The sequence below is a fragment of the Streptomyces sp. NPDC051310 genome (genome assembly GCF_044455245.1).
In the GTDB taxonomy this organism is placed as follows: Bacteria; Actinomycetota; Actinomycetes; order Streptomycetales; family Streptomycetaceae; genus Streptomyces.
Genome location: NZ_JBITEO010000008.1, coordinates 108,935 through 166,605, shown reverse-complemented (window position 1 = coordinate 166,605; position 57,671 = coordinate 108,935). Strand labels below are relative to the sequence as shown.

Here is a 57,671-nt window from a genome sequence, read left to right as displayed (position 1 = left end):
CGGCGCGCCCGTTGCGCCTCCTGCGCCTGTCGTACGCGGTGTGCCCGTCGCAGGCGCGGCCCGTCGAGTCCCGTGCGTTCCGTCATGAGCCCGCCCCCAGCGTGTCGATGGCCGCGATCCTCCAGGTGCCGCCGGTCCGTACCGCTTCCACGGCGAACATGGCGGCGCCGTACGTCGTGCCGCCCTTCTTGGCCGCGGTACGGGTGTTGGTCTGGTCCGCGTAGATGAGCACGCGGGCCCGGTCGCCGTGGATCTCCTCCACGCCGCTCTCCGTGACGGTGGTGGTGAGGACGAGTTTCTGCGCCGCGGCCTGCCGGCGTACGGGGGCCAGCATCGCGCGGTGCTGCTCGACCGCTCGTCCCGTGAGGTGCTCCCTGACGGCCCGGTCCGCCTCGGCGGGTGCGGCGTAGTTGTACGAGAAGAGCTCGTCGACCGCCTTGGTGATCCGGCCTTTGACCTCGCTGGTCCGGGCGATGTCGGTGAGGGCGGTGTTGCGCACGGCCGGGTCGTCGCGCAGGGCGGACGCCTCGCCGGCGGCCCAGGCGGTGAAGCCACCGAGCAGGACGGTGAGCACGCCCAGCAGGGCCGGGACCCGCTTGCCGCGGAAGCCCGCCCGGCGGGGCCGTGGTGCGGGGCGGCGCTCCCCGGGGCCCCGGCGGCGGGCGGGGCGGGTGTCCTCGGGCGGGGCCGGGGCGCGGGTGGCGCTCGTGGACGCCAGGCGTCGCTGCCGGTTGATGAGGTGGCGGGTCGTCGACATGTCGTGCTCCTCTCAGTCCACCGGGGTGTTGCCGACCGGCGCCTGGCCGAGCGCGCTGAGCTTCCAGCCCTGCGGCGTGCGGGTGAGCTCCCCGAGGAGGCGGCTCTCCTTCGCCGTGGGTTTGCCCTCGGGCGGGGTCACGGTGACCCGCAGCGCGACCATCACGCGGGCCCTTCCGGCGCGGGTGTCCAGTTCCGTCACCGCGCCGGACAGCACCCGGGCGCTGGTCACGGTCCTCGCCTCGCGGATCTGCTCCTCGAACCGCGAGCGGCCGGCCGTCAGTTGCTCGCGCAGGTCGCCGGTGGCCGAGTCCTGCCAGGTGTCGAGTCCGCGGCGCAGGTCCCGGTGGTCGAGGGTGTTCATGTTCTGCACGGCCTGTTCCCCTGCGGCCAGCGCGTCGTCGCGTGCCGTGGCGTACGCGGCGGATTCGTCGTGCGCGGCGGAGTACCACGACCAGCCGCTCCAGCCGGCGGCACCGGCGGCGAGCAGGGCCAGCGTCGCGGCCGCGGCCGGGAGCGGGTTGCGTGTCGTACGCGTACGTGCCATCGGGCGGTCGCCCCTTTCGGTGTCTGCGGTGTCCCGGGGGTCCCTCCGCGCTGTTCCCCTCACGTGCTCCCCACGGGCTGCTCCACTGCGCTGCGTTCCCGGCCGGCTGTTCTCACCGGGCGGTGAGGTCGACGATCCGCCAGCGTCCGTCGCGCAGTTCGGCGGTGACGGACAACTGGGCGGCGGTCGTGGTGGCGGGCTTGCCCGCGCGTTGCGCCACCTGGTCGAGGAAGACCAGCAGGTGCGCGCTGCGGTCGGTGAGGCGGCTGACCCCGGCGCGTACGACGTGGGTGGTGAGCGTCAGTTCCTGTTCGGCGGCCCGCCGTTCGACCTGGGTGAAGAGGGTGTCGTACTGGCGGGCCGCCCTGCCGTCGAGGAGCCGGCGCGCCGCCTGGCGGGTGGCGGCGGTGTCCCGCGGGGTGTACGAGAACACGCGGCCGAGGGCGCCGCTGACGTCGGTGACCACCCGCGCGGTGGCCTCGGTGTCGGTCAGCGCGTGGTTCCCGGTGGCCGGGGAGCCGGTCAGCTGCTGCGTACGCCAGAGGAACCAGCCGCCCGTGAGCAGCAGCAGAGCGACGGCCAGCGGGGCGACCGCGCGCGACCGGCTCCGCGGCCCCCGCCGGGCCGGCGGTGCCGTGGGCTCCCGGCCCTCCGGTTCCAGGCGCTCCGCGGCCCGGTCCTCCGCCGTGTGGTCCTCGGCCGTGCCGTCCCCCGGTGACGAGCGGGGTGCCGCCGTGTGGTCCTCCGCCCTGCCGCCCTCGGCCGTGCCGTCCCCCGTCGTGTCGTCCTCCGGGGACGAGCGGGGTGCGGGTATCAGTGGTGTGACGCCTTCGCCGGTGGTCACCTGCGTCGCTTCCTTTCACGTTCCGGTGGCGGGGAGTGCGGTCAGGGCCGTGACCTTCCAGCCGTCGCCGGTGCGGACGAGGTCCGCCTCCAGGCGGGTGCGGTCGGTGGCCGGGGGGCCGGCCGTCCCTCCGGCGGCGGAGGTCTCCACCCGTACCGTCGCGATCAGCCTGGCCGTGCCCGCGCGGTCGTCGAGTGCGGTCAGGGCGGCGTCCGTGACCGTCGCGCGGGCCGACACCTCCGCCGGGGGCTCCGTCCGCTCCAGTTCCTCGTGGAGCTCACCGGCCGATGCCTCCAGCCACGCCCGCAGGTCCTCCTCGGCGCGCCGTCCGTCGTAGCTGCTGAGCCGGGCCAGGTGCTCGCGTCCCGCGGCGAGCGCGGTGTCGCGGGTCTCGGCGTACGCCCGTGTCCCGTCGCCCGCCGCCCGCGCGTACGACCATCCCGCGCCGCCGCACAGCAGGGCCGCGGCGGCGACGGCCGCCCACCGGCGGCGGTCCGCGCGGCCCGGCGGCCTCATCGCCGCTCCCCGCGGGAGTCCCCCGGACGGGCGGGTTCGGGGACCGGCCCGCCGCGCGGCGCGTTGGCGGAGCCGCGGACGTTGACGCCACCGGCCGGGTCGGCGGTGCAGCGCGCCGCGGTGTTGAGGGGAGGCGGTACGGACAGGTCGAGGCCGTCGCGGTAGGTGGTGCCGCCGTATCCGGCGGTACAGGGCAGCGGCTGGAAGAACGTGACCGACATGCCGAAGGTGACGCCCGCGGGAGTCACGGCGGTCGACCCGGCGGCGGCCACGGCGGGCAGGGTCACGAGCAGCTCCTCCATGCCCCGCTGGCGGGTCACGGCCACCTCCGAGGTGGTGAGGAGGTTGGCCACGACGACCCCGAAGGCCGGGTCGAGGTCTTCGAGCAGTGCGGTCACCTGGTGCGCCGCACCGGGAGCGGTGGCGATGAGCCGGCGCAGGTCGGCGTCGGAGTCCTTGAGTTCGGCGGCGAGCCGCTTGGCGCCGCCGGCGAAGGATCTGAGGGCCTGGCCCTCCTCCGCCTGGGTCCGCAGCACGGTCTCGGCGTCGATCACCAGCCGTGTGGTGGAGGGCAGCGCGCGGTCGGCGGCGCGTACGAAGTGGTCGCCGCTGTCCAGCAGCGCCTGCAGGTCGTCGCCGCGGCCGTTCAGGGCCGTGCCGAGTTCGTCCACGACCGTGCGCAGCGACTCCGGGTCGACGGAGGCCGCCAGGTCGCCGACGCCCTTGAGCACGGTGGTGACGGGCGGTGGGATGCGGGTGGCGGAGCGGGGGATGACCGTTCCGTCCCGCAGGTACGGGCCGTCGGCCCCGGCCGGCCGGAGGTCGATGTACTGCTCGCCGACGGCCGAGAGGCCGGCGACGACGGCCTCCAGGTCGGCGGGGATGGGCGGGGCCGATTCTTCGATGCGCAGCTCGGCCTCGACGCCGTCGTCGGTGAGCTCGATGGGGCCGACGCGGCCCACGGAGACGCCCCGGTAGGTGACGTCGGAGTGGGTGAACAGCCCGCCGGTCGCGTCGAGCCGGACCCGCACCGTGTAGTAGTCGCGCAGGCCGACGTGGCGGCCGAGGTCGGCGTACCGCACGGCGACGAAGCCCAGGACGAGGGCGCCGACGAGCAGGAAGGCCAGGTTCTTCAGCCGGATGGCGGTGGTCGGCATCAGTTCCTCCCCGTGGGCGGGAGCGGCAGGGGGAGCCGCGGGGCGGACGGCGGCCCGGTGTCCGCCGGCGGGATCAGCGGCGGGATGACCTGCGTGCCGGGCACGGCGGTGACGTCCAGGTAGACGTTGAGGTAGTCGCCCTTGACGCCGCGCAGGACCTCGTCCGTGAACGGGTAGGTCAGGAGCACCTGGAGCGAGTCGGGCAGCGCCTTGCCGGAGTCGGCGAGCGCCCGCAGGGTGGGACCGAGGGCCTTGAGGTCGGCGATGAGGTCCGCCTTGCTGCGGTTGACGGTGTCGACGGCGACGGCCGAGAGGGTGTCGAGGGCTCCGAGCATGGTGAGCAGGGAGGTGCGTTGCCGCTCCAGGACCTTCAGCCCGGGGCTGAGCCCGGTGAGGACGTCGCCGACGTCCCGTTTGCGGGTCGCGAGGGTGGCCGAGAGCCGGTTGATGCCGTCGAGGGCGGCGGTGATGCCGGTCTTGTTGGCGTCGAGGCTGGTGACCAGGGTGTTGATCCGGGTCAGCAGGGAGCGGGCCTCGCTCTCGTTGCCGTGCAGCGCCTTGCCGAGTTCGGTGGTGATGGTTCTGATCTGCTGGACGCCGCCGCCGTTGAGCAGCATGGAGAGGGCGCCGAAGACCTCTTCGACCTCGGGGTTGCGGTTGGTGCGGCCCACGGGGATGTGGTCGCCGTCCGAGAGCGTGCCGGTGGCACCGGCGGGCGCCGAGAGCTGGATGTACTTCTCGCCGAGCAGGCTGGACTGTTCGATCCGGGCGTACGCGTTGGCGGGCAGCCGTACGTCGCCGTTGACGCGCATCCTGACCTTCGCCGCCCAGTCGCCGCTCAGCCGGATGCGGGTGACGCGGCCGACGGCGACGTCGTTGACCTTGACCGCCGCGTTGGGTACGAGGCTGAGGACGTCGGTGAACTCCGCGGTGACCTCGTAGGGGTGGTCGCCGAGGTCCGCGCCGCCGGGCAGCGGCAGTTGCTCGATGCCGGACAGCTCGACGCCGGTCACGGCGCAGCCCGTCACGCCCGCCGACAGCCCGAGGCCGGCGGCCAGGGCGAGGGCGAGGGCGATCGCGGTGGTCGCCGCGGTTCTGCGGGAGGGCCGGTTCACCGTGTCGTCTCCTTCCCGGCCGGGGTGCCGTAGACGGGGCCCACGGCCGGGAGCGGCAGGGCCGGGAGGGCGGTGCGGCGGGCGGGTTCGACGGGTACGAGGCCGGACAGGGCGCTCGCCCGCCGGCCGAGGCTCAGCTCGTTCATGTCGGCCCGTCCGTTGAGGGTGCGGTGGAGCGGGTCGTACGCCTGGAGGACGTTCCCGGCGGCGAGCGGCGCGGTGTCGAGTGCCTCCGCGAGCGAGGCCCGCTGGTCGACGAGGGTCTGGGTGATCGGCAGCAGGATGTCGACGTTCTGCTTGAGGCTGCCGCGGTTGTCCTCGACGAAGCCCTTCACCCGGCCGAGGGCGGTGCCGAGCTCCTTGAGCGCGGCGGAGAGGTTCTCCTTGTCCTCGGCGAGGAATCCGGTGACGGTGGCGAGCCGCTGCTCGGCCGTGCGCACCTCGCTGTCCTTGTTCTTCAGCATGGTGGTGAAGGTCTGCAGGTAGGCGAGCGTGTCGAAGAGGTCGCCGCTGCTGGAGTCGAGGGTCCTGGCCGCTTTGCCGAACTGCTCGATGGAGTCGCCGATGGCCCTGCCGTTGCCGCGGAGGTTGGCTGCGCCGGTGTCGAGGAGGCCCGCCAGGGCGCCGTTCGCGTTGGCGCCTCGCGGTCCGAGGGCCTCGCTGAGCTCGGTGAGGGACGCGTAGAGCTGGTCGACCTCCAGGGGGGTGGCGTTGCGGGCGGCGGGCAGGACCGCGCCTTTGCGCAGCCGGGGTCCGCCCGTGTAGGCGGGCGCGAGCTGGACGTAGCGGTCGGCGACGACGCTGGGGGCGACGAGCACCGCGTGGGCGTCGGCGGGGACGGGGACGTCGGCGTCGAGCAGCAGGGTGACCGCGACCTCCTTGCCCTGGGGGCGGACGGAGCCGACGGTGCCGACCTTCACGCCGAGGATCCGCAGGTCGGACCCTTCGTACACGCCGGTGGCCCGGTCGAAGTAGGCGGTCACCCGGGTGGTGCGGGCTTCGTCGAGGGCCTGGACGCCGGAGGCCGCCGCGACGGCGACGAGACCGAGGCCGGCGCCGATGCCGATGATGCGTCTGAGGTTCACCGGGCACCGCCTCCGCGGGGCTTGGGCGGCATGCACGGGGCGTTCTGGGGCGTGCCGGCGGGCAGGTAGTGGCGGGGCACCAGGCCGCAGACGTACGTGTCGAGCCAGCGGCCGTTGCCGAGGGTGTTGCCGACGAGCCGGTAGTACGGGCCGGCGAGGGCCAGGGTGCGGTCGAGGCTCCGGCGGTTCTTCAGCAGGACGCCGGTGACCCGGCCGAGGGCGGTCAGGGTGGGCTTCAGCTGCCGGTTGTTGTCCCGGACGAGTCCGGAGAGCTGGAGGGAGAGGTTCCTGGTGCCGGTCAGGAGCTGGTGGATGGCGTCGCGGCGGGCCTGGATCTCGCCCAGCAGCAGGCCGCCGTCCTCCAGGAGCGTCTCGAAGCTGCTCTTCCTGGTCGCGAGGGTCTTGCTCAGCTGTTTGCCGCTCTTGAGGAGCCGGGCGAGCTGCGTGTCGCGCGAGGAGACCGTCCTCGACAGCGCGGACAGTCCGTCGGCGGCGCTGCGCACGTCCGGCGGTGAGTTCGCGAAGGTGGCGGAGATGGCGTCGAAGCTCTTCGCGAGCTGCCGGGTGTCGATGGCGTTGACGGTGTCACCGAGGCCGTTGAGGGCCTGGGTGACGTCGTACGGGGCGGTGGTGCGGTGGGCCGGGATGCGGGTGGCGGGGTTCTGGCGGCCGGTGCCGAGCGGGTCGACGGCGAGGTACTTCTCGCCGAGCAGCGTCTTGATCGCGATGGCGGCGGTGCTGGCGTCGCCGATCCAGGTGCCGTCCTCCACCTCGAAGCCGACCCTGACGCGGGCGCCGTCGAGCGCGACACCGGTCACCTCGCCGACCTTGACCCCGGCGATGCGCACCTCGTCGCCCTCGTCGAGGCCGGCGGCCTCGGTGAAGTCGGCGCTGTACGCGGTGGAACCGCCCAGCAGGGCATCGCTGCTGACGGCGCCGATGCCGACGAGCGCGAGGACGAGCAGCCCGACGAGACCGACGAGGGCGGGATTGCGGTCCCGCAGGGGTGCGCGGAAGCGGGGACGGCGCGCGGCGGGGCGGCGCCCGGGACGCGTGAGCGGGGGGAGGCGTTGGGTGAACATCGACGGGAGGCGTTCCCTGAGCATCGGAGGGAGGCTTTTCATGGACGTCCGGAGGAGGCTTCTCATGAGCGGCACCTCGGCTGGCTGATCGCGATGCCGGTGGGGGGCGCGGAGCCGTCGTCGGTCGTGACGCCGGAGACCCTGGCCTCGCACAGGTAGAGGTTGAGCCATGAGCCGTACGAGGCGAGCCGGCCGATGGCCTGCATCTTGGCGGGGCTCTTCCGCAGGAAGTTCTCGATGTGGTCGGTGTTGTCCGCGAGGTTGCCGGACAGGCGCCCGAGTTGGCGGATGTCCTCCTTGAGCGGGGCACGGCCGTCCCTCAGGAGCCCGGCGGTGACCGTGGTGAGCGACCCCATGGCGGTGATGGCCTCGCCGAGCGGTTCGCGGTCACCGGCGAAGCCGCTGACGAGCTGCTGGAGCGTGACGACGAGGTCGTCGAAGTGCCCCTCGCGGTCGTTGACCGTCTGCAGCACCGTGTTGAGGTTGTCGATCACGGCGCCGATGACCTTGTCCTTGGCGGCGACGGTCCCGGTGAGCGATCCGACGTGCCGCAGCAGGGAGTCGACGGTGCCGCCCTCTCCCTGGAGGACCTGGACGATGGAGCCGGCGAGGCGGTTGACCTCGGCCGGCGCGAGCCCTTCGAAGAGGGGCTGGAAGCCGTTGAACAGCTGGGTGAGGTCGAGGGCCGGGGTGGTGCGTTCCAACGGGATGACGGACCCCGCGGGCAGCGTCCGGCCGACCGGCCCGGTGCCCCGGTCCAGGTCGACGTAGCGCTGGCCGACCATGTTGAGGTACTTGATGGACGCCGTCGCCGACGCGGGCAGCGGGCGCCCTTTCTGCACGGAGAAGCCCACCTCCGCGACGCGCCGGTCCACGAGCCGGACCGACGAGACCTGGCCGACCTTCACCCCGGCGATGCGGACGCTGTCGCCCTCGACGAGGCCGGTGGCGTCGGAGAAGCGGGCCCGGTACGTCACCGTGTCACCGACTCCGGTGTTGGCGATGGAGAGGGCCAGGACGGTGGTGGCGAACACGGTCACCACGACGAAGACGAGCGACTTGGTGAGCGGCCCGGCCAGCGAGCGGCTCTTCACTTCAGGGTCACCTCCGCTCCGCGGAAGAGGGGGCCGGTCAGGACGGTGCTCCAGTCGGGCAGCGCCTGCGGAGCGGTCCTGAGGCCCGGGGCCATCAGTTCGTTGACGAGCTGGGTCTCCTGGGGGGAGTTCGGCAGGCCCAGCCCGCGGCCGAGGTCCGTGCCGCGGCCGCTCGCCGCGGTGGCGGGCGCGGGCTTGCCGGTGTACGGCACCGTGTAGCAGTGGGGCCCGCCGGAGGCGTCGTACACGGGCCGGTCCTTGCCGGGGACGTACGCGCCGAGGGAGGGCACCGTCCGGACGTTGACGTGCAGTCCGGGTTCGCCGGTGCCCTTGCCCAGTGCCTTGTCCATGGCGGGGACGAAGCCGGCGAGGGTCCGCAGGGTGCAGGGGAAGGAGGAGGAATACCGGGCCAGCAGCTCCAGGGTGGGCCGGGAGGCGGCGGAGATGCGGATGAGGTTGTCGCGGTTCTGCCGCAGGAAGGCGGTCAGCTGCTGGGCCGAGCCGGTGACCGAGGGGTACAGCCCGGCGAGGCGTGCCTGCTGCTCGGCGAGGGTGCCGCTGGTGGTGGTGAAGTCGGTGAGCGCGTCGAGGATGTCGGGTGCGGCGTCGCCGTAGGCGCGGCTGACCTCGACGAGGTGGGTGATGTCGCGGTTGAGGGCGGGCAGGTGGGGGTTGAGCTTCTTCAGGTGGGCGTCGAGGGTGACGAGGGTGCGGCCGAGCTGGTCGCCCCGCCCCTCCAGCGCCCGGGCGACCGCCGTGAGCGTCGCCGAGAGCTTCTCCGGCTTGACCGCCGTGAGCAGGGGCAGCACCTGGTCGAGGACCTGTTCCAGCTCGACGGCGTTGGTGGAGCGGTCCTGCGGGACGGTCGCCCCGGCGGCGAGCGCACGCACCGGGGCACCCCTGGTCGCGGCGGGCGGTACGAGGGCGACGAACCGTTCGCCGAAGAGGGTGGTGGGCAGCATCTGGGCGGTGACGTCCGCGGGGATGCGGTCGAGGTGGCCGGGGCGGATGGCGAGGGTGAGGCGGGCGCCGGTGCCGTCGGCGCTGATGTCGCGCACCTCGCCGACGACGACGCCGCGCACCTTCACCTCGGCGCCCCGGTGCATCTCGTTGCCCGCGCTGCCGGTGAGGACGGTGACCGTGGCGTCGCGGCTGAACTCCTTGTCGTACACGGCGATCGACAGCCGTACGAGGAGGACCGGCACGAGCAGGAACACGATCCCGGCGAGGCGTCTGCGTACGGTCGGCCCGTTCATCCGGCCACCTTCACGGTCGTGGTCGCGCCCCAGATGGCGAGGGAGAGGAAGAAGTCGGTGACGCTGATCAGGACGATGGCGTTGCGCACCGAGCGTCCGACGGCGACGCCGACGCCGGCCGGCCCGCCTTCGGCCCGGAAGCCGTAGTAGCAGTGCGCGAGGATCACCATCACGCTGAAGATCAGCACCTTGAGGATGGACAGCAGGACGTCGTCCGGGGAGAGGAAGAGGTGGAAGTAGTGGTCGTACGTCCCCGCCGACTGGCCGTGGAACACCACGGTGACCGTGCGGGAGGCGGCGTACGAGGAGAGCAGCCCGATCGCGTAGAGCGGGATGATCGCGACGACCCCGGCGATGATGCGGGTGGTGACGAGGTACGGCATGGAGCGCACGCCCATCGCTTCGAGGGCGTCGACCTCCTCATTGATGCGCATCGCGCCGAGCTGGGCGGTGAAGCCGGCGCCGACGGTGGCGGAGAGGGCGAGCCCGGCGACCAGCGGGGCGATCTCGCGGGTGTTGAAGTAGGCGGAGATGAAGCCGGTGAAGGCGGAGGTGCCGATCTGGTCGAGGGCGGCATGGCCCTGGAGGCCGACGACCGTCCCCGTGAACAGGGTCATCGCGACCATCACACCGACCGTCCCGCCGATGACGCTCAAGCCCCCGGTGCCGAAGGACACTTCGGCGAGCAGCCGCTGCACCTCCTTGAGGTAGCGGCGCAGGGTGCGCGGTATCCACAGCAGGGCCTTGACGTAGAAGAGCAGGTGGTCGCCGGAACGGTCGAGCCAGGCGAGGGGCGAGGCCATGGCGTCAGGCCCCCTTCGCCGGGACGATCTGGAGGTAGATCGCGGTGAGGACCATGTTGACGAAGAACAGCAGGAGGAAGGTGATGACGACGGACTGGTTGACGGCGTCACCGACGCCCTTGGGGCCGCCGCGCGGATCGAGCCCCCGGTGGGCGGCGACGATGCCGGCGAGGAAGCCGAAGACGAGGGCCTTGATCTCGCTGATCCACAGGTCGGGGAGCTGCGCGAGGGCGGAGAAGCCGGCGAGGTACGCGCCGGGCGTGCCGCCCTGCATGACCACGTTGAAGAAGTAGCCGCCCAGTGTGCCGACGACGGAGACCATGCCGTTGAGGAGCACGGCGACGGACATGGTGGCGAGCACGCGCGGCACGACGAGCCGCTGGACGGGCGAGACGCCCATGACCTCCATGGCGTCGAGTTCCTCGCGGATCTTCCGCGAGCCGAGGTCGGCGCAGATCGCGGAGCCGCCCGCCCCGGCGATCAGCAGCGCCACGATCAGGGGGCTGGCCTGCTGGATGACGGCGAGGACGCTCGCCCCGCCGGTGAACGACTGGGCGCCGAGCTGCTGGGTGAGCGAGCCGACCTGGAGGGCGATGACCGCGCCGAACGGGATGGACACCAGTGCGGCGGGCAGGATGGTGACGCTCGCGACGAACCAGAACTGCTCGACGAACTCCCGGAACTGGAAGGGCCGCCGGAAGACGGCGCGGGTGACGGTGACGGCGAGCGCGAACAGCTTGCCGCTCTCGCGGAGCGGTGCGAGCAGGCGCGACGGCGGCCGGAGCGGCGCCGCGGGCGGCCCGCCAGTCGTCCCGCCAGTCGGCCCGCCGATCGCCCCGCCGGTCGTCCCGCCGGTCGTCCCTGCCGGGTGTGCCGGGCCCGGAGCGCCCCCGGCCGCCTCCGCCGTCATGAGGTGGCACCGCCCACCGGGGCGTAGCTGCGCAGGATCGCCGTCCGGGCTGCCTCCGGCAGCTGGGGCAGCATGTCGAGGACCCGCTGCCGGCGGCGCAGCACGGCGGCGCGGGCCGGCAGCCCGGGGGACGGTTCGAGCTGGCGCTCCAGGCGGCGCCGGGGCGCGAACGGCGAAGCGGTGCTCCGTTCCCGTGCGAGGGTCGCGGCGTCCTTCTCCTCCGACATGCCGATCGGGCCCTCCCGGCGGCCGCTGAGGAATTGCGCCACGACCGGTTCGTCGCTGGTGAGGAGCACTTCGCGCGGTCCGAAGGTGACGAGCCTGCGCCGGAAGAGCATGCCCATGTTGTCGGGCACGGTCGCCGCGATGTCGAGGTTGTGGGTGACGATCAGCATCGTCGCGTCGATCTGGGCGTTGAGGTCGATGAGCAGCTGCGAGAGGTACGCGGTGCGGACGGGGTCGAGTCCGGAATCGGGTTCGTCGCAGAGGATGATGCGGGGGTCGAGCACCAGGGCCCGTGCGAGTCCCGCGCGTTTGCGCATTCCGCCCGAGATTTCCCCGGGGAGTTTCTCCTCGGCGCCGATGAGTCCGACCATGTCCATCCGCTCCATCACGATGCGGCGGATTTCGGACTCCTTCTTGCGGGTGTGTTCGCGCAAGGGGAAGGCGATGTTGTCGAAGAGCGTCATCGAGCCGAAGAGGGCGCCGTCCTGGAACATGAGGCCGAAGAGCTTGCGGGTTTCGTAGACGTCGCGTTCCGGGCTGTTGACCATGTCGACGCCGTCGATGAGAACGCGGCCGCGTTCGGGTTTGACGAGCCCGATGACGGATTTCAGGAACACGGTCTTCCCGGTGCCGGAGGGCCCCAGCATGACGCTCACCTCACCGGCGGGCAGGGTGAGGGTCACATCCTGCCAGATGTTCTGTTTTCCGAAGGTTTTCGTGAGTCCTTCGACGACCACTTCTGTTCCCACCACAACTCCAGACGCTGCTCATGCTGAGGAAGTGACAAAAGTGCACGGGGGAGCGCACGTTACGGTCACGGTGAAGGTCCGGACAAGCCTTCCGACAGCGGTGCCCGGATCATCCGGTCCGTTTGTCATCGGGTGACAATGTCACCGTCGGAATTTGTCGCCGGGGTGCGTATTCACGGCGGGCGGACTCAGCGTTCGGGCCGCGGCTTCGGCGGGTTCGGGCAGTGCTCGGTACCCGGGGCGCAGAGCGGGCCCTGCGTCATTTTGATGTAGTTGCCCGGACCGGAGAGCGCCGCGGTGAGCAGCGCGTCCACATCCTCCGCCGCCCCGCAGCCGCTGAACTCGGGGAAGGTGCCGGTGGCCGTCAGCGGGCCGCCGCCGGCCACGGTGTACCCGTGCGGCCGCCCCTCGACGTCGGTGTGGCCGCGCCCGGTCATGACCAGGTCCATGGGGCGGGCGGTGCGGCACGCGGGGCCGACGTCGAGCGGTGTGCCGTTGACCTCGACGCCGTACAGCCGTATCCACACCTTGCCGGTCACCGTGGAGATCTCGGGCTGCCGGCCCTGCTCGTCGAGCTGATAACCGCGGGTGACGATCTCCAGCGGGCCGGCCGCCGTCAGCTCGACCGTCGCGGCTGTCGGCATGAACCCGAAGGTGAGGAAGGTCGAGGTGGCCGGCGGCAGCTGCGGCTTCCCGCCGTGGTCGAACCGGACGTCGCTGTACAGGGCGAAATAGGGTCCTTCGGGCGGGCTGCACTGCAGCAACTGGTACGCCTTCAGCATGTTGACGCGCAGCAGGCCGGGTTCCTGGAAGCGGACGGCGCCACCGAGTTTGTGCACATTCGAGTAACCGGCGAGATAGCCGTGCGCCCGCACGGGTTCGAGCGGGAACGGAGGATTCTCGACGCACTCGTCCTTCTCCCCCCTCTTCTCCTTCTTCCCTTTCTCCGACTGCTCCGACTGCTCCGGCTGCTCCGTCCTCCCCTCCGCGTCACCGGGGCCGCCTCCGGGATGCGCCTCGTCCGCGGCGCCGCCCGGCCCGTCCTGGCCCTTCCCGGGGTCCTGCCCCTCGTCCGGGTCACCGACCACCGGAGGCGTGGGGCTTCCGCCGGATCCGGTACCGGGGACGACGGAGACCCGGGCGAACGCGGTGTCCTGTCCTGCCTCGGGAGTGCAGGTGACGGCCAGGTTCGGCGGGGTGGTGGGTCTGCCGTCCGCAGTACGCGCCAGCAGGTCCAGGACCACGGCCCCTGCCGAGAGGACGAGTTCACCGGCGGAGCGGGCGGTGACCGCGGGGACGGTGCCGCGCGCCTCGATCGTGTGGGCGCCCCCGGCGGGGAGGGCCGTCTCGGGGGCTGTGAGCTGCGACCACGGGACCTCGGCGGATGCGCCGTTCTGGGTGGCCAGCGCGGTGAGGCGGACGACGCCCTCCGTCCTGGCCGCGCCGAGCGCCGCGAGATCGGCGACCGCGTCCTGCGGCAGCCGTACGCCGACGACCACCGACTCCGTCCGGACGGGCCGCCCGGCGGGGACCTGGCGCGGGAGGAGCGCCGCTACCCGCACCGTCGCCTTCCGCTCGGTGCCGCCGCCCGGGAGGAGGCAGCGGTAGGCGAACTCGCGGTCGACGGGCTGCTCGCCGTCGTCCACCGCGTTGCTCGTACCGGGCAGGAGCCCGGCCGCCAGTACGGTGACGGCGACCGCCGCCGTAAGGCGCACACCCCGTCCGCCGTGCCGTGTCCTCGCCATGCCGCCGCCCCCTGCCTCGTGGTTCCGTCGTCCCGTCGTCGCTCGCCGTACCGTCGTCGGTGTCGCGGCCGTCCCGTCCCCGTGGCCGTCCCGGAGCCGCACGGCCGTACGCCGACGCGCCCTGTCCCGGCGGGCCCTGTGCCGGCGCACCCCTGCCCTGGCGCGCCGTGCGGTGGCACCGCGCCCGGCCGCGGACGGCGGTTCCGTCGCGCGCCCGGGAGCGGCCGGCCGGTCGGCCCGGTTACGGGCTGGTGACCGTGATGATGGGTGTCACCTTGTACTTGGCGGTGAACGTCGCCACGTTGCCGTTGTTCAGCAGACCGGCGCAGGATCCGGACACCTCGGAGATCGTGAGGGCCGGGGTCGCGTCGTTCAGGATCTCCAGGACACCCGTGGCGTTGGTGTACGAGCCGGTGTTGGCCGAGCCCTTGATCCTGGCGGTGCAGGTACCGACGAGGCTGGTGCCGGTGAGCTTCACGTCGATGCCGGTGATGGTGCCCTTGGTCACCCCGGCGCTGTACGTCGTGCCGTTGAGGGTCATGGGGGCGTTGCTGACGGCGACCCACGTGGAGCCGAGGGGGCCGCTGCACTTGGCCGTCGAGCTGCCGAAGTTGGCCGTCTGGATGGTGGCCAGGCCGTCGCCGCTGGCGCGGACGCCGTCGACCGCCGAACCGGTGGCCGAGATGGTCCGGCAGGTGACCTGGGCGCCGGTGCTCTTGTTGGTCAGCACGGCGGTGGTCCCGGTGACGTTCACGGCGGTGAACTTGTCGTCGGCGGCGGGGTTGGTGACGGTCCAGGTGGCCTGCGCCGCCGCCGATGCGTTCGTGGCGGTGACTCCGGCCGCTCCGAGTAACGCGGCAGCGGCAATGGCGGAAAGTTTGGTAATGCGTCGCACGGGCTGTTCCCTCCCAGGGGGGTCGGGCGTACCTGATTGACGGCTCCCCGTCCCCCGTGCGGCTCACGGAGGGAACGAAAAGCCGTAGCGGCTCGTTCGGAACGCGGTGCCGAATTCGCTTCGGCAGCCAGGTAGAAGCACCTTGCGCCAGTGACGCTACGAGCGGGTAACCGGCCGCGCAATACTCGCCCGACGGATTTCCGCAGCGGGCTTACTCGCCGGTATTTTCTTGTCTCCGTCGCAGCAGATCGTCTGCGGTTCTTGTGCGGAAGTGAGCACTCCTCCCCCGGCCCCGACCGCCCCCGGCGACCGTGTCCGGCCACCATCGCGCTTCGGCCAATTCCCTTCCCGGGCCCGCTGCCTGCTGTCCTGACTACTGCGCGACCCGAGCCCCCTGGACTATGTTCGGCCTCCACGAAGTGCTCACACCCTGTCGGTCCGCGGGAGCGCTCTCACCCCCACGCGCTCCGCCCCCAACCGGAGATCCGGAGAACGAGGGGACAAGCCGCATGCCCAGAACCACCCAGCCGTCGGACGCCGCAGAGCCGCTGGGACAGCTCCCCCAGGAGTTCGCCGCCGTCATCCGCCCGGAACTGCCGAGCCTCGTCAAGGAGATCGGCAGCGAGGTCTGCCGTGCCTACCCCGAGTACGCACGACTGCTCAACGGCCCCTACCGGCAGGCACTGCAGTGGTGCGTCGAGCAGAACATCGCTGCCTTCGCGGAACGGGTGGCCTCCCCCTCCGCACCCACGACCCTGCGTGACGAGGTGTGCCGGCGGTTCGGCCGGTTCGAGGCGTACGAGGGGCGGAGCCTGGACAGCCTGCAGGGCGCCTACCGCCTCGGCGCCCGGGTGGCGCTGCGGCGCGCCAAGAAGGTGGGCCGCCGGTACAACTTCTCCCCCACGCTGATGCTCAGTTTCGCCGACGCCCTCTTCGCGTACGTGGACGAGCTGGAGGCGCTGTCACGTGAGGGCTACCTGGAGGTGCGGGCGCAGGGTGACGCGCAGTCGGAGGTGTTGCGCAGACGGCTGCTGCACCTGATCCTGGCCGGGCCGCCGGGCGCGCACACGGCCGTCGCCGAGCTGTGCGAGCAGACGGGGTGGGCCCTGCCCGCGCACGTCACACCCGTGGCGCTCCGCTCCTCCGCCGGCGTACCGCCGTCCGCCCTGGACAACGATGTCCTCTTCGATCCCGGTGAGCCGCAGCCGCACCTGCTGGTGCCGGGGCCGGTGGACGAGGCGCGCAGACGCATGCTGGAGGCGCTTCCGGCGGTCCGCGCGGCGGTGGGCCTCACCGTGCCGACCGCTTCCGCCGCCGACTCCCTGCGCTGGGCGCGGCGCGTGCTGGAACTCATCGACGCGCAGGTCATCGCGGACCGGCCGCTGGCGTTCTGCGCCGACCACCTGGTCACGCTGTGGCTCCTCGCCGACCCGGCGCTCGTCGACCAGCTCGCCGAGCGTGAACTCGCACCCCTGGCCGCACTGACCCCGACCCGTCGTTCCCGGCTCGTCGACACGCTGCGGGTGTGGCTCGAAACGCGTGGCACGGCGGCCTTGATGGGGCGGCTGCTGGAGGTGCACCCGCAGACCGTGCGCTACCGGATGAGGAACCTGGAGCACCGGTTCGGCGGCCGGCTGACCGACCCCGAGGCCCGGTTCGCGCTGGAGGCCGTGCTGCGGGCGCTGCACCTGCGGGCCGGCCGCGACCGCGACACCGACTGAACATCCCTGTTTCCCGGCGGATGTGGCGACCCGACAGGGCCCGGGTGGCCTCCGCAGGCCGCCGTCCCGCCCGGCCGTGTGACACGGCACGCGTGCGCGACCCGTTGATTTTTCCCTACGCGCGAGTAAGTTGACTCCCCGGTAAGTCCGAGGTCCTGCACACTCCCCCACCCGCGATCCGCGCACAAGGAGCCGACCCATGGGCATACGCAGGGACGTCAGGAGGGCCCGCCGGCGCAGCGCTCCCGGCCGGCGCGTCCGTATCGGCATCGTCCGGGACGCGACCGGAACCGTCCGCGAGGCGCACGCCGAACCCCTCGCCCGTCCCGCCGACTCCGGCTCGATCGCCGACATCCCGTTCGTCAACGCGCGCGAGGCCCCCGACGCCGTCGTCCTCCGGCGCAAGGAGGGCACCGCCTGGCTGCCGGTCACCGCCGCCGCGTTCGCCGCCGAGGTCACCGCGGTCGCCAAGGGGCTCATCGCCGCGGGCGTGGAGCCCGGGGACCGCGTCGCCCTGATGTCCCGTACGCGCTACGAATGGGCCGTCGCCGACTTCGCCGTCTGGGCCGCGGGCGGCCGGACCGTCCCGGTGTACGCGACGTCCTCCGCCGAGCAGGTCGCCTGGATCCTGCGCGACGCGGGCGCCCGGCTCCTCATCGCCGAGACGGACGAGCACGCGGCCACGGCGGAGGCGGCCATGGCAGAGACGGCCACCGCTGAGGCGGCCACAGCTGAGGCGGCCACGGACACGGCGGAGACGGCCGCAGCCCGGACCGGCGACCCAGGTCCCGCCCGCGCTCCCTCCCCCGTGCGGATCCGGCGCATCGAGGCCGGCGCCCTGGCCGATCTCGCGGCCCTCGGGCGGGAGATACCGGACGAGGAGGTCACCAAGCGGCGCGCCGCCCTCACGCCCGACAGCATCGCCACCCTCTGCTACACCTCCGGGACCACCGGGAAACCCAAGGGCTGCGTGCTCACCCACGGCAACCTGCACGCCGAGGCGGCCAACACGGTCGAGCTGCTGCACCCCCTCTTCAAGGAGGTCACCGGCCAGACGGCGTCGACCCTGCTCTTCCTGCCGCTGGCGCACGTCCTCGGCCGGACGATCCAGATCGCCTGCCTCCTCGCCCGCATCGAGCTCGGCCACTGCCCGAGCATGAAACCGGACGAACTGCGCCCGGAGCTGCGGCGGTTCCGGCCGACGTTCGTCGTCGGCGTCCCGTACCTCTTCGAGAAGATCCACGACACCGGGCGCGCCACCGCGGAGAGGATCGGACGCGGCTCCGCATTCGAGCGCGCCGACCGCATCGGCGTCCGGTTCGCCGAGGCGCACCTCGCCCGGCTCCTCGGGACCGGCAAGGGTCCGGGCCCGGGCCTCCACGCCGCCCGGGCGCTGTACGACCTGCTGGTCTACCGCCGCGTGCGCAAGGAGCTCGGCGGCCGGCTGCGCTACGCCATCAGCGGCGGCTCCCGCTTGGACCGGCGGCTGAACCTGTTCTTCCACGCGGCCGGGATCCTCGTCCACGAGGGGTACGGGCTCACCGAGACCAGCGCCGCCGCCACCGTCACCCCGCCGCTCGCACCCCGCCCCGGCACGGTCGGGCAGCCGGTGCCGGGTACGTCGATCCGCATCGCGGACGACGGCGAGGTCCTGGTCAGGGGCGGCATCGTCTTCCGCTCGTACTGGAACGACCCCGTCGCGACGGACGAGGTGCTCCGTGACGGCTGGTTCACGACCGGGGACCTCGGCTCGCTCGACGAGGACGGGTACCTCACCATCACCGGCCGCAAGAAGGACATCCTCGTCACCTCCGGCGGCAAGAACGTCTCCCCGGCGGTGCTGGAGGACCGGCTGCGCAGCCGCCCGCCCGTCGGCCAGTGCATGGTGGTCGGGGACAACCGCTCGTACGTCGCCGCGCTGGTGACGCTGGAGCCCGACGCGCTCGCCCACTGGCTGGCGGTCCGGGGGCGCCCGGCGGACACCCCGCTCGCCGCACTGTGCCGGGACCCCGCCCTGATCGCCGACGTGCAGAAGGCCGTCGACCACGCCAACGAGGCCGTCTCGCGGGCGGAGTCGATCCGCAGGTTCTGTATCGTCCCGGGCGAGTTCACGGAGGAGAACGGCCTGCTGACGCCGTCCTTGAAGATCAAGCGGCACGCGGTCGCGGCCGCGTACGCCGACGAGATCGAGGCGCTGTACGCCTGAGCCGCCGGGAGCGCGAGGCGGCCGGCCGTCGGCACGTCAATCCGCCGCTGACGAAACGCCGCGACCCGCCACGGCAGCGGTGACACCGGGTCCGGGCGACGGCGGCTGCGGGCGGCACCCGCGGCGCACTTCGCCGGGCCGCCCCGCCACCGGCCCCCACGTGCGGGTACGGCCCGTCGCGCCGCGGACACCGCGCGTACCCGATCATGCGTCCGCGCGGCCGGTGCCGCCCGCGAGCGGCAAACGGTTGCAGCACAGATACAAACCCGCGGGGAATCCGGGATCCGCGTCCTGTTTACTCATGGAGGGAGCACAGCACCGGACGGCTGCCACAAGCAGCCCAGCAGTAGCAGCAAAGGACCTCACGTGACCGCGTCGCCCCTCGTCCCCGTCCCGATCCCCGACCGTGTCGCCGCCCTCATCGGGTCGTGCATGCCGATCGGCATCCTGCAGGCAGAGGTCGACGCCGAGTGCGCGGCGCGCGAGGTGCACCGCTTCCGCTTCCCGATGTGCCAGGAGGACCAGGCGGACCGCGAGCACGCGCTGGCGGTCCTGGCCCGGGCGAACAAGGTCCTGGGCGCCTACAACCCGGGGCTGCTGCTGCGCCCGGGCGGCGCGGGCACGCTGCGCCTCTAGCAGGTCTCGTCGGTCGGGCCGGATCAGTGAGTGCCGGGCGTCGCGAGCCCGGCAGGACACCGTCCAGGACCCCTGCCCGGCAGCCCGCGGACGGCTCACCGGTCCGGACCGCGCCCGCATGCGGCGGCGGTCCGCCGGTGTGAGGTGCAAGCGTGACGACGACCACGCAGCAGGCGCCCCCGGGTACGCCGGCCACGCCGCCGGTGCTCGACGCGCGGCAGCGCACCGTCGTCTTCTTCACGATCATGCTGGGTGTGCTGCCGGCCGCACTGGACCAGACGATCGTCGGGACCGCGCTGCCGACGATCGTCGCCGATCTCGGCGGCGCCGCGCACATGGCGTGGGTCGTCACGGCCTCCGTCCTCGGCACCGGCATCGGCCTGTGCATGCAGGTGCCGACGATCGCCGTGCAGAACACGGTGGAGTACGCCGACCTCGCACGGCCACGTCGGGCGTCACCTTCTTCCGCACGCTCGGCATGTCCTTCGGCACGGCCGTTTTCGGCACGATCCACGCCAACGCCCTGACGCCGATTTGGAGGCGGGCGTGCGGGCGGCGGCGGCCGCCCCCGGTGCCCCGGGCCCGGCGGTGCTGGCGCGTGCGGCGGAGGGGGCCGCCGGAGCTGCGGGCGGCGGCGGACGCGACCGCCGAGCGCCTGCCGACGGAGGGCCTGGCGGCGGCGCTCCCCGGGCGCTGACGGCGCGGCGCCGGGCGGCAGCCGTACACGCGCCCCAGGCAGCCGCGCGCGCCCTTCCCGCGGCCGGGGCCCGGCGGTCAGTCGGTGAAGGTGCCGTCCACGTACACCCAGGCGCCGTCCTCCTTCTCGAACCGGCTGCGCTCGTGCAGCGCGCCGGGCTCGCCGTCGTGCGTGTAGCGGGCGACGAAGGTCACGGTGCCGGTGGTGTGGAACAGCGTCCCGTCGGTGCTGCCGACGATCTCCAGACCGGTCCAGCGCATACCGGGGTCGAAGTCCACCGCGCCGGGCCGGGTGCGCGCGGCCCAGGTCCGCAGCAGGTACGGCTCGTCGCGCACGACGAAGGCGCTGTAGCGGGACCGCATGAGCGCCTCGGCGGTCGGGGCCGTGGCGGGGCCGGCGTGGAACCGCCCGCAGCACGCCTCGTAGGCGGCGCCCAGCCCGCACGGGCAGGGCGCGTCCGCCCGGACGGCGGGGGTGGCGCGCGTCACCGGTGCGGGGCGGGAGCGCGGGGTACGTCGGGTGGTACGTCGGGCCATACGCCCCATTCTGCCGCCGCGCGGCGGGCGGGGCACCGCCGGGCCGGGCCGTACCGGGAACCGCTCGACGAGCGCGGGGAGTTCACGAACGGATGGCGTCGCCGTGCGGAAGGAGGCCGATGTGTGCAGCACCACAGCGGAGCGTAGCGAGAACCCTACACCTTGACTGCGTACTGTCACACGTACCGGAAAGCAGACGAGACGATGAAGGAGAGCCATGCGCCCGTTCGCGTACACCTACGCGCGTCCGCAGGAGACCGCGGACGACGTCACGGAGCCTTACACGTACGACCCGGCCCGCCAGCTGAACGTGCTGCCTGACGGGCGTCCGGCCATCGCCGACCTCGCGCTCCTGGCGGCCGCGGGCACCACCACGTCCAAGGCCGGCTCCCAGACGCACTTCGACGACTGAGCGGCCCGCGGCACACCGATATGACCGTCCTCATCCTGACCAGCCCTCAGGACGTGACCGCCGACATGGTGGTGGACAAGCTGCACGCGCGGGGCGTCCCGCTCGTGCGGCTCGACCCCGCCGACCTGCCCGGGGAGGCGGACATGTCGGCCGAGTACGTACGCGGTGACTTCCACTGCTACCTGTCCACGCAGGGGCGTCTGGTCAGCTCCCGGGCCCTGCGCTCCATATGGATGCGCAGGCCCGGCGAGCCCGCCGCGCACGCGCCCGGGTCCTCGGCGTGGCTCGGCGCGGAGACGGACCAGGCGCTGTACGGAATGCTGTACTCCACGACGGCGCGCTGGATGAACCACCCGCGGCAGGCGGCACAGGCCCGGTACAAGCCGTGGCAGCTGCGCGTCGCCCACCACAGCGGCTTCGCGGTGCCGGCCACCGTGGTCACGACCTTTCCCCGGGTGGCCGAGGACTTCGCGGCGCGGCACGGACAGGTGGTGGTCAAGTCCCTCTCGGGGCCGCCGCGCACCCGGCCCCCGGTCGAGCTCCCCACCACGCTGCTGGCCCCCGGCACGGACTTCAGCGGGGTGGCGGCCGGCCCCACCCTGCTGCAGCAGTACGTCCCCAAGCGGGCCGACATCCGGCTGACCTGCGTCGGCCGGCGGCTCTTCGCGGCCCGGAAGACCGCCGCGGAGGGCCAGGTCGACGGGCGTTACGGCGACACCGGCCACTCCTGGGAGCCGGCCGGGGTGCCGGAGCGCATCGCCCGGGGCGTCCGGGACTACATGGACCTGGCGGAACTCGCCTACGCCGCGTTCGACTTCGCCGAGGACGAGGAGGGGGTGTGGTGGTTCCTGGAGTGCAACCAGGGTGGCCAGTTCGGCTTCGTCGAGGCGGAAACGGGCCAGCCGATCGCCGGGGCCGTCGCCGAGTGGCTGTCGCCCGGCGGGTGACGGAAGGGCGGGGCCCGTGACCGGGGAGCGACGGGGACGCGGGTCGCCGCCCGGCGGGTGGCGGGTGGCGGGTGGCGGGTGGCGGGAACGCGCGGCGCCGCCCGGCGGAAGGCGGAACGCGGCGCCGGCGCCCGGCGGATGGCGGCACCTCGCGGCCGGCGACCGGCGACCGGCGGGGGAACGGGAACCGGCCATTGTGCGCGGCCGGGGGCACGCGGTGGTTCCGGGGGTGGCGGGGCGGCCGTATGCTCCTGCGTCCGACGTGACCGTTACCGCGGGTAAGGGGTGGGCATGCACCGTACGGGTACGACGCGACGCAGCTTCGTGGCGGGCGCCGCCGCGGTCGCCGGGGCCGCCGGAGCGGGGTCGCTGGCCGCCTCCCCCGCCGCCGCGGCCGGCCGTGGGGGACGCGCCGGTGAGGCGCGCGCGGGCCGGTCCGTCGCCGTGCTCGGGGGCGGCGTCGCGGGGCTCACCGCCGCGCACGAACTCGCCGAGCGGGGCTTCGAGGTGACGGTGTACGAGCGCCGTGCCCTCGGCGGCAAGGCACGCAGTTTCGGCGTCCCCGGCAGCGCGCGGGGCGGGCGCAGACCGCTGCCCGCCGAGCACGGCTTCCGGTTCATCCCCGGCATCTACCACAACCTGCCGGACACGATGCGGCGCATCCCGTTCCCCGGAAACCCGCAGGGCGTCTTCGACAACCTCGTCGCCCCGCCCGAGATGATGTTCGCCCGCACCGGCCGCGAGGACCTGCGGATGCCGATCCCCTGGCCGGGCCACCGGCCGGCCCGGCTCACCCTCGACGAGATCGGCCGCGCCCTGACCGGCCTCGTCGAGACCGCCGCCGGGCTCCCGCCGCACGAGACGGCGTACTTCGTCAACCGCGCGCTCGTCTTCCTCACCAGCTGCGACGAGCGGCGCGACGAGGTGTGGGAGCACACACCGTGGTGGGACTTCACACGGGCCGCGCAGATGTCCGAGGCGTACCGGCGGATCCTCGCCATCGGCGTCACCCGCAACATCGTGGCCACCAAGGCCGAGGAGGCCAGCACCCGCACGGTCGGCACGCTCGGCGAGGCGTTCGTCTACAACGCGCTCGGCCGCGGCGCCGACGGCCCCCCGGACCGCATCCTCAACGCGCCCACCAACGAGGCGTGGATCGACCCGTGGGAGGCGCACCTGCGGTCCCTCGGCGTCGAGTTCCGCATCGGCTGGACGCTGCACGAGGTGCTGTACGGCGACGGCCGGGTCACCGGTGCGCTGGTGGAGGACCCGGGCGGGGTGCGCGCCACGGTCACGGCGGACCACTACGTCTGCGCGCTGCCGGTGGAGCACGCCCGCCGGACGTGGGGCGCGGCGCTGCGCGCGGCCGACCCCCGGCTGGCGCGGTGCGACAAGCTCCGGACCGACTGGATGACGGGCATCCAGTTCTACCTGACCGAGCGACCGCGGCTGGTCCACGGCCACCTCAACTGCATCGACTCGCCCTGGTCGCTGACCGCCATCGCGCAGGCGGGACACTGGCCGGACCGGGACTTCCCCGCCGACTACGGCGACGGCACGGCCGTGGACTGTCTGTCCGTCGACATCTCGGAGTGGGACAAGCCGGGGATCCTGTACGGCAGGACGGCCAAGCAGTGCACGCGCGAGCAGGTGGCCCGCGAGGTGTGGGCGCAACTCAAGGCGGCGCTCAACGACACGGGCCACCAGGCGCTCAAGGACAGCGCCCTGCACTCGTGGTACCTCGACCCGGGCGTGGACGGTCTCGGCACCCCCACCCCCACCAACGCCGACGAGCTGCTGATCCACCCGGTCGGCACCTTCCACCACCGGCCGTCCGCCGCCACCGCGATCCCGAACTTCTACCTCGCGGGCGACTACGTGTCCGTGGACATCGACCTGGCGACCATGGAGGGTGCCAACGCCGCGGCCCGCCAGGCGGTCAACGCCCTGCTCGACCGCACGGGCTCGGCGGCGCCCCGCTGCACGGTCCGGCCGCTGTTCCGCGCACCGGAGGTCGAGCTGCTCAGGCGCCATGACCGCACCCGCTACCGCCTCGGTCTGCGCAACGCCCTCGACCTGGGGTGATCCGAGTAGCGTGGCCGCCATGAAGCTGACGATTCTGGGCGGGGGCGGTTTCCGCGTGCCGCTGGTGTACGGGGCGCTCCTCGGTGACCGCGCGGAGGGGCGGGTCACGCACGTCACGCTGTACGACGTGGACGCCGGCCGGCTCGCGGCGATCGGCGGGGTGCTCGCCGAGCAGGCGGCGAAAGTGCCCGGCGCGCCCGTGGTGACCACCTGCACGGACCTGGACGAGGCGCTGCGCGGTGCCGCCTTCGTGTTCTCGGCGATCCGCGTCGGCGGCCTCGCGGGCCGGGCGGCCGACGAGCGGGTGGCGCTCGCGCAGGGCGTGCTGGGCCAGGAGACGGTCGGCGCGGGCGGTATCGCGTACGGACTGCGCACGGTGCCGGTGGCGACGGCGATCGCCCGCCGGGTCGCGGCGGTCGCGCCGGACGCGTGGGTCATCAACTTCACCAACCCGGCGGGGCTCGTGACCGAGGCCATGGCCCGGGTGCTGGGCGACCGGGTGATCGGCATCTGCGACTCGCCCGTCGGCCTGGGGCGGCGGGTGGCACGGCTGCTGGGCGCCGACCCGGACGAGGCGTGGTTCGACTACGTGGGGCTGAACCACCTGGGGTGGCTGCGCGGCGTGCGGGTGGCCGGGCGCGATCTGCTGCCCCGGCTGCTGGCGGACCCGGAGGCGCTGGGCTCCTTCGAGGAGGGCAGGCTGTTCGGTGCCGAGTGGCTGCGGTCGCTGGGCGCGATCCCGAACGAGTACCTGCACTACTACTACTTCAACCGGGAGGCCGTCGGGGCCTACCGGGACGCCGGGCGCACCCGGGGCGCGTACCTGCGCGACCAGCAGGCCGCGTTCTACGCCTCCCCCTCCCTGAAGGCCTGGCACGCCGCCCTCGCCGACCGCGAGGCCACCTACATGGCGGCCAACCGGGAGGCGGCGGGTGCCGGGGAGCGCGCCGCGGAGGACCTGGAGCCGGGCGGCTACGAGAAGGTCGCGCTGGCCCTGATGCGGGCCATCGCCCGTGGCGAGCGCACGACGCTGATCCTGAACGTCCGCAACCGGACGGCACTGCCGGTGCTCGACGCGGACGCGGTGGTCGAGGTGCCGTGCCTCGTCGACGCGCACGGCGCCCATCCGGTGGCGGTGGCGCCGCTCCCGGACCACGCCGTGGGTCTGGTGACGGCGGTGAAGGCGGTCGAGCGGGAGGTGCTGGCGGCGGCGGAGAGCGGGTCGCGGGCGGCGGCCGTGAAGGCGTTCGCCCTCCACCCGCTGGTCGACTCGGTGACGGTCGCCCGGCGGCTGCTCGACGCGTACGTGGCCGAGCATCCGGGGCTGGAGTACCTGGCGGGATCCTAGGGGAGTGGCGGACACGACCTGGGCACCGGGGCAGCAGGCCCAACACGGCTGTCTTTACCGGGCGTTGTGCACACCGTACGCTCCGGGCCCATGGTTGCTCATGGCACACGCCTTCGGAGGGCCGCCGCGCTGATCGGCGCGGCCTGCCTTCTCGCCACCGCACCGGTGGGCGCCGGTCCGGCCACCGCCGCAGGCCCCTCCCCCGTGTCCCCGGCCGACGCCGCCACGGTCGTCCCCGTGCAGACCACGGGGCCCGCGGAGAAACGGTTCAACCTCGTGCTGCTCGGCGACGGGTACACCGCCGAACAGCTGCCGGAGTTCCGGGCCGATGTCGACAAGCACCTCAATGTGCTGTGGAGCATCGAGCCGTTCGCGTCGTACCGCTCGTACATCAACGTGTGGGCGGTGGAGGTCGCCTCGCCCGAGTCGGGGGTCGACTGCGACCCGGGGCTGGACGCGCCGCGCCGGGACACCCCGCTCGGCATGGGCTTCTGGGGCGGCTGCGACGCCGGCAGTGTGCAGCGGCTGCTGACCGTCGACAGCGGCGCGGCGAACGCGCTCGCCGGCCTGGTACCGGGTGCGACGGCCGCCAACCGGCAGATCGTGGCCCTCGCCAACAGCGACACCTACGGCGGTGCGGGCGGCACGTACGCCACCGCGTCCGGCGGCAACGCCTTGTCCTCGCTCATCACCCCGCACGAGATCGGACACTCGCTGGGCGGCCTGCAGGACGAGTACGACTACTACGGGCGGGGCGTCCCCGGTGGTGCGCACGAGGGCGGTGAGCCGCCGTCCGCGCACCACACCGTGCTGACGGAACAGCAGATGAAGGACCGGCGGGCCAAGTGGTGGCGGTGGCTGGGTGAGGAGAGCGAGTCGGGCGGTGTCATCGGCCGCCACGAGGGCGGGCTGTACAGCACCAAGGGCGTGTGGCGCCCCAGCCGGCACTCGATCATGAAGTCGCTGGGGTACGCGTTCGACCAGGTGGGCCGGGAGGTGATGGTCCGGGCGATCGCGTCGAAGGTGAACCTGGTGCAGGGGCATACGCCCACCGGGGAGCCGGTCGGCGCCGACCGGACCGTGTGGGTCGACACGCTGCATCCGCTCGGCGGTGAACTGGACGTCGTGTGGCGGCTGGACGGCCGCCCGGTGCGCTCGGCGGCCGGTGCCCGCTCCGTCGACCTGCGGCGGCTGGACGTGCCGCGCGGCCGGCACACGCTGACGGCGACGGTGACGGACCCGACGCCGTTCGTGCGTGACCCGGCGGTGCGCGGCTCGGCCGCCCTGACCCGTACGGTTTCCTGGACGGTCGACACGTCCGTGGTCACCCGGCCCGGGGCCGTCGTGGCACCGCGGTTCACCGGTCACACGGACACGGGCACGCCCGTCGGTGCCTGGTCGGTGGTGCACGCCGACACCACGCACCCGGTCGACCGGACGCTCGCGGTCCGGTGGTGGGTCGACGGCCGGCCGGTGGCGAACCCGGGCAACGACCGGGACCTGGACCTGTCGTCGCTGCGGCTGCGGCCCGGCACGCACACGCTGACCGCCCGGATCGCGGGTGCGTCCGGCCCCGGGAGCGAGCTGCGCTGGACCGTCGACGCGACGCCGGCCACGGCCGCGTACACGCTGTCGGAACCGCTGCGCACGGTGCACCGGCCGGGGCGGCCCGTGGAGTACGTGTACGACGGGCCGTTCACGATGCGGCTGACCACGCGGGACGACCAGGACGGGTACGTGGTCAGCCAGTTCCGGGTGGACGGCGACGGCTGGTACACGTACTACGGCTGGCCGACGGACGCCGACGCGCCCTTCCGGTTCACCCCGGGCGGGACCGAGATCGACGGACTGGTGTACGGCAAGCTGGGGCGGGCGCGCGTGGTGCCGTGGGACGACGCCACGCCGGAGTACGGCACGCACACCGTGGAGTACCGCACGATCGACGCGGCCGGGAACACCGGCACGGCGAAGAGGTTCCTCGTCACGCTGGTGCCCCCGGCCGGCTCGTAGGCGAGCGGGAGCTGTTGGTCAGGGCTTGAGGGCCACGCCCGCGTACCCGGGAATGGGGTCGTCGCCGGCGACCGGGACCGGCTCGCCGAGCTCCGGATGCCAGTCGGCGGTGAGCGTGACTCCGGGCTCGGCGAGCTCCAGGCCCTCGAAGAAGCGGGCGAACTCCGCACGGGTGCGCGGCCGCAGGGTGAGGCCGCGCGCCCGGTACATGGCGCGCGCCTTGGCCGCTCCCTCGGGGTCGAAGTCCCCCGTGACGTGGGACAGGACGAGGTAGCTGCCGGAGGGAAGCTGCTCGACGAGCCGGTGCACCAGCTCGTACGCGCCGTCCTCGTCGTCCACGAAGTGGAGCAGCGCCAGCATCGACAGGGCGATGGGCCGGGCGAAGTCCAGCACCTTGCCGGCCCGTTCGAGGATGGCCTCGGGCTCGCGCGCGTCGGCCTGGATGTACTCGGTGGCGCCCTCGGGGGTGGAGCGCAGCAGCGCCTCGGCGTGCGCCAGGACGATGGGGTCGTTGTCGCAGTACACGATCCGCGACTCGGGGGCGACCTGCTGGGCGATCTGGTGGAGGTTCGGCTCGGTCGGGATGCCGGTGCCGATGTCCAGGTACTGGCGGACGCCCCGTTGGCCGAGCCAGCGGGTGGCGCGGTGCATGTAGGCGCGGTTGACGCGGGCCATGTCCCGCCCGCGGGCGTCGACGGTGAGGAGCTGCTTGGCCATCTCCTCGTCGACCGGGTAGTTGTCCTTGCCGCCGAGGAACCAGTCGTACATGCGGGCCGGATGCGGCTTGCTGGTGTCGATCCGCACGGCGGGCCGTTCGGCTGCGGGTTCTTGCCCGGTCATGTGTCGCTCCAGTGGTCGGCTGGTGGCTGGTCGTCCGGGTGAGGGACGGAAGGGGGATGGGAGAGGGACGGAGGGGCGCTGGACGGGTCAGGTGAGCAGGAAGTCGGCCTGTCCGGCCTTCGCCCCCTGGATGAACGCGGCGATCTCGCCGTGGGTGTAGATCAGGGCGGGGCCGTCCGGGTCGGCGGACTGGCGGACCGCGACCCTGCCGTCGGCCAGCTTCATGGCCTCGATGCAGTTGCCGCCGTTCCCGCCGCTCCACGGCTTGTGCCACCCCTCGGCCCCGAGCTCGGCGGCGGGCATGCCGTTGTATATGCGATCCATTCACAGCTCCTTGCGGACATCCTTGAGGATCTCCTTCGTACGTTGTGCGGTGGCGGCCTGCGCCGCCATGCGGTCCATGACCTCCAGGTGCGAGGCCACCTCGGTGCGCGCGTCGAGGTAGACCGCGCCGGTCAAGTACTCGCTGTAGACCATGTCCGGGAGTTCGGGCACGGCGAATCGGAAGAGGACGAACGGGCCGTACGTCCCGGGGTGGTGCCCGGTCGCGAACTCGGCGATCTGGAGGGTGACGTTGGGCAGCGCGGTGGCTTCGAGGAGGCGGTCGATCTGCGCCCGCATGACGGCGGGGCTGCCTCCGACGGGCCTGCGCAGCACCGTCTCATCCATGATCACCCAGAATTTCGGCGCGTCCTGCCGGGTCAGCAGGGACTGCCGGGCCATGCGCAGCGCGACGTGCCGTTCGATGTCGTCGGGTCTCACCTGGCCGACGGCGCCGCCGCGCAGGATCGCCCGGGCGTAGTCCTCGGTCTGGAGCAGACCGGGGACGAACTGCGGTTCGTACGCCCGGATGACGGAGGCCGCGCCCTCCAGGCTGACGTACATGCTGAACCAGCCGGGCAGGACGTCGTGGAACCGCTGCCACCACCCGGGCCGGTTGGCCTCCTCCGCCAGCCGTACGAAGCCGTCGGCCTCATCGGCGGGAACTCCGTACTCCTGCAGCAGGAGCCGGACGTAGGGGATCTTCAGTGCGACCTCGGCGGTCTCCATCCTGCGGATCGTGGCCGGGGCCACGTGGAGCACCTTGGCGGCCTCCTCCCGCTTGAGGCCCGCCCGCTCCCGCAGCTCCTGCAGGCGCTTGCCGAGTACGACCTGTCCCACCGTGGGGGCGGACCGCGGCTCGCTCACTTCAGACCTCCCGCGCACTGTTTTCGACGAGTGTGCCATGGGAGGAGCAGAGAGGACACCGCACTCTGCAAATTTCAGAGTGCCACTTGCCAAGTGTGGGTGTCGGGAGGAAAGTATTCCGGTGAACCAGTTCACGCGGCACCGCGCCCTGCCCTGGGAGAGGCGGTGTGCGGCACCGCTCCCCCACGTTAGGAATCGGTCGTGGTCCCTGGTAATGCGCTGACGCCTCAGATCACGGCCCCGCGACCGGAATCCGCAGGACCCACGATCCCCGCGCAGCGGATCGCCGGGCCACTGGCCTGCGCGGCACAGACCGCCGACCTCCGCCGCTTCGCCTTCGAACTGCCCGCCCGCGCCGAGTCGGTGGCCCGCGCCAGACATCTCGTCAGGGACCGGCTGGCGGTGTGGCGCATCGAGGGGGACGTGACCGACTCGGCCGCGCTCGTCGTCTCCGAGCTCTTCACCAACGCCGTGGTGCACACGGCGAGCGGCCGGGTCGTCTGCGAACTGCGCGACGTGGGCGGGCGGTTGCGCATAGCGGTGCAGGACGAGGGCTGCCCGGCGGCCGAACCGCGGCTGCGGCGCGTCGACGCCGAGGAGCGGGGGCGGGGACTGCTCCTCGTCGACGCGATGTGCGGCGCGTGGGGAGCGCACGACGCGCGGCACGGCGCCGGGTGGATCGTCTGGGCGGAGCTGGCTCTCGATGCGGGAGCCGCGCACACACCGGAACCGGCGGGCTTCGGCACGGGGGCGGGCCTGCCGGAGGTGGCGGGCTCCGGCGACCCGGGGAGCTCCCCGGGTGTGGCGGAACCATGCTGAGGTCGATGGCCACGCTGCTGGCCGCGCGGGGCCGGCAGGGCCGGCCGGACACCGACCGCGGCGAGGTGCAGTTGACGCTGCCGCCCGCCCTGCCCGCCACGCTGGGCTGCGACGCCGTGGGGGTGCCGGCGCGGCACGGATTCCGGCTCATGTCGCGGCTGCCCGGCAACGGCTGCGTCTTCGCCGACTCCGAATGGTGGTGGTGGATCGTACCGGCCGGCTCGGACACCGAGCTGCGCTGGCCGCTGCCCGCCTGTTACGCCACGGACGCCTACGTGCCGGACCGGCGCCCCCGCCTGATCCACCGGCCGGACTCCACCTCGCCCTACACGCCGCCCATCCCGCTGTACTTGATGGTGTGCCAGCTCACCGGTGTCGCCCCGGCGTGGACGGGGCCGGGGGTCGAGTCCCGGCTCTGAACCCTCCGGCGGAGCGCGCATCCGCTCGTTCCCGCCGGTCAGTGGCCTTGTCAGTGGTGCTCGTTACGGTCGTACGAGTGATCAATCGCGAGTGGGGACGGGGAGGGCGGTCCTGTGCGCCGTGAGGAGCTGGAGGTCCTGGTGGCCCGGGAGTCCGAGAAGTCGTTCGTCCTCCCGGAAGCGTGGCGGCGTGCGGTGCATCCCCGGCGGGGCGGGGTGCGGCGGCCGCCGGGCAAGGCCGACAAGGCCGCAGTGGCGCAGCTGGAGGCGCGGCTCGCCCGGGACAAGGACTGGATCGAGGAGTTCCTCGCGGCCCCGGGGAGCGACGCACGGCTGGTGGCGGCGGCGCGGGCCCACCTCGACGGCAGCGCGCCCTCACCGCTCGGTGCCGCCGCCGTGGCCGCCATGACCCCCGCGCCGCCCGCGACCACCGCGGCCTGGGCCGACGTCTGGGGCGCGGCGCACGGGCTGCCGTTCGCCGCGCGTGCGGTGGTGGAGCTGTTCGGCATCGAGGCGCGGTACCTCCAGTGCGGCGGCAGCCGGTCCGATCCGGCGATCACCGTGCTGGGTTCCGCGCCCGTGCCCTACCTCACCGAGCAGCGCCGCCCGCCGGCCGACCGGGTCCGGGCGCTCCTGGCCGCGGCCGGCGACGAGACGTACCGGGCCGCGGTGGAGGCGCTGGCCGATGCCCGGGAGGATGAGCGGCGGCGGATCGTCGTGGCGTACCTGGTGCCGACGGAGACCGGCTGGGTCGACGAGTGCTGCGGCGAGCCCGGTGCGCTCGCCGGCCGGGACTCGTTCCTGCGGTCCATGCTGCTGTGCTCGCTGAGCGTGCCGGAGCAGTTCCTGCGGCTCGGCGGGACCGCGGGCATCGCCTGGCCGCCGTCGACGATCGCGACCGTGGCGGAGGGGCTCGGCCCGGCCGCCGCGCCGCTCCTCGCGGAGGTCCTCGACCGTCCGCACGCCTCCGCGGCGCACCGCAGGGCCGCGGCGGCGGCCCTGGCCGAGCTGCCGGGCGACGCGGCGTTCCGGGCGCTGCTGTCCCGTCCCGGCGACAAGCATGTGCGGCCCTCGCTGCTGAAGGCGATGACCCGCCGGCCGGTGTGCGGGCTGCGCGTACTGGCCGCGTGCGCGTACGAAGGCGGCCGGGACGCCGAGGCGGCGCGGCAGCTCCTGGCCGGGCACATCGCCGCCCACCCGGAGCTCGTGACCGCCGCGCTGCCCCTGCTCGACGAGCCGGCCGCGGCGGTGGTCCGGTCGCTGCTGCGCCGTCCCGGCCGCGTCCCCGCCGCACCGGCCGGGGAACTGCCCGCGCTGCTGACCACTCCCCCGTGGCAGGACCGCGCCGCCGCGCAGCCCGGCGCGCGGGTGGTGCCGGGGCTGCGGGTGCCGGCCGCACCGGCGGCGCAGTGGCTGCCGGGCGAGCGGGAGGCCTGGGCGGCCACCCGGTCGCCGTACCTCCGCCACCATGCCGCGGACGGCCACGACATGGACGTGGACATGGAGGCGCTGCGCCGCTACGGCCTGGAGGACCTGTCGTCGGCGCAGTTGTTCCTGCGGGGCCCGGTGGAGCTGCTGCGCCCCCTGCTCGCCGCGTGGGCTCCGGACGACTACTGGGAGGGCGAGAAGACCCTGCGGCCGGTCGCCGCGCGGTACGGGACGGACGCGCTCCCGGTACTGACGCGCGCCGCCGTGCGCCACCCGGCCACGATGGCCGGACTGCTGCTGCCGTTCCGGGACGCCGGAACCGCCCGGCTGATGGCCGACCGGGCGGTGCGGCTGAGGACGGCGGGCGGCCCGGCGCGCGCGTGGTTCGCCCGGCACGGCGTGGCCGCCGTTCCGCTGCTCGTACCGGACGCCGTCGGCGTGCCGGGCCCCGCACGGCGCCTCGCCGAGCACGCGCTGCGGCTCGTCGCCGCCGCGCACGGGGACGAGGCGGTACGGGACGCGGCCGCCGACGCGTACGGCGAGGAGGCCGCGGAGGTGGTCGCCGCCGCGCTCGGCGCCGATCCGCTGCTGACCGCCCTGCCCGAGCGGATGCCCGGACTGCCCGAGTGGGCCGACCCCGCGGTGCTCCCGCAGGTCCTGCTGCGCGCGGGCGGTCAAGCCCTGCCCGCCGGGTCGGTGCGGCACGCGCTGACCATGCTGGCGATCAGCAGGCCCGGCGGCGTGTACCCGGGGGTGCCGGTGCTGCTGGACCTGTGCGACCCCGGTTCGCTGGCGGAGTTCGGCTGGGCGCTGTTCGAGCGGTGGCGGTCGGCGGGGATGCCCGCCAGGGAGAGCTGGGCACTGCACGCCCTCGGACTGCTCGGTGACGACGGGACGGTACGGCGGCTCGCCCCGGTGCTGCGGTCCTGGCCCGGTGAGGGCGCGCACCACCGGGCGGTGGAGGGGCTGGACGTGCTGGCCGCGATCGGCACCGGCGAGGCGCTGGCGCAGCTGCACGGCATCGCGCAGCGCGTGCGGTTCAAGGCGCTGAAGGCGCGGGCGCAGGAGAGGGTCACCGAGGTGGCGCGGCGGCTCGGACTGACCGCCGAGCAGCTCGGCGACCGCCTCGTACCGGACCTGGGCCTCGACGCGGCCGGCAGCACGGTCGTCGACTAGGCACGCGGCGCTTCACGGTCGGCTTCGACGAGCTGCGGCCGTAAGTGCTCGACGGGAGCGGCGGCGGCTCAACGGTCGCGCTCTCGGAGGCGCCGGCCGGCCTGACGGCCCGCGCGGAAGGCCCCGCCCGGCGACCCGACGGGCCCGCGCGGAAGGCCCCGCCCGGTGAGCTGACGGCGCTCACGGAAGGCGCCCGGCCCGGCAACCTGACGGCCCCAGCGGAAGGTCGGGCCCGGTGAGCTGACGGCCCCCGCGGAAGGCCCCGCCCGGTGAGCTGACAGGATCGGGGGTTCCGCACGCCAGCGGCCCGCCCTGGGAGCCGGGCCGCGGCGTCTCGTCGCGCGGGCGGCGGGGGCCTCGGGAGGGGGGGCCCTCAGCCCTTGCGGGGAGGACAAGGGTTTCCCCCATATCGGGTTCATCTCCGGTTTCCCTACTGTCTGCCGCACCGGCGGTTCTCATCCTCTGACTCTTCGCTGTCAGGTGCACGTAACCCCCGAGCGCCACCGGTGACGGCCCCACCACGGGGTCCGTCGCGCCGGCGGCGGCGCATGGGCATACCCGGCCCAGGGGACTGCGGGCGTCACCCCCATGACGCACCCCACCCGCGGTCCCCGCACCCGCCCCCGCCGCGCCCAGCACCGTCAGCTGCTCCGGGAGTCGCCGGAGCCGCCCTGAAAGGGAACACCTTGAACGGTTCCAGGCGGAGACTCATATCCGTCGTGGCCGCGAGCGCCACGATCATCGGCGTGGCGGCCACCTCCTCGGTGGCACTCGCCGCAGAGGCCACCCCCCAGCCCACCGCACCGGCCACCCAGGCCCTGCCGGCCCCGCTGCCCAGCGCGCCGGTCGAGAAGGTCATCGTCACCTACAAGTCGCGCGCGGCCGAGGCCACCTCGAACAGCGCGGCCAAGGGCGACACGGCCGAGAAGGCGGCGAAGACCGGCGAGAGCCTGTCCTTCGAGCGCCGTCTGGCGAGCGGCGCCACGCTGGTCGACCTGGGCGACAAGGCGACGAAGCAGGACGTCACGGAGGTCATGGACGCCTTCCGCGCCGACCCGGCGGTCGCGTCCGTGGAGCCCGACATCCGCGCCTACGCGATGGCGGTCACCCCCAACGACACCGACTACGCCAAGCAGTGGGACCTCTTCGAGGCCACCGGCGGCATGAACGTGCCCGCCGCCTGGGACAAGTCGACCGGCAGCGGCGTCACCGTCGCCGTCATCGACACCGGCTACGCCGCCCACTCGGACCTGAGCGCGAACACCATCGCGGGCTACGACTTCATCTCCAGCTCCGCCGACGCCCGTGACGGCAGCGGCCGCGACAGCGACCCCAAGGACGAGGGCGACTGGAACGCGACCGACGGCGAGTGCGGCACCGGCTCCCGGGCGAGCAGTTCCTCCTGGCACGGCACCCACGTGCACGGCACCATCGCCGCGTCGACCCACAACGCCAAGGGCGTCGCGGGCATCGCGTACGACGCGAAGGTGCAGCACGTCCGCGTGCTCGGCAAGTGCGGCGGCTCGTCCGCGGACATCGCGGACGCGATCACCTGGGCGTCCGGCGGCACCGTGCCGGGCATCCCGGCCAACCCGACCCCGGCCAAGGTCATCAACATGAGCCTGGGCGGTGCCAGCTCGACCTGCCCGACCGTCTACAAGAACGCCATCGACGGCGCCGTCGCCCGTGGCACCACCGTGGTCGTCGCGGCGGGCAACAGCAACGCCAACGCCTCCGGCTTCACGCCCGCCAACTGCTCGAACGTCATCAACGTGGCGTCCACCAGCCGTGAGGGCAACCGTTCGTACTACTCGAACTACGGCTCCATCATCGACGTCTCGGCCCCGGGCGGTGAGACCCGCCGCGCGACCGACACGCCGGGCACCATCACCACCCCCGAGAACGGCATCCTCTCCACGCTGAACTCCGGCACCACCACCCAGTCGCTGGAGAACTACAAGCCCTACCAGGGCACCTCGATGGCCGCGCCGCACATCGCCGGCCTCGCCGCGCTGCTGAAGTCGGCCAAGTCGACGCTGACCCCGGCCGAGATCGAGTCCGCGATCAAGTCGAACGCGCGCCCGCTGCCCGGCACCTGCACCGGCGGCTGCGGCACCGGCATCGCCGACGCCGCCAAGACCGTGAACGCCGTGACCGGTACTACCACCCCCGGTACCGGAGCGGCGTTCACCAACGCCACCGATGTGACGATCGTGGACAACTCGACCGTCACGTCCTCGATCTCCGTCACCGGCCGGACCGGCAACGCCCCCGCCGCCCTGAAGGTGGCCGTGGACATCAAGCACACCTGGCGCGGTGACCTGGTCATCGACCTGGTGGCCCCGGACGGCACCGCCTACCGCCTGAAGAACTCCAGCAGCAACGACTCGGCCGACAACGTCCTCGCGACGTACTCCGTCGACGCCTCGTCCGAGGTGGCGAACGGTGTCTGGAAGCTCCGCGTCCAGGACGTGGCCTCGGGTGACACCGGCTACATCGACTCCTGGGGTCTCACCTTCTGAGACCCGCGCGATAACAGCATCATCGCTGGTCAGGGGCGTGTTCATGGCACTTCGCCATGAGCACGCCCCGCGGCGTGTCCGCCCGGCTGGCGTCCACATGCCGGACACGACACCTGGACTCCGGTGGCCGAGTTCGTATTCTCTGCTCGCAGGCGGGTGCGCGGACAGGGGGTTCGCACACGCCGGGTCCCGAGGGTGGTGGTGCAGGTGAGGCCGGTTCCGTACCCCACCACGCCGGTCGGCCGGGAGGATCTCCTCGGGCGCCTGGACCAGGTCCTGCGTGCCCGCGGCCGCGCCCTGCTCACCGGCCCGGCCGGCATCGGCAAGACCGAGGTCGCCCAGGCCGCCGCCGATCACGCCGGCTGCCGCGGCGAGACCGTGCTGTGGCTCTCCCCGCAGCCCGCCGACCGGGACATGGCCGGAGCGGCCGCCGCGGCCCTCGTCTCCTCCGTGCCCCCCGCCGCCCTGGACGGCCTGCCGGACCCGCAGCGCGCCGCCGTCGCGGTGCTGTGCCGCGAGGCCGCCGCGCCCGAGACCGGCTGGGACCCCGTCGCGCTGCGCCTGGGCATCGCCCGCATCCTGCGCACCCTGGCCGAGCGCGGGCCCGTCCTGCTGGTCGTCGACGACGCCCAGCGCATCGACGCCGACAGCGCGGACCTGCTGCGCTTCGCGCTGCACCTGGCCCCCTCCGAGCTGCGGGTCCTCGCCGTCGAAACGCCGGACCCGCACGTCGACGGCGCCTCCTTCACGCTGTGGGTGCCCTCCGAGGCCGACGTCCTGCTCGTACCGCCGCTGCACGCCGACGAGATCGCGGAGCTGCTGGTCCAGCACCGCCTGCCGTCCCGGATGGCCGGGCGGATCCACCGCACCAGCGGCGGCAATCCCCGGCTCGCCCTCGCCGTCGGCCGGACCCTCGCCGACGCGCGCACCCCCGTGCACCACGCCGAGGCGCTGCCGCTCTCGGGCCGGGCCCGCGACCTCGCGCGCCGGATGCTCGCCCCCGCCTCCCCCGCCGTGCGCGCCGCGCTGCTGCTCGCCGCCCTGGCGCTGCGCCCGACGGCCGCGCTGATCCGCCGCGCCGGGCGCCCCACCGCGGAGGCGGAACTGGCGGCGGCCGAGCGCGCCGGGCTGATATCGGTGACCGAGGACGGGACGGTCGCGTTCACGGCGGGACTGCTGCCCTCCACGCTCGTCCACGACACGTGCTGGACCGAGCGCAGTGCCGGGCACGCGGCGCTCGCGCGGGTGGTCGACGACCCGGTGGAGGAGGTACGGCACCGGGCGCTCGCCACGGATGTCCCCGACGAGGACCTCGCCGCCGAGGTCGCCGCGGCCGCGGACACCGCGCGCCGCCGCGGCAACAGCGCGCTCGCCGCCGAACTGGCGCTGCTGGCCGCCGAGTCGACCCCGGTGCGCCTCGGGGAGCGGCGGATCGCGCGGCTGGTGGACGCCGCCGAGGAGGCCGCCCGCGCGGCCCGGGCCGACCTCGCGATGCGCGCCGCCGCGGACCTGCTGGCGCGGGACGCGGCGCCCGCGGACCGGGTACGCGCCCGGCTCGCCGTACTGGACACGGCCGGGCAGGGGCTGACGGACCTGGACGAGCTGTACGTGCACGCCACGGAGGACTCCGACGGCGACCCGGGCCTGCGCGCCGCCGTCCTGCTGCGGCTCGCGGTGAAGTACGTGCTCGCGGACGGCGATCCGGTACGGTCGCGGGCCGCGGCGGTCGAGTCGGCCGAACTCGCCGCGTCGGTGGGCGACCGGCACACGGCCGCGAAGGCGCTGACGCAGCAGGCCCGGATGGACCGGGTGCTGGGTTCGCCGGACGCCGAGCGGACGCTGGCCAGGGCCCGGTCCCTGGAGATGACCGACCGGCCGCTGGGTGTGCGCAACACCGCGCAGATCCTGACCATCCGTCACGCCCTCTTCGACGACCGGCTCGGCGAGGCCCGCGACCAGGTGCACGCCCTCCTGCCGCTGGTCGAGCAGCGCGGCCCGGTCGAGGACTCCATCGAGCTGCTGAACACCCTCGCCGAGGTCGAGGCCCGGCGGGGCCAGTGCGCGGCGGCCCTGGCGCACGCCGGGCGGTCGCTCGCCCTCACCCTGGAGGCGGGCCTGTCGCCGGGCCCCGCCTGGTACGTGCTGGCGCTGGCGGAGACCGCGGGGGGCAGCTTCGCGCGGGCCGCCGGATACGCGCGGCGCAGCGTGCAGGCGTCGGAGGAGGAGGGCGATCACGTCTTCCTCTCGCGCAGCCTGTACGCGCTCGGCCGCGTGCAGCTGGTCACCGGCGACGTGGCGGGGGCGCTGGAGACGCTGCGCCGCGTGCAGGAGGCGGAGAACGCCCGGAACGCCGTGGACCCGTCGATGCTGCGCTGGCACGAGGAGCTGGCCGAGGCGCTGCTGGCGAACGACGCCCGGGACGAGGCGGAGGCGCTGCTCGCCGACGTGGGCCCGGTCGCCGAACGCCTGGGCCGTACGACGGTGCTGCTGGGCTTCGACCGCGCGTACGGGCTGTGCCTTGCGGCCGGCGGCAAGACCGACGAGGCGGTGGCGCTGCTGGCGGAGACCGCCGACCGGTTCGGTGCGCAGGGGCTCGTGCTGGAGCAGGGGCGCTGCCTGATCGCCCTGTCACGCGTGGAGCGCAGGCGCCGCAGGCGGTCGGCCGCGCAGCAGGCCCTGCAGGCGGCTGCCACCGTCTTCGAGCGCGCGGGCGCCGTGCCGTGGCTGGGCCTGGCCGCGGACAACCCCTCCTACGCCGAGCCGGCGCCGGCCGCGCCGGGCGCGGGCAACGCGGCCGTGTCCCGGCTCACGGAGGCGGAGCTGCACCTGGCGCGGCTCGTCGGCGAGGGGGCGAGCAACCAGGAGGCGGCGGCCCGGCTGTACCTGAGCGTGAAGACGGTCGAGGCGCGGCTGACGCGCATCTACCAAAAGCTCGACGTCCGCTCCCGCGCCCAGCTCGCGACGGCGCTCAACCACCCCTAGGGTCCTTCATCCGGATCGGGCTGGATCAGGGAGTGGCGTCCGGCGCCGTGCGTCCCGGGGAGGGGTGTCATCCCGTCCCCGGGGACCGTCCGCCGACAGGCCCGTCGGCGACGGGGACGCCGAAGTCCGGGGTGCCGTCGGGGTTCCAGCCGAGCCGTTGGATGCGGGTGTGGCGGTTGGGGTCGTGCAGCGGGTCGCCGCTGATCTCCTTGTACGGGCGGGCGTGGTAGACGAGGACGTCGGTGCGGCCGTCCTCGGCGACGGTGAAGGAGTTGTGGCCGGGGCCGTACTGTCCGGTGGTGTCGCTGCTGGTGAAGACCGGTCGCGGTGATTTCGTCCAGGACGCCGGGTCCATGAGGTCGCTCCTGGAGTCGGCGGTGAGCAGGCCCAGGCAGTAGTTGCTGTCGGTGGCGCTTGCGGAGTAGGTGAGGAAGACGCGGCCGCCCCGCTGGAGGACGGAGGGGCCCTCGTTCACCTTGAAGCCGACGCACTCCCAGGGGTACTCGGGCGTGGTGAGCCGCACCTGAGGTCCGGTCAGGGTGCAGGGACCGGCCATCCTGGACAGGAAGACGGCGGTGTTGTTGTCCATGCCGGGCTCGTGCTGCGCCCAGGCGAGGTAGCGGCTGCCGCGGTGGGTGAAGGTGGTGGCGTCGAGGGAGAAGGTGTCCCAGGCGGTGACGATCCGCCCCTTCTCGGTCCAGGTGCCCTTGAAGGGGTCCTTGCTGCGGTTCTCCAGCACCCACATGCGGATCTTCCACACGTCGTCGGCGGGCGCGGCGGCGAAGTAGACGTACCAGCGCCCGTCGATGTGGTGGATCTCCGGTGCCCAGATGTGGGCGCCCAGGTCGCCGTCGGCGTGTTTGCGCCAGATCACCGCCTCCTCCGCACCGGCGAGCCCGCGCAGGGTGCGGGAGCGGCGCAGGACGATCCGGTCGTACTCGGGCGCGGTGGCGGTGAAGTAGTAGCGCCCGTCGGTGTGGCGGTGGATGTGCGGGTCGGCGCGGTTGCGGACGAGCGGGTTCGCGTACGCCGCCGGTGAAGCTTCCGGGACACGGCCGGCGGCGTGGGCGATCCCGGGGACGGCCGTGAGCGCGCCCGCGGCGAGGGCGCCCGTCAGGACGGATCGGCGGCTGGGGGGTGGTGCGTCGGTGCGGCTCATGCGGAAGACCCTCCAGATTGTTCGTCATATCGAACACCATCTGTGTGACCGAACGTCAGAACCGTAGGGTGCGCCGGGGAAAGAGGTCAACAGGCCGGCGGCGACCCGCCTCCGGCCGCGCCGTTCGGCTAGCTTCGGCCGCATGAGCAGTGCGCACACTCCCCTCACCGACGCCCTGGCCGCCGGCTCCGCCCTCGTCCTGGACGGGGGGCTGTCCAACCAGCTGGAGGCCGCCGGGCACGACCTCTCGGACGACCTGTGGTCGGCGCGGCTCCTCGCCGAGCGGCCCGAGGCCCTCGTCCGGGCGCACCTGGCCTACTACGAGGCCGGAGCCGATGTCGTGATCACCTCCAGCTACCAGGCGACCTTCGAGGGCTTCGCGCGGCGCGGCATCGGCCACGACCGGGCGGCCGGACTGCTGGCGCTGAGCGTGGAGTCGGCGCGGGAGGCGGCGCGCCGGGCGCAGGCCGGGAGCCCCGGGCGGCCGCTGTGGGTGGCCGCGTCGGCGGGGCCCTACGGGGCGATGCTGGCCGACGGCTCGGAGTACCGCGGCCGGTACGGGCTGACCGAGCGCGACCTGGAGCGGTTCCACCGGCCGCGGCTGGAGGTGCTGGCCGCCGCCCGGCCGGACGTGCTGGCGCTGGAGACCGTGCCGGACACGGACGAGGCCCGGGCCCTGCTGCGGGCGGTGCGCGGGCTGGGCGTACCGGCGTGGCTGTCGTACACCGTGGCCGGGGACCGCACGCGCGCCGGGCAGCCGCTCGAGGAGGCGTTCGGCCTCGCGGCCGGTGCCGACGAGGTCGTGGCCGTCGGGGTGAACTGCTGCGCCCCCGAGGACGCCGGCCGCGCGGTCGCCCTCGCGGCCCGGATCACCGGCAAACCGGTGGTCGTGTACCCCAACAGCGGCGAGCAGTGGGACGCGGCGGCGCATGCGTGGCGCGGGCGGGCGACGTTCCCGGCGGAGCAGGTGACGGCCTGGCGGCGCGACGGGGCCCGGCTGATCGGGGGCTGCTGCCGGGTGGGGCCGGGGGTGATCGCGGACATCGCGGCTCGTCTCCGCCCCGGCGACGGTTGATCGTGTGGCCGGTTCCGCGTGCACCGCGCGCCCGCCGGCCGGCCCGGGTCGGTTCCCGGTGCGCCGGGCGGGCGGCGGCGGGTTGGCCGGCCGGTGCGGCCGGCCGCCCGCCGCTCGGATGCCGCGGATCAGCCGCCGAGGGGAAGGCCGGCGGGCACACCGCCGAGGAGGCCGCCCACGGGGCCGCCGCCGACCGGCAGCGGGGAGGCCTGGCCCGGCTTGCCGTGGGACTGCGGGTCCGACGCGAGCAGGCCGGTGCTGTTGAGGTTGCTGGAGACGGGGGCGCCGACCGAGGCGGGCGGCTGGTCGCCGGCGGCCGCCGGTGCGACCCCCGCGATGCCCGCGCCCGCGAGGCCGGCGCAGACGGTGGCCAGTCGGATACCGGGACGGATGCTCATGTCTGACTCCTGGTACGGAAGGGGGAGGTGGAGGGTTGCTACAGGTATGTGCAACGAGCCCCGGCCGCCGACGACACTGCTCGGGCAGGTTTCCCCCTGCTCCCGGCACCTGCGGCACGGCCCGTCGCGGACCGGGGCGTGACACCTCCGGCGCGCGGGCGTTGTCCGGGTCATGGAATGCGAGAACGGCACAGAGAAACCGGCCCCGACCGTGGGTGTGGTGGTCGCGCGGACGGGCCGGCTGGCCCGGCTCGGCGACCCGTTGGCCTACGTCATGGGCCTGTTGGCACCCAAACTGCGCGGGATGCGGCTGGTGAGCCGCGACAGCCGCTCCAGCCCCGAGGGTGCACGGGAAGCGGTCCGCGAGCTGGTGGAACAGGAGGGAGCCCGGATCATCCTGACGCTGGCGGGCACGGAGGTGCTGCCGGCGGTCGCCGACGCCTGTGAGCAGGCGGAGGTGCCGTGCCTGTCCAGTACGTTCCCCTGGCAGGTGTACTACTACGGGCGGGGCGCGACGGCGCTGCGCCCGTTCCGGTGGACGTACCACTTCTGCTGGGGCCTGGACGACATCGCGGAGACCTTCGCCGACCTGTGGGAAGCGGTGGACGGCACGGACCGCGGGCCCGTGGGGTGCCTGTGGAACGACGGCCCGCAGGGCACCTGGTCGCGCCACGCCGAGCACGGCTTCGTACCGGCGGCGCGCGCGCGTGGGCACCGCCTCGTGGATCCCGCGGCGTACCGGGAGCCGGCCGCCGGCCTGGAGGATCACGTCGCGGCGCTGGCCGAGGCGGGCGTGCGTATCGTGACGAGCGCCGCGACCGGCGCCGACCTCGCCGTCTTCCGCCGGACGGCCCGGGCCCGCGGACTGCCGCTGCGGATGATCACCTGTTCACGGTGGCTGGCGTACCCGCCCGTCCCCACGGCCACCGGGGAGCCGCCCCAGGCGCAGGTGGCGACGCTCGTCTACTGGAGCCCCGCCCACCCCTACCGCTCCTCGGTCGACGGCATGACCGCGGCCGAGCTGGCCGAGGCGTACGAGCGGGCCACGGGAAATCAGTGGCTCCAGCCGCTCGGGCTCGCCTACGCGCTCTTCGAGGTCGCGGCGCACGCTCTGGAGAGCGCGGCCGACCCCGGGGACCGGGCCGCGGTGGCGGCGGCGATCGGCGCGACGCGCCTGGACACCGTCGCGGGCCCGCTGGACTGGACGTCCGGGCCCGTGCCGAACGTGGCCACGGTGCGGCTGGCGGGCGGCCAGTGGCAGCGCGGCCGGACGCATCCGTACGAACTGGTCGTCGTCCACAACCGCCGGGTGCCGGGCCTGCCGGTCGGCGGGGAGCTGGTCCCCCTCGGGTGACCTGGTGCCGGGGCCCTGCAGCACGTCAGCTGCCCTCCCCCGGCTGACTTGATGCCGGGGCCCGGCAGCGCGCGGCGGGGGGGGGGGGGGGGGGGGGGGGGGGGGGGGGGGCGGGGGGGGGGCGCGGCCCCCCGGGCCCCCCCCCCGCCCCGCCCGCCCCCCCCCCCGCGCCCCCCCCCCCCGCGCCCGCCCGGGCGGGGGGGGGGGGGGGGGGGGGTGGGGGTGTGGGGGGGGGGGGGGGGGCGGGGGCGGGGGGGGGGGGCGGCGCGGGCGCGCCCCCCCCCCCCCCCCCCCCCCCCCCCCCCCCCCCCCCCCCCCCCACGGCCGCTCAGCCCCGTATCACCGGCCGGGCACCGCCCCCGGGGCACCGGGGCGGTCCCTCACCGGGGCGCCGATGCGCTCGGCGTCTCCCGGTCAGCCGCCGGGCCTGATCCGGCCGCGCCAGGCCCCGGACTCGCCTCCGCGGGTCTCGATGTACTCCTTGAACCGCCGCATGTCGCCCTTGACGCGCCGGTCGATCGTCCCGGTCATGTCGGCGGCCTTCTCGGCGGCGCCGCTCGGCTCGATGTCCATCACCAGCTCCACGCGCGTGTGCGTGTCGTCCAGGCGCTGGAAGCTCACCATGCCCTTCTGCCGCGTGTCGCCGCTGGTGGTGCGCCAGGCGATCCGCTCGTCCGGGAGCTGGTCGATGATCTCGGTGTCGAACTCACGCTGTACGCCGGCGATCTTGGTGACCCAGTGGTTGTGGCGGTCGTCGAGCTGCCGGACCTCCTCGACGCCCTCCATGAACTCCGGGAACGACTCGAACTGCGTCCACTGGTTGTACGCGGTATGGACGGGGACCTCGACCTCTACGGCTTCCTTCACCGTGCTCATCAGTGACTCCTCGCTTCCGTGACGGCAGCGCGCGACGGTGTGGCCCGCCACGCTCGCACGTCCTGCGGGTAACCGGCCTGCGCCCGGTTATGCATGCCGCTCCCCGTGCGGTCGGCCGCACGGGGAGCCACGCGGCCGGCCGCGCCGCAACCGGGCCGGCGGACGGGCGGGGGCGGGCTTGATCAGGACCGGGCCGAAACCACCTGGGCATTGTCAGTGGTCATCCTTACGATGGTCGTCAATTCCGAGTCCTCCTCGGTGGCGTGTGCGGATGCCCGCGTGCGGCACCGGGGCCGGGCCGGGCCCATCGCGATTCGTGAGGGGGGGACCCCGCGATCGCCCGACCCGCACCCGCGGCTGCCGTCCGGAGCCGTGAGGGTGCCCCTTCGTACCCATGAACCTTCGCTCGTCCCGTTCCTCCGAACCCTCCGAGTCCGAGCCGTCGGTCAACACCTTCCAGGTGGACCTCCGCGGCCTGGTCGACCTGCTGTCGCACCACCTCTACTCCAGCCCCCGCGTCTACGTCCGCGAGTTGCTGCAGAACGCCGTGGACGCGGTCACCGCCCGCCGCGCCCACGACCCCGCCGCACCCACCGGCATCCGCCTCACGGCCACCGGCGACGCCGTCGTCATGGAGGACACCGGCATCGGACTGACCTCCGAGGAGGTGCACACCCTCCTCGCCACCATCGGCCGCAGCTCCAAACGCGACGCCCTGGACAGCGCCCGCCAGGAGTTCCTGGGCCAGTTCGGCATCGGGCTGCTCGCCTGTTTCGTCGTCGCACGGCAGATCCGCGTGGTGTCCCGTTCCGCCCGCAGGCCCGAGGAGCCGCCCGTCGAGTGGCTGGCGAGCGACGACGGCTCGTACACGGTACGGACGCTGCCGCACGACGCGCGGCCGGAGCCCGGCACCACGGTCCGGCTGGAGCCGCGCCCCGGCGCCGAGGAGTGGACGGAGCCGCGGCGCGTCGCCGAACTGGCCCGGGACTTCGGCTCCCTGCTGCCGTACGAGGTCACCTTCACCGGACCGGACGCCACCGACCGCCCGCTGACCGAGCGGCCCGCGGTGTGGGACCGCGCGTACCCGACGCCCACCGCCCGCCGGGTGGCGCTCGCCGGGCACTGCGCCCGCGTCTTCGGGTTCACCCCGCTCGACTCGATCGACCTGGACCTGCCGGTCGCGGGCGTGCGCGGCGTGGCGTACGTCCTGCCCTCCGCCACCAGCCCGGCCCACCGGGCGGCCCACCGGGTCTACCTGAAGGGCATGCTGCTCACCGACCGGGCCGACAACCTGCTGCCGGACTGGGCGTTCTTCGTGCGCGTCGTCCTGGACACCGACACGCTCCGGCCCACCGCCTCCCGCGAGAACCTCTACGACGACGAGACGCTCGCCGCCGTGCGCGAGGCGCTCGGGGTCCGCATCCGGGCGTGGCTCGCCGAGCTCGCGGCAGGTGACCCCGACCGGCTGGCGGCGTTCCTCACCGTGCACCACCTGGGTGTGAAGTCCCTGGCGCGGCACGACGCGGAGCTGTTCTCGCTGATGCTGCCGTGGCTGCCGTTCGAGACCAGCGACGGGCGGGTCACGCTCGACGAGTTCGTCCGGGCCCACCCGCAGGTGCACTTCACGCGCACGGTGGAGGAGTTCCGGCAGGTCTCCCCCATCGCCGCCGCCCACGGCCTGGGCATCGTCAACGGCGGGTACACGTACGACACGGACCTCATCGACCTGCTGCCGCAGGTGCGGGAAGGCGTCACCGTCAGCGAGCTGGACGCGGGCGCCGTCACCGCGCACCTCGACCCGGTCGAGCCGCAGCAGGAACTGGCCCTCGCCGGGTTCCTCGCCACCGCCCGGGCGCGGCTGGACGCGCTGGACTGCGACGTGGCGGTACGTGCCTTCCAGCCGGTCACGGTCCCGGCGCTGTACCTCGACGACCGGGAGGCCCGGCACGAGCGGGACCGCGCGGCGGCCGAGGAGGGCGCGGACAGCCTCTGGAGCGACATCCTGGGCGCCCTGCGCGGCTCGGCACCCCGCTCCCGCCTGGTCCTGAACCACAACAACCCCCTGGTGCGCCGCATCGCGGCGATCAGTGACGCCGAACTGGCCGGCACGGCCGTCGAATCGCTGTACGGGCAGGCCCTGCTGATGGCGCAGCGCCCGCTGCGCCCCGCCGACACCTCGCTGCTCAACCGGGCCTTCCTCGGGCTCCTGGAATGGGCCACGCACCCCACGACCACCACCGCTCAGGGCCCCCAGGAGGGCGACAAGTGACCACCGCAGAACACTCCCCCGAGGACGTCCGCCGCGCCCTGTGGGAGAACGATTCCGCCCCGAACGGGCTGCTCCGCAACGCCCGCGCGGAGGAACTGGTCACCGCGGCGGAGTCCACCGGTGACCGCGATCTGCTGCGCCAGGCGCTGTTCGGGCTCATCAGGGCGTACGAGTACAGCACCGAGCGCGGGAAGATGCTGGTGCCGTTCGCCCGGCTGATGCAGGAGTGGGACCGCGACCCGTCCGCCTTCGACGCCGGCGACACCCACACGTTCCACTGGATGTTCAAATGGGTCAGCTCCGGGATGCTGACGCTCCCGGAGATCCCGTTGTCGACGATGGAGCAGTGGCTCACCGAGATGGAGCGCCGCTACCGGGTGGCGGGCCACAGCGAACGGGCGGTGCGGCAGGCGGAGTTCGAGCTGGCCGAGGTCACGGGCGACGCGGCGCGGACCGCGCGCGCGTTCGCGGCGTGGACGGCGGCGGAGCGGGACCGCATGGCCAACTGCCACGCCTGCGAACTCAACGACCAGGGTGCCTACTGGCTGAGTCAGGGGCAGGACGACAAGGCCCTGCGGACGTGGGCTCCGGTCCTCGACGGTGAGTCCGCCTGCATGGAGGAGCCGCACCGGGTGCTGGCCAAGTCGCTCGTACCGCTGGTGCGGACCGGGCGGCTGGACGAGGCCCGGGCGAACCACCTGCGCGGCTACCGCATGGCGCGGGGCAACGAGAGCCTGCTGCCCTCGATCGGCCGGCACATCGAGTTCTGCGCGCTGACCGGCAACGAGGGCCGCGGTCTGGAGATCCTGTCCGAGCACGCCGCGCACCTCGTGTCCGACGGCAACCCGTGGGCGCGGCTGGAGCTGTTCACCGGCGCGCTGGTCCTGCTGCGCAGGCTGGTCGCCATCGGCATCGGCGAACAGCCCGCGGTCGCCTACGCGGGGCGGCAGCGCACGGTGCGGGAGCTGCACGACCTGCTGGACGCCGAGGCCGCGGCCATCGCCGCCCGTTTCGACGCGCGCAACGGCAGCGACGTCATATCGGGCCGGCTCAGGCGCAGCCTGGAGCAGGAGCCGCTGGTGGCGGCCCTGCCGCTGGGCGTGCGGGCCGCCCGGCTCGCCGGCCCCACCGCCGTTCCGGGCGGCGCCGCGGCCGTCGTGGCGAGTGGGAACGGGAACGCGGGCGCGGCGGGCGGGGACCGCCAGGCGGACACGCTGCCCGGGCTGGTGGCCGAGGCGCGCAGGCTGCGCACCCTCGGGCATCCGCGCGCCGCGGCCCTCTGGGACCGCGTCGAGGCGCTGGTCGCGGGGGCGGGCGGCGAGGCGGCCGATCCGCTGCTCGCCGCCGATCTGCTGGACCACCGCGCCCTGCGGGCCGGGCGCGGCGGGGACCCGTCCGCGCGGGAGCTCTTCGAGCGGGTCGCGGCCGCCTACCGGGCCGCCGGGGAGCCGAGCCGGGCGGTCCTCGCCGAGCTGCGCGTGGTGTCGGCCGCAGTGCGTGCGGGTGCCGAGCCCGGGGAGATCCGTGACCTGCTCGCCGCGGCCACCGCGTCGGCACACGCCCTGGCTCCCGAGGACCCGACGCGGACGCGCCGTACGGCCACCGCCGCCCTGACGCGGATCAAGGTCGAGGCGATGCTGTCGCACGATCACGGAGACCGAAACGAACACGGCGATCACGGCGCATCACGCCTGGGCACCGATCTGACCGCCTTCGTCGAGCAGTTCGCCCAGCACGCGAACGACGAGGGCGGCGTCGACGATCTGCTCGCCGAGGCCGACCGGATGCGTGCCGACCTGGCGTGGCAGGCCGGCGACCCGGACACCGCCGAGGAGCTCCTGTCGCTGGCCGCCCAGCGGGCCGTCGCCTCCGGCCACCCCTGGGACGCGGCCGAGCCGATGGCCCGGCGGGCGCGGCTGCTGATGCGGCTGGGCAGGTTCACGGAGGCCGAGGACGCGGCGCGCGGGGCGCTCGCGCACAGCGCGGAGCTGGTGGACCCGGACGAACTGGCCCCGATACGGCTGACGCTGGCGGAGGTGCTGTACGAGCAGGACGGCAAGGAGGCCGAGGCGGCGGACCACGCCCTGGAGGCGGCGCACTGGTACGACGCGGCCGGCGACTCCGCGGGGGCGGGGGCGTACGCACGGCTGGTCCTCGCCCAGGCCCTGGGGGAGACGGGACGGGCGGCCGAGGCGGCCGAGGTGCTGGAGTCGGCGCTGCCGGACCTGCTGGAGCACGGCGACGAGCAGGTCGTCCGGGCCCGGGACACGCTCGCGCGGAACCTGGGTGCCCTGGGCGACCGGCGGGCGGCCGCGGAGCAGTACCTGCTCGCCGCCGAGGTGGCCAAGGGCTGGGAGCACGCGGGGCCGCACGCCCAGCTCGCGACGCTCGCCGCCGAGTGCCTGTCCGGCGCGGGCCTGCGGGACGAGGCGGTGGCCGCCTACCAGCGGGCCGTCGAGCTGTGGGAGGGCGTCGGCCATCCCGTCGCCCTCGCCAGGGCCCTGCGCTCGCTGGCCTGGCTGGAGGTGCAGGGGGGCGACGCGGACGCGGCGAAGGAGCTCATGGCCAGGGCGCTCGCCGCGGTCGGGGGCGAGGACGCCGCACAGCTGGCGGAGCGTGCGCGTACCTGGTCGCAGACGGCCGAGCTGCTGCTGGGCGAGCTGGACCGGCAGCACGAGGACGATGCCCGTGACGACGGTGCGTACGAGGACGATGCCCGTGACGACGGTGCGTACGAGGACGACGCGCGCCGGGACGCGAGCCGCCGCGACGGCGAGGAGGACGAACCAGGCCGGTCCGCGGCGGCCGCGGCTGTGCGGCGGGAGGCGGTGCGCCTGCTGGAGCAGGCGGACGCGGCGTTCGCCTCGCTGGGTCCCGGCGCGCTGGACGAGCGGACCCGGTGCGCCGTCCAGGCGGCCTGGGCCGAGTACGAGCTGGGTCGGGCCGGCGCCGCGACCGACCGGCTGCGGGCCCTGATCAGCGAGGTGCGCGCGCTGGGCACGGAGGAGTCCCGCGGCTGTCTGCCGCAGCTGGAGCACACACTCGCCCAGCTGGAGCGGCAGGACTGAGCGGCGGCGACCGGTACCCGTCACGCGACGGGACGGACGCCGGGGAGCCGGGCGGGGGGTGACCCCCGGGCCAGGGGTGTCATGTTCCTCGCCCGGCTCCCTCCGCCCGCTCCCCGCTACACTCCGCGCGGCGCGGCAACGGCGGGCGAGGCCGCCGCCCCGGCGCTCCGGCGGAGGCCGGCCCCGGCGAGGAGGACAGGAGCCACGATGCGCGTCGCGCTGTTCGTCACCTGCGTCATCGACGCGGTGTACCCGGCCACCGGCATCGCGACGGTGCGGTTGCTGCGGCGCCTCGGTGTGGAGGTGGACTTCCCTGCGGACCAGACCTGCTGCGGCCAGCCCCAGTACAACACCGGCTACCGCCGCGAGACGCTGCCGCTGGTGCGCCGGACAGTGCGGGCCTTCGAGGGGTACGACTACGTCGTCACGCCGTCGGGCTCGTGTGCCGCGATGGTGCGCGACACGTATCCGGCACTCGGAGCACCGGAACTGGGGCCGCGGACGTACGAGCTGACCGAGTTCCTGGTCGACGTGCTGGGCGTGACGGACGTGGGCGCGTACTTCCCGCACACCGTCACCTATCACCCCTCGTGTCACGGCCTGCGGTTGCTGCGGCTGGACGACCGGCCGCGCCGGCTGCTGGAGGCGGTCAGGGGCCTGGAACTGGTCGAGCTGCCGGGGGCGGAGGAGTGCTGCGGTTTCGGCGGTACCTTCGCGGTGAAGAACGCGGCGGTGTCGGTGGCGATGGGCCGGGACAAGGTGCGCCACGCGGCCGGGACCGGCGCCGGGGTGCTGTGCGGCGGGGACAGCTCGTGTCTGATGCACCTCGACGGGATCCTGCGGCGGGAGGGTGAGCGGATGCGGGCGGTGCACATCGCCGAGATCCTGGCGAGCACGGAGGAGGAGCCGCTGCGATGAGCGGGACGACGACGTTCGTGGGGATGCCGGCGTTCCCCGAGGCCGCGGCCGGCGCGGTGCGGGACGAGAGGCTGCGGGCGAACCTCCGGCACGCGACGCACACGATCCGCGACAAGCGCGCGAGGGCGGTCGCGGAGCTCACCGACTGGGAGCAGCTGCGCGAGGCAGGCAAGCAGATCAAGGACCGTACGCTGCGCCATCTGGACACCTATCTGCTCCAGTTGGAGGAGGCGGTCGGGGCGGCGGGCGGAACGGTGCACTGGGCGGCGGACGCCGACGAGGCGAACCGCATCGTCACCGGGCTGGTCAAGGCGACCGGCGAGCGCGAGGTCGTGAAGGTCAAGTCCATGGCCACGCAGGAGATCGGGCTCAACGAGGCCCTGGCGGCCGAGGGCATCGCGGCGTACGAGACGGACCTCGCGGAGCTGATCGTGCAGCTGGGCGACGACCGGCCCTCGCACATCCTGGTTCCGGCCATCCACCGCAACCGCGGCGAGATCCGCGACATCTTCCGTACCCGCATGGCGGACTGGGGCCGCCCGGCCCCGGACGGCCTCACCGACACGCCCGCCGACCTGGCCGAGGCCGCGCGCCTGCACCTGCGGGAGAAGTTCCTGCGCGCGAAGGTGGGGATCTCGGGGGCGAACTTCATGGTCGCCGAGACCGGCACCCTGGTGGTGGTGGAGTCGGAGGGCAACGGACGCATGTGCCTGACGCTGCCCGAGACGCTGATCTCGGTCGTCGGGATCGAGAAGACCGTGCCGACCTGGCGTGATCTGGAGGTGTTCCTCCAGACGCTGCCGCGTTCGTCGACGGCGGAGCGGATGAACCCGTACACCAGCATGTGGACGGGTACGAGCGACGGCGACGGGCCGCGCACGTTCCACCTCGTCCTGCTCGACAACGGCCGGACGGCGGCGCTCGCCGACGAGGTGGGCCGTCAGGCTCTGCGCTGCATCCGCTGCTCGGCCTGCCTGAACGTGTGCCCGGTGTACGAGCGGGCCGGGGGCCACGCGTACGGCTCGGTCTATCCCGGCCCGATCGGCGCCATCCTGACGCCGCAGCTGCGGGGCACGGCGAGCGGGATCGACGCGTCGCTGCCGTACGCCTCGTCGCTGTGCGGCGCGTGCTACGAGGTGTGTCCGGTGGCCATCGACATCCCCGAGGTGCTGGTCCACCTGCGTGGGAAGGTCGCCGGTCAGGGGGGCCGGGGGCACCGGCTGGAGAGGGCCGCCGTCCGGGCGGCGACCTGGCTGCTGGACCGTCCGGGCGCGCTCGCCGCCGGTGAGCGCATCGCCGCCGCGACCCGCCGGGCGCATCCGGCGCGGCTGCCCGGTACGGGCGCCTGGACCGAGGGCCGCGACCTGCCCGGCATGCCCGCGCAGTCCTTCCGCGAGTGGTGGAGGAAGAACCAGGCATGAGCGCCCGCGACCAGATCCTCGCCCGTGTCCGCGCGGCCGTCGCCGACGCGCCCGACGTGCCGGAGCCCGCCCGCGACTACCTCGCCACCCACACGGCCCCCGATCCCGCCGCGCTGCTCGACCTCCTCCAGCACAACCTCGCGGACTACCGCGCCCACGTGCACCGCGCGACGCGGGAGCGCCTCCCCGGGGTGATCGCCGGTGTGCTCGCCGGGCACGGGGCGCGCTCGCTGGCCGTGCCGCCCGGCCTGCCCGCCGGCTGGTTCGCGGACACCGCCGCCGAGTTGCGCCACGACAGCGCCGCGGCGCCGCTGACGCCCCGCCGGCTCGACGCGACGGACGCGGTGGTCACCGGATGCGCGCTGGCCGTCGCCGAGACCGGGACCATCGTCCTGGACGGCTCCGAGGGGCAGGGGCGTCGCGCCCTGACCCTCGTACCGGACCTGCACGTCTGTGTCGTGCGGGCGCCCGGCCAGGTCGTCGCGTCGCTCCCGCAGGCGCTGCCCCGCCTGGACCCCACCCGTCCGCTGACCTGGATCTCGGGGCCGTCCGCGACGAGCGACATCGAACTCGACCGCGTCGAAGGCGTACACGGCCCGCGCACCCTGCACGTCGTGCTCCTCACGCAGCCGGAGGACGCCGGCCGGGGCGGTGGGCACGGCGGGCGGTGAGCCCATGGCGCCGGTGCGTCCGTATGCAGTGCGAGTGAACGTTTCACCGGTCCCGTACGGGTGACGGACGACGGGCCGGGGCCGGGGCAGGCCCGGTCCTGTACGGGTGACGGACGACGGGCCGGGGCCGGGGCGCGCACGGGCATGGGGACAGGCGCGCGCACCGGTACTGCGCTAGGCCCTGTCGTCACATTCCCGTCGTCGCCCGAAGGGCGGCCCTGCGGCGTCAGGTGCGTGCTCTCGGTGTGCCGGGCCCTGACCCTCGTACTGGATGTACTCGGGTCCGGGGCCCGGTGCGGCGAGAGTGCGTGCATGGCGTCGCGGGGGCAGAAGGGAATGTGACGACAGGGCCTAGGGCGCGACACGCGCGCCCGTGCGCCAATCCACCGCCCCTCTGCGTCACGGTTATTCACTTTGCGTGATCACGTCCGGTGTGGCCGGTTCTTCGATCGACCGTTCCCGCCTCGGATGAATCACCAGGTGGATCACCATACGAAAGGGAAGGCATCCCATGGCAGTCGAGACACGCCCGGCGCCCGCGGGACCCAACATCCAGACGCAGGAGCACATCCAGCTCAGCCTGAGCACCCGGGCGGCGCGGAACCTCGCGACGACCACCAAGTCCGAACCGCAGATGCAGGAGATCAGCTCGCGCTGGCTGCTGCGCAAGCTGCCGTGGGTCCATGTCCCGGGCGGTACCTACCGGGTCAACCGCCGCCTGTCGTACGCCGTCGGCGACGGCCGGGTGACCTTCGTCCAGACCGGCTCCAAGGTGCAGGTCGTCCCGGCCGAGCTGGGCGAACTGCCGTTGCTGCGCGGGCTCGCCGACCCGACCGCGCTCGCGGCGCTGGCCGACAAGTTCGTCCAGAAGGAGTTCGAGCCGGGCCAGCTCCTCGTGGAGCGCGGGCGCAAGGCCGACCAGGTCTTCCTGATCGCCCACGGCAAGGTGGAGAAGCTCGGCAAGGCCAAGTACGACGACGCCGAGACGCGGCTGGGCATGCTCGCCGACGGCGACTCCTTCGGCGGCCGGATGCTGGCCGGCGACGCCGGCGCCAAGTGGGAGTTCACCGTCCGTGCCACCACCAGGACCACCGTGCTCGTGCTCTCACAGGCGGCGTACAAGCAGGTGGCGGGCCAGTACGAGACGTTGCGCAGCCACGTCCAGGGGCTCACCTCCAACGGGCACCGGCCGACGAACAAGTACGGCGAGGTCGCGATCGACTTCCTCTCCGGCCACGACGGCGAGCCGGACCTGCCCACCACCTTCGTCGACTACGAACTCGAACCGCGCGAGTACGAGTTGAGCGTGGCGCAGACGGTGCTGAAGGTGCACAGCCGCGTCGCGGACCTCTACAACAAGCCGATGAACCAGACGGAGCAGCAGCTCAAGCTCACCATCCAGGCACTGCGCGAGCGCCAGGAGCACGAGCTGGTCAACAACCCCGACTTCGGGCTGCTGAACAACACGGACTACAACCAGCGCATCCAGGCCCACGCCGGTCCGCCCACCCCGGACGACCTCGACGACCTGATCAGCATGCGGCGCAACACGCAGTACCTGTTCGCGCACCCGCGCACGATCGCCGCGTTCGGCAAGGAGTGCAACAAGCGGGGCCTGTACATCGGCAGCGTCGACGTCGGCGGGCACCAGATCCCCGCGTGGCGCGGCATCCCGATCCTCCCGTGCGGGAAGATCCCGATCACCGAGCACCACACCTCGTCGGTGATCGCGCTGCGCACCGGCGCGGACAACGAGGGTGTCATCGGCCTCTACCAGACGGGCCTGCCCGACGAGTACGAGCCCGGTCTGAACGTGCGGTTCATGGGCATCGACGAGAAGGCGATCATCTCGTACCTGGTCAGCACCTACTACTCGGCCGCGATCCTGGTCCCGGACGCCATCGGCATCCTGGAGAACGTCGAGGTCCGTCCGCGCGCGTAACCGTCCCGGGCGTACGCGGCGAAGCCTCCGGCCGCCACGGCCGTGGAGCCGCGTGCCAGGTCATCCCCGGCCCCGGGATCGAGGAGCCCTTCCTGACGGCGTCCGGGGAGGGCGGCCACCACTCCGTGCTCATCGCCGGCGACCGCGTATGACCCGTGCCCCCAGGGCCTCCGCCCCGGGGCGCGGGCTCCGGCGCGAGGCCGGCGGGCCGGTACGTCGGAAGGTCCGGCGCGTCCGATTCGCCACGAGGGCAGCGAATCTGCACAGCGAATGTACAGGCGTCACAGCTTCTCCCACGGCCGCGCACCGGCCCCGCCGCGCCCCCTCCCCTTGCTGCCGGAATGTCCCATTCCGTATCGGCCGGCCCGGCGGCCGCGGCACGCACGACCCGCCCGTTCTGTGAAGGAGCTGGCACCAATTCATGAACGCCCGGGCACAGAGCGGGATTTCACCGCCACGGAATGGACCCGGAGAGCGGCCGGCGGATTGGCTGAGCAATGCACCCGCGTGCTTTGATCCTTCACACCGCGGGCCGATCGCACAAAGGCTCGGCTCGCCGTGCTTTCGAGTTATCCGTGTGAAGGGAACCTCCGCATGACCCCCCAGATCCAGACCCAGGAAATCTCCGACGCCGACCTCGACGCCGTGTCGGGTGGCCTGCACTCCGCCGTGGCCAGCGGTGTTGTCGGCAGCGCGACCGCCACCCTCGACTCGGTCGCCCCGGTCACCGGTGTCGCCACCTCCGCCGTCGGCGCCGCCGAGTCCTTCGCCGGCCTCAACTCCTCCGCCGTCACCGGCTTCGTCGCCGGTCTCTGACACGGCCTGGTGAGCCCCGGAACCTCCTCCTTGTTCCGGGGCTCACCTCTCGTTTTCACCGTTCGTTTTCCCACCGGACTTGTGCAGTCGAGGGAAGAGTTTCGTGCAGTTCCGCCAAAAGGCCCTTTCCAAACTGCAATCGCCGGAAGAAATAGACCTGCCGGTGCGTTTCGCACGGCCGCAGGGCCTGCTCGTCCTGACCGTCACCGTGGTGGCCATGCTCGCCGCCGCCGTCTGGGCGGTGACCGGCACCGTCTCCTCCACCCTCTCCGCTCCCGGCATCCTCACCCACGCACAGGGCGGTTACGTCCTGCAGAGCCCCGTCTCCGGCCAGGTCACCGACGTCCTCGCCGAGGAGGGCGCCCATCTCCCCGCCGGCACACCGCTGGTGAAGGTCCGCACGCCCGAGGGCACCACCGTGGTACGCACCCTCGCCGCCGGCCGGCTGACGACGCTCGTCGCCGCGATCGGCTCCGTCGTCACGACGGGCGCCGACGTGGCGGCCGTGGAACGCGCACGCGCGCAGGACGACCCGCTGCTGGCCGTGCTGTACGTGCCCGCCGACCGGGGCGCGTCCGTGCCCGTCGGCGCCGCCGTGGACCTCACCGTGCAGTCGGTGCCGGCACAGCGGTACGGCGTGTTGCGCGGCAGGGTGAAGTCGGTCGGACGGACGGCCCAGACGCGCCAGCGGATCACCGCGTTCCTCGGCAGCAGCCAGCTCGGCGAGGAGTTCTCGCGGCAGGGACCGCCGGTGTCGGTGCTCGTCCGCCTGGAGCGGTCCTCCTCGACCCGGACCGGATACGCGTGGTCGACCTCAAACGGCCCGCCGTACGCCCTCGACACCATGACCCTCACGACCGGCTCCGTCCACCTCGCCGAGCAGCACCCGATCGATTGGCTCCTGCCGTGAGCGCGCCCACCGGCCGCCGCCGGGCCCGGCCCGCGCCCGGGGTGCAGAAGCGGAAGGCCGTCCGTACCCCCACCGTCCTGCAGATGGAGGCCGTGGAGTGCGGCGCCGCCTGCCTGGCCATGGTCCTCGCCCACCACGGACGGCACGTGCCGCTGGAGGAACTGCGCATCGCGTGCGGTGTCTCGCGGGACGGTTCGCGGGCCAGCAACCTGCTGAAAGCGGCGCGCGGTTACGGGCTGCGGGCCAAGGGCATGCAGATGGAGCCCGCGGCGCTCGCCGGGGTGCAGGCGCCGGCCATCCTGTTCTGGGAGTTCAACCACTACGTCGTCTACGACGGCATGGGGCGCCGCTTCGGCCGGCGGGGCGTGCACGTCAACGACCCCGGCAAGGGCCGCCGCTTCGTACCGGCCGAGGATTTCGACACCAGCTTCACCGGGGTCGCCCTGGTCTTCGAACCGGGGGACTCCTTCCGGCGCGGCGGGCGCAGGCCGGGCGTGCTGCGCGCCGTGCCCGCGCGGCTGCGCGGCACGACGGGCACTCTGCTGGCGGCACTGCTGGCGAGCCTGCTGCTCGTGGCGGTCGGAGCGGCGGTGCCCGCGCTGAGCCGTACCTACATCGACATGTTCCTGATCGGTGAACAGACCTCGGTCCTCGCACCGCTGTTCGCCTCCATGGCCGCGATGGTGGTGCTGACCGCCGTCCTGACCGGGCTGCAACAGGCCAACCTGCTGCGCGGGCGGATCATCTCCTCCACGCTCGGCGGCGCCCGCTTCCTGCGGCACCTGATGCGGCTGCCGGTCACGTTCTTCGCCCAGCGGAGCCCGGCCGACCTGGTGCAGCGGCTCCAGTCGAACGACGCGGTCGCCGAGACGCTGGCGCGCGACCTGGCCGCCGCGGGGGTGGACGGTGTCGTCGTCGTCCTCTACGCGCTGCTGCTGTGGACGTACGACCCCCAACTGACCGTGGTGGGCGTGGGGATCGCCCTGCTCAACGTGGTGGCCATGCGGATCGTCATCCGCCTGCGCGCCACCCACACCCAAAAGCTCCGCGCCGACAGCGCGCGGCTGACGAACACCTCGTACACCGGGCTCCAGCTCATCGAGACCATGAAGGCCACCGGCGGTGAGAACGGCTACTTCCGGCGCTGGGCCGGGCAGCACGCCACCACCCTGGAGGTGCAGCAGCGACTCGGTGTGCCCAGCGCCGCGCTGGCCGTCGTCGCGCCCGCGCTCGCGACGCTCAACAGCGCGCTCATCCTGTGGATCGGCGGGCTGCGGGCGGTGGAGGGCCACCTCTCCATCGGTCTGCTCGTCGCCTTCCAGGCGCTCGTGACCCGGTTCACCGCGCCCATCACCCGGCTCAACGGGGTCGCGGGCCGCATCCAGGACTTCGCGGCCGACGTGGCCCGGCTGAAGGACGTGGAGAACTTCCCCGCCGACACCCTGTACGCGCGCGTGGCGCCGGACACGAGCACGCGCCGTCTGACGGGACACGTGGAGCTGGAGAACATCACCTTCGGCTACAGCCCGCTGGACGAGCCGCTGCTCACCGGCTTCTCGCTGAGCGTCGGGCCCGGGCAGCAGGTGGCGCTCGTCGGCGGGTCGGGCAGCGGGAAGTCCACCGTCTCGCGACTGATATCCGGGCTCTACACACCCTGGGAGGGCGCCATCCGCATCGACGGGCAGCGCCTGGAGGACATCCCGCGCGGCGCGCTCGCCGCCTCCGTCTCCTTCGTCGACCAGGACGTCTTCCTCTTCGAGGGCACGGTCCGCGACAACGTCGCCCTGTGGGACCCGTCCGTACCCGACGAGGCCGTCGTCGCCGCGCTGCGGGACGCCGCTCTGTACGACGACGTGATCGCGCGCCGGCCGGAGGGCATCCACAGCCGGGTCGAGCAGGACGGCCGCAACTTCTCCGGCGGCCAGCGGCAGCGCCTGGAGATCGCCCGGGCGCTGGTGCGGCGGCCGTCGATCCTCGTCCTCGACGAGGTGACCAGCGCCCTGGACGCGCGGACGGAGCGGGTCATCATCGACAACCTGCGGC

General features: G+C 73.7%; 45 protein-coding genes and 3 pseudogenes (1 of these 48 cut by a window edge). 26 read left to right on the top strand and 22 right to left on the bottom strand.

The features are described 5' to 3' along the window. Positions 1-82 precede the first annotated feature (82 nt). The 15 genes from ACIA79_RS14375 to ACIA79_RS14305 all read right to left on the bottom strand — a co-directional run bounded on the left by ACIA79_RS14375 (position 83) and on the right by ACIA79_RS14305 (position 14,779). Positions 83-757 carry a hypothetical protein gene (locus ACIA79_RS14375; protein ID WP_399428539.1) on the bottom strand — a complete coding sequence of 225 codons (675 nt, stop codon included), beginning with the start codon at positions 755-757 and terminating at the stop codon, positions 83-85. A gap of 12 nt (positions 758-769) precedes the next feature. Then, complete coding sequence (locus ACIA79_RS14370) at positions 770-1,303, bottom strand: nuclear transport factor 2 family protein (protein WP_399428538.1); 534 nt, start codon at positions 1,301-1,303, stop codon at positions 770-772. A gap of 112 nt (positions 1,304-1,415) precedes the next feature. Beyond that, positions 1,416-2,147: a hypothetical protein gene (locus ACIA79_RS14365; protein WP_399428536.1), complete on the bottom strand. Its 732-nt coding sequence runs from the start codon at positions 2,145-2,147 to the stop codon at positions 1,416-1,418. A gap of 15 nt (positions 2,148-2,162) precedes the next feature. Beyond that, positions 2,163-2,663 (bottom strand): hypothetical protein, encoded by a 501-nt coding sequence (locus tag ACIA79_RS14360; protein ID WP_399428535.1) that lies wholly within the window; start codon positions 2,661-2,663, stop codon positions 2,163-2,165. Next, positions 2,660-3,820: an MCE family protein gene (locus ACIA79_RS14355; protein ID WP_399428534.1), complete on the bottom strand. Its 1,161-nt coding sequence runs from the start codon at positions 3,818-3,820 to the stop codon at positions 2,660-2,662. The genes ACIA79_RS14360 and ACIA79_RS14355 overlap by 4 nt, the downstream gene beginning before the upstream one ends. After that, positions 3,820-4,935 carry an MCE family protein gene (locus tag ACIA79_RS14350; protein WP_399428533.1) on the bottom strand — a complete coding sequence of 372 codons (1,116 nt, stop codon included), beginning with the start codon at positions 4,933-4,935 and terminating at the stop codon, positions 3,820-3,822. The genes ACIA79_RS14355 and ACIA79_RS14350 overlap by 1 nt, the downstream gene beginning before the upstream one ends. Then, positions 4,932-6,020 carry an MCE family protein gene (locus ACIA79_RS14345; protein ID WP_399428532.1) on the bottom strand — a complete coding sequence of 363 codons (1,089 nt, stop codon included), beginning with the start codon at positions 6,018-6,020 and terminating at the stop codon, positions 4,932-4,934. Before ACIA79_RS14345 ends, ACIA79_RS14350 begins: the two co-directional genes overlap by 4 nt. Then, on the bottom strand, positions 6,017-7,126 hold the full coding sequence (locus ACIA79_RS14340; RefSeq protein WP_399428531.1) for an MCE family protein: 1,110 nt from the start codon (positions 7,124-7,126) through the stop codon (positions 6,017-6,019). The genes ACIA79_RS14345 and ACIA79_RS14340 overlap by 4 nt, the downstream gene beginning before the upstream one ends. Positions 7,127-7,164: 38 nt before the next feature. Beyond that, the gene (locus ACIA79_RS14335; protein ID WP_399428530.1) at positions 7,165-8,196 is read right to left on the bottom strand and encodes an MCE family protein; all 1,032 of its coding nucleotides are present in this window, start codon (positions 8,194-8,196) and stop codon (positions 7,165-7,167) included. Beyond that, on the bottom strand, positions 8,193-9,452 hold the full coding sequence (locus tag ACIA79_RS14330) for an MCE family protein (protein WP_399428529.1): 1,260 nt from the start codon (positions 9,450-9,452) through the stop codon (positions 8,193-8,195). Before ACIA79_RS14330 ends, ACIA79_RS14335 begins: the two co-directional genes overlap by 4 nt. Then, positions 9,449-10,255 carry an MlaE family ABC transporter permease gene (locus ACIA79_RS14325; RefSeq protein ID WP_399428527.1) on the bottom strand — a complete coding sequence of 269 codons (807 nt, stop codon included), beginning with the start codon at positions 10,253-10,255 and terminating at the stop codon, positions 9,449-9,451. The genes ACIA79_RS14330 and ACIA79_RS14325 overlap by 4 nt, the downstream gene beginning before the upstream one ends. Before the next feature lie 4 nt (positions 10,256-10,259). Continuing rightward, on the bottom strand, positions 10,260-11,165 hold the full coding sequence (locus ACIA79_RS14320) for an MlaE family ABC transporter permease (RefSeq protein WP_399428526.1): 906 nt from the start codon (positions 11,163-11,165) through the stop codon (positions 10,260-10,262). Beyond that, positions 11,162-12,139 (bottom strand): ABC transporter ATP-binding protein, encoded by a 978-nt coding sequence (locus ACIA79_RS14315; RefSeq protein WP_399428525.1) that lies wholly within the window; start codon positions 12,137-12,139, stop codon positions 11,162-11,164. Before ACIA79_RS14315 ends, ACIA79_RS14320 begins: the two co-directional genes overlap by 4 nt. Positions 12,140-12,327: 188 nt before the next feature. Further along, a complete protein-coding gene (locus ACIA79_RS14310) occupies positions 12,328-13,884 on the bottom strand; it encodes a DUF6801 domain-containing protein (protein WP_399428524.1) in 1,557 nt (518 codons plus the stop codon). A gap of 241 nt (positions 13,885-14,125) precedes the next feature. After that, positions 14,126-14,779 carry a hypothetical protein gene (locus ACIA79_RS14305; protein WP_399428523.1) on the bottom strand — a complete coding sequence of 218 codons (654 nt, stop codon included), beginning with the start codon at positions 14,777-14,779 and terminating at the stop codon, positions 14,126-14,128. Positions 14,780-15,288: 509 nt separating this feature from the next. On the opposite strand from ACIA79_RS14305, the gene ACIA79_RS14300 reads away from it, so the two are divergent. The 5 genes and pseudogenes from ACIA79_RS14300 to ACIA79_RS14280 form a co-directional block, all read left to right on the top strand. Next, entirely contained in the window at positions 15,289-16,500 is a 1,212-nt protein-coding gene (locus ACIA79_RS14300) for a helix-turn-helix domain-containing protein (protein WP_399428522.1), read from the top strand. Positions 16,501-16,699: 199 nt separating this feature from the next. Beyond that, positions 16,700-18,706: an AMP-dependent synthetase/ligase gene (locus ACIA79_RS14295; RefSeq protein WP_399428521.1), complete on the top strand. Its 2,007-nt coding sequence runs from the start codon at positions 16,700-16,702 to the stop codon at positions 18,704-18,706. A 366-nt stretch (positions 18,707-19,072) separates the two neighbouring features. Then, positions 19,073-19,342 carry a hypothetical protein gene (locus ACIA79_RS14290; RefSeq protein ID WP_031074232.1) on the top strand — a complete coding sequence of 90 codons (270 nt, stop codon included), beginning with the start codon at positions 19,073-19,075 and terminating at the stop codon, positions 19,340-19,342. Positions 19,343-19,494: 152 nt separating this feature from the next. After that, positions 19,495-19,707 (top strand): annotated as a pseudogene (locus ACIA79_RS14285) (MFS transporter); the annotation flags it as partial. Further along, positions 19,702-19,963 (top strand): annotated as a pseudogene (locus ACIA79_RS14280) (MFS transporter); the annotation flags it as partial. The pseudogenes ACIA79_RS14285 and ACIA79_RS14280, both read left to right, overlap by 6 nt. A gap of 153 nt (positions 19,964-20,116) precedes the next feature. Here ACIA79_RS14280 and ACIA79_RS14275 read toward each other — a convergent pair. Further along, on the bottom strand, positions 20,117-20,575 hold the full coding sequence (locus tag ACIA79_RS14275) for a YchJ family protein (RefSeq protein ID WP_399428520.1): 459 nt from the start codon (positions 20,573-20,575) through the stop codon (positions 20,117-20,119). Positions 20,576-20,792: 217 nt separating this feature from the next. Here ACIA79_RS14275 and tgmA point away from each other — a divergent pair, with 217 nt between their 5' ends. The 5 genes from tgmA (at position 20,793) to ACIA79_RS14250 (ending at position 27,377) form a co-directional block, all read left to right on the top strand. Beyond that, positions 20,793-20,987: a putative ATP-grasp-modified RiPP gene (tgmA, locus tag ACIA79_RS14270; protein ID WP_031074227.1), complete on the top strand. Its 195-nt coding sequence runs from the start codon at positions 20,793-20,795 to the stop codon at positions 20,985-20,987. Positions 20,988-21,007: 20 nt separating this feature from the next. Then, a complete protein-coding gene (gene tgmB, locus ACIA79_RS14265; RefSeq protein ID WP_399428519.1) occupies positions 21,008-21,934 on the top strand; it encodes an ATP-grasp ribosomal peptide maturase in 927 nt (308 codons plus the stop codon). 291 nt (positions 21,935-22,225) lie between these two features. Beyond that, a complete protein-coding gene (locus tag ACIA79_RS14260) occupies positions 22,226-24,019 on the top strand; it encodes an FAD-dependent oxidoreductase (protein ID WP_399428518.1) in 1,794 nt (597 codons plus the stop codon). A 19-nt stretch (positions 24,020-24,038) separates the two neighbouring features. Continuing rightward, on the top strand, positions 24,039-25,367 hold the full coding sequence (locus ACIA79_RS14255) for a 6-phospho-beta-glucosidase (RefSeq protein WP_399428517.1): 1,329 nt from the start codon (positions 24,039-24,041) through the stop codon (positions 25,365-25,367). 90 nt (positions 25,368-25,457) lie between these two features. Then, the gene (locus tag ACIA79_RS14250; RefSeq protein ID WP_399428515.1) at positions 25,458-27,377 is read left to right on the top strand and encodes a M64 family metallopeptidase; all 1,920 of its coding nucleotides are present in this window, start codon (positions 25,458-25,460) and stop codon (positions 27,375-27,377) included. An 18-nt stretch (positions 27,378-27,395) separates the two neighbouring features. Here ACIA79_RS14250 and ACIA79_RS14245 read toward each other — a convergent pair whose 3' ends face one another. From ACIA79_RS14245 to ACIA79_RS14235, 3 genes are all read right to left on the bottom strand, one after another. Next, positions 27,396-28,217 carry an SAM-dependent methyltransferase gene (locus ACIA79_RS14245; RefSeq protein WP_399428514.1) on the bottom strand — a complete coding sequence of 274 codons (822 nt, stop codon included), beginning with the start codon at positions 28,215-28,217 and terminating at the stop codon, positions 27,396-27,398. An 87-nt stretch (positions 28,218-28,304) separates the two neighbouring features. Further along, complete coding sequence (locus tag ACIA79_RS14240) at positions 28,305-28,541, bottom strand: DUF397 domain-containing protein (RefSeq protein WP_031074217.1); 237 nt, start codon at positions 28,539-28,541, stop codon at positions 28,305-28,307. After that, complete coding sequence (locus ACIA79_RS14235; RefSeq protein WP_399428513.1) at positions 28,542-29,405, bottom strand: helix-turn-helix domain-containing protein; 864 nt, start codon at positions 29,403-29,405, stop codon at positions 28,542-28,544. A gap of 267 nt (positions 29,406-29,672) precedes the next feature. Between ACIA79_RS14235 and ACIA79_RS14230 the strand changes: the two are divergent. The 5 genes and pseudogenes from ACIA79_RS14230 to ACIA79_RS14210 form a co-directional block, all read left to right on the top strand. Further along, a pseudogene (locus tag ACIA79_RS14230) lies at positions 29,673-30,107 on the top strand (ATP-binding protein); the annotation flags it as partial. A gap of 122 nt (positions 30,108-30,229) precedes the next feature. Next, positions 30,230-30,643: a hypothetical protein gene (locus ACIA79_RS14225; protein ID WP_399428512.1), complete on the top strand. Its 414-nt coding sequence runs from the start codon at positions 30,230-30,232 to the stop codon at positions 30,641-30,643. Positions 30,644-30,757: 114 nt separating this feature from the next. Next, positions 30,758-33,247 carry a DUF4132 domain-containing protein gene (locus ACIA79_RS14220; protein ID WP_399428511.1) on the top strand — a complete coding sequence of 830 codons (2,490 nt, stop codon included), beginning with the start codon at positions 30,758-30,760 and terminating at the stop codon, positions 33,245-33,247. A gap of 719 nt (positions 33,248-33,966) precedes the next feature. Beyond that, a complete protein-coding gene (locus tag ACIA79_RS14215) occupies positions 33,967-35,769 on the top strand; it encodes a S8 family peptidase (protein WP_399428640.1) in 1,803 nt (600 codons plus the stop codon). A 207-nt stretch (positions 35,770-35,976) separates the two neighbouring features. Next, positions 35,977-38,751 carry an AAA family ATPase gene (locus tag ACIA79_RS14210; RefSeq protein WP_399428510.1) on the top strand — a complete coding sequence of 925 codons (2,775 nt, stop codon included), beginning with the start codon at positions 35,977-35,979 and terminating at the stop codon, positions 38,749-38,751. A gap of 67 nt (positions 38,752-38,818) precedes the next feature. Here ACIA79_RS14210 and ACIA79_RS14205 read toward each other — a convergent pair whose 3' ends face one another. Beyond that, entirely contained in the window at positions 38,819-39,910 is a 1,092-nt protein-coding gene (locus ACIA79_RS14205; protein ID WP_399428509.1) for a family 43 glycosylhydrolase, read from the bottom strand. 142 nt (positions 39,911-40,052) lie between these two features. Between ACIA79_RS14205 and mmuM the strand changes: the two genes are divergently transcribed. Further along, positions 40,053-40,985: a homocysteine S-methyltransferase gene (gene mmuM, locus ACIA79_RS14200; RefSeq protein ID WP_399428508.1), complete on the top strand. Its 933-nt coding sequence runs from the start codon at positions 40,053-40,055 to the stop codon at positions 40,983-40,985. A 128-nt stretch (positions 40,986-41,113) separates the two neighbouring features. On the opposite strand, the gene ACIA79_RS14195 is transcribed toward mmuM, so the two are convergent. After that, positions 41,114-41,383 carry a hypothetical protein gene (locus ACIA79_RS14195; RefSeq protein ID WP_399428507.1) on the bottom strand — a complete coding sequence of 90 codons (270 nt, stop codon included), beginning with the start codon at positions 41,381-41,383 and terminating at the stop codon, positions 41,114-41,116. A gap of 220 nt (positions 41,384-41,603) precedes the next feature. Here ACIA79_RS14195 and ACIA79_RS14190 point away from each other — a divergent pair, with 220 nt between their 5' ends. Then, entirely contained in the window at positions 41,604-42,737 is a 1,134-nt protein-coding gene (locus ACIA79_RS14190) for an ABC transporter substrate-binding protein (RefSeq protein ID WP_399428506.1), read from the top strand. Positions 42,738-43,151: 414 nt separating this feature from the next. Here the strand turns inward: ACIA79_RS14190 and ACIA79_RS14185 are convergent, their stop codons facing one another. Next, entirely contained in the window at positions 43,152-43,613 is a 462-nt protein-coding gene (locus ACIA79_RS14185) for an SRPBCC family protein (protein WP_399428504.1), read from the bottom strand. A gap of 394 nt (positions 43,614-44,007) precedes the next feature. Here ACIA79_RS14185 and ACIA79_RS14180 point away from each other — a divergent pair, with 394 nt between their 5' ends. The 9 genes from ACIA79_RS14180 to ACIA79_RS14140 all read left to right on the top strand — a co-directional run. After that, positions 44,008-45,882: an HSP90 family protein gene (locus ACIA79_RS14180; protein ID WP_399428503.1), complete on the top strand. Its 1,875-nt coding sequence runs from the start codon at positions 44,008-44,010 to the stop codon at positions 45,880-45,882. Further along, positions 45,879-48,950, top strand: a complete 3,072-nt coding sequence (locus tag ACIA79_RS14175; RefSeq protein WP_399428502.1) for a tetratricopeptide repeat protein — start codon at positions 45,879-45,881, stop codon at positions 48,948-48,950. The genes ACIA79_RS14180 and ACIA79_RS14175 overlap by 4 nt, the downstream gene beginning before the upstream one ends. Positions 48,951-49,157: 207 nt before the next feature. Further along, positions 49,158-49,868, top strand: coding sequence for a (Fe-S)-binding protein (locus tag ACIA79_RS14170; RefSeq protein ID WP_399428501.1), 711 nt, complete (start codon positions 49,158-49,160; stop codon positions 49,866-49,868). Then, on the top strand, positions 49,865-51,289 hold the full coding sequence (locus ACIA79_RS14165) for a lactate utilization protein B (RefSeq protein WP_399428500.1): 1,425 nt from the start codon (positions 49,865-49,867) through the stop codon (positions 51,287-51,289). The genes ACIA79_RS14170 and ACIA79_RS14165 overlap by 4 nt, the downstream gene beginning before the upstream one ends. Next, positions 51,286-51,960: a lactate utilization protein C gene (locus tag ACIA79_RS14160; protein WP_399428499.1), complete on the top strand. Its 675-nt coding sequence runs from the start codon at positions 51,286-51,288 to the stop codon at positions 51,958-51,960. Before ACIA79_RS14165 ends, ACIA79_RS14160 begins: the two co-directional genes overlap by 4 nt. A 511-nt stretch (positions 51,961-52,471) precedes the next feature. Beyond that, positions 52,472-53,902, top strand: coding sequence for a family 2B encapsulin nanocompartment shell protein (locus ACIA79_RS14155; protein ID WP_399428498.1), 1,431 nt, complete (start codon positions 52,472-52,474; stop codon positions 53,900-53,902). Between the two features lie 594 nt (positions 53,903-54,496). Continuing rightward, entirely contained in the window at positions 54,497-54,718 is a 222-nt protein-coding gene (locus tag ACIA79_RS14150) for a type A2 lantipeptide (RefSeq protein ID WP_399428497.1), read from the top strand. Positions 54,719-54,821: 103 nt separating this feature from the next. Then, positions 54,822-55,628: an HlyD family efflux transporter periplasmic adaptor subunit gene (locus ACIA79_RS14145; protein WP_399428496.1), complete on the top strand. Its 807-nt coding sequence runs from the start codon at positions 54,822-54,824 to the stop codon at positions 55,626-55,628. Then, positions 55,625-57,671: the 5' portion of an NHLP family bacteriocin export ABC transporter peptidase/permease/ATPase subunit gene (locus tag ACIA79_RS14140; protein WP_399428495.1), read on the top strand. 161 nt of this gene lie beyond the right edge of the window; the window shows 2,047 of its 2,208 coding nt (coding positions 1-2,047); its start codon is at positions 55,625-55,627; its stop codon lies off the right edge, out of view. Before ACIA79_RS14145 ends, ACIA79_RS14140 begins: the two co-directional genes overlap by 4 nt.

Excerpts from the sequence above, each read along its gene's own strand:
- ACIA79_RS14375 (WP_399428539.1), bottom strand. The coding sequence starts at position 757 with ATGTCGACGACCCGCCACCTCATCAACCGGCAGCGACGCCTGGCGTCC.
- ACIA79_RS14370 (WP_399428538.1), bottom strand. The coding sequence starts at position 1,303 with ATGGCACGTACGCGTACGACACGCAACCCGCTCCCGGCCGCGGCCGCG.
- ACIA79_RS14360 (WP_399428535.1), bottom strand. The coding sequence starts at position 2,663 with ATGAGGCCGCCGGGCCGCGCGGACCGCCGCCGGTGGGCGGCCGTCGCC.
- ACIA79_RS14355 (WP_399428534.1), bottom strand. The coding sequence starts at position 3,820 with ATGCCGACCACCGCCATCCGGCTGAAGAACCTGGCCTTCCTGCTCGTC.
- ACIA79_RS14340 (WP_399428531.1), bottom strand. The coding sequence starts at position 7,126 with ATGCTCAGGGAACGCCTCCCGTCGATGTTCACCCAACGCCTCCCCCCG.
- ACIA79_RS14330 (WP_399428529.1), bottom strand. The coding sequence starts at position 9,452 with ATGAACGGGCCGACCGTACGCAGACGCCTCGCCGGGATCGTGTTCCTG.
- ACIA79_RS14325 (WP_399428527.1), bottom strand. The coding sequence starts at position 10,255 with ATGGCCTCGCCCCTCGCCTGGCTCGACCGTTCCGGCGACCACCTGCTC.
- ACIA79_RS14320 (WP_399428526.1), bottom strand. The coding sequence starts at position 11,165 with ATGACGGCGGAGGCGGCCGGGGGCGCTCCGGGCCCGGCACACCCGGCA.
- ACIA79_RS14310 (WP_399428524.1), bottom strand. The coding sequence starts at position 13,884 with ATGGCGAGGACACGGCACGGCGGACGGGGTGTGCGCCTTACGGCGGCG.
- ACIA79_RS14300 (WP_399428522.1), top strand. The coding sequence starts at position 15,289 with ATGCCCAGAACCACCCAGCCGTCGGACGCCGCAGAGCCGCTGGGACAG.
- ACIA79_RS14295 (WP_399428521.1), top strand. The coding sequence starts at position 16,700 with ATGGGCATACGCAGGGACGTCAGGAGGGCCCGCCGGCGCAGCGCTCCC.
- ACIA79_RS14275 (WP_399428520.1), bottom strand. The coding sequence starts at position 20,575 with ATGGCCCGACGTACCACCCGACGTACCCCGCGCTCCCGCCCCGCACCG.
- tgmA (WP_031074227.1), top strand. The coding sequence starts at position 20,793 with ATGCGCCCGTTCGCGTACACCTACGCGCGTCCGCAGGAGACCGCGGAC.
- tgmB (WP_399428519.1), top strand. The coding sequence starts at position 21,008 with ATGACCGTCCTCATCCTGACCAGCCCTCAGGACGTGACCGCCGACATG.
- ACIA79_RS14260 (WP_399428518.1), top strand. The coding sequence starts at position 22,226 with ATGCACCGTACGGGTACGACGCGACGCAGCTTCGTGGCGGGCGCCGCC.
- ACIA79_RS14255 (WP_399428517.1), top strand. The coding sequence starts at position 24,039 with ATGAAGCTGACGATTCTGGGCGGGGGCGGTTTCCGCGTGCCGCTGGTG.
- ACIA79_RS14250 (WP_399428515.1), top strand. The coding sequence starts at position 25,458 with ATGGTTGCTCATGGCACACGCCTTCGGAGGGCCGCCGCGCTGATCGGC.
- ACIA79_RS14245 (WP_399428514.1), bottom strand. The coding sequence starts at position 28,217 with ATGACCGGGCAAGAACCCGCAGCCGAACGGCCCGCCGTGCGGATCGAC.
- ACIA79_RS14240 (WP_031074217.1), bottom strand. The coding sequence starts at position 28,541 with ATGGATCGCATATACAACGGCATGCCCGCCGCCGAGCTCGGGGCCGAG.
- ACIA79_RS14225 (WP_399428512.1), top strand. The coding sequence starts at position 30,230 with ATGGCCACGCTGCTGGCCGCGCGGGGCCGGCAGGGCCGGCCGGACACC.
- ACIA79_RS14205 (WP_399428509.1), bottom strand. The coding sequence starts at position 39,910 with ATGAGCCGCACCGACGCACCACCCCCCAGCCGCCGATCCGTCCTGACG.
- mmuM (WP_399428508.1), top strand. The coding sequence starts at position 40,053 with ATGAGCAGTGCGCACACTCCCCTCACCGACGCCCTGGCCGCCGGCTCC.
- ACIA79_RS14195 (WP_399428507.1), bottom strand. The coding sequence starts at position 41,383 with ATGAGCATCCGTCCCGGTATCCGACTGGCCACCGTCTGCGCCGGCCTC.
- ACIA79_RS14185 (WP_399428504.1), bottom strand. The coding sequence starts at position 43,613 with ATGAGCACGGTGAAGGAAGCCGTAGAGGTCGAGGTCCCCGTCCATACC.
- ACIA79_RS14180 (WP_399428503.1), top strand. The coding sequence starts at position 44,008 with ATGAACCTTCGCTCGTCCCGTTCCTCCGAACCCTCCGAGTCCGAGCCG.
- ACIA79_RS14170 (WP_399428501.1), top strand. The coding sequence starts at position 49,158 with ATGCGCGTCGCGCTGTTCGTCACCTGCGTCATCGACGCGGTGTACCCG.
- ACIA79_RS14165 (WP_399428500.1), top strand. The coding sequence starts at position 49,865 with ATGAGCGGGACGACGACGTTCGTGGGGATGCCGGCGTTCCCCGAGGCC.
- ACIA79_RS14160 (WP_399428499.1), top strand. The coding sequence starts at position 51,286 with ATGAGCGCCCGCGACCAGATCCTCGCCCGTGTCCGCGCGGCCGTCGCC.
- ACIA79_RS14155 (WP_399428498.1), top strand. The coding sequence starts at position 52,472 with ATGGCAGTCGAGACACGCCCGGCGCCCGCGGGACCCAACATCCAGACG.
- ACIA79_RS14150 (WP_399428497.1), top strand. The coding sequence starts at position 54,497 with ATGACCCCCCAGATCCAGACCCAGGAAATCTCCGACGCCGACCTCGAC.